Origin of the sequence: Iodobacter sp. CM08, assembly GCF_033446605.1 — a bacterium.
Classification (GTDB): Bacteria; Pseudomonadota; Gammaproteobacteria; order Burkholderiales; family Chitinibacteraceae; genus Iodobacter.
Map to the genome: position 1 here is coordinate 1 of NZ_JAWQUO010000033.1, position 54,842 is coordinate 54,842.

51 protein-coding genes are annotated in these 54,842 nt (G+C 47.8%); 21 read left to right on the forward strand and 30 right to left on the reverse strand.

Annotated features, from left to right (window positions below):
- Nucleotides 1-2,341, reverse strand: a 2,341-nt coding sequence (locus R6242_RS16880) for a type VI secretion system Vgr family protein (RefSeq protein ID WP_318428997.1), incomplete at its 3' end; no start/stop codon positions are given.
- A gap of 291 nt (nucleotides 2,342-2,632) precedes the next feature.
- On the opposite strand from R6242_RS16880, the gene R6242_RS16885 reads away from it, so the two are divergent.
- Nucleotides 2,633-3,112 (forward strand): GNAT family N-acetyltransferase, encoded by a 480-nt coding sequence (locus tag R6242_RS16885; RefSeq protein WP_318428999.1) that lies wholly within the window; start codon nucleotides 2,633-2,635, stop codon nucleotides 3,110-3,112.
- 140 nt (nucleotides 3,113-3,252) lie between these two features.
- Here the strand turns inward: R6242_RS16885 and R6242_RS16890 are convergent, their stop codons facing one another.
- The 9 genes from R6242_RS16890 to R6242_RS16930 all read right to left on the reverse strand — a co-directional run bounded on the left by R6242_RS16890 (nucleotide 3,253) and on the right by R6242_RS16930 (nucleotide 12,232).
- Nucleotides 3,253-3,693 carry a DUF3299 domain-containing protein gene (locus R6242_RS16890; RefSeq protein ID WP_318429001.1) on the reverse strand — a complete coding sequence of 147 codons (441 nt, stop codon included), beginning with the start codon at nucleotides 3,691-3,693 and terminating at the stop codon, nucleotides 3,253-3,255.
- 15 nt (nucleotides 3,694-3,708) lie between these two features.
- On the reverse strand, nucleotides 3,709-4,584 hold the full coding sequence (locus tag R6242_RS16895) for a metal ABC transporter solute-binding protein, Zn/Mn family (RefSeq protein ID WP_318429003.1): 876 nt from the start codon (nucleotides 4,582-4,584) through the stop codon (nucleotides 3,709-3,711).
- 35 nt (nucleotides 4,585-4,619) lie between these two features.
- On the reverse strand, nucleotides 4,620-5,483 hold the full coding sequence (locus R6242_RS16900; protein WP_318429004.1) for a metal ABC transporter permease: 864 nt from the start codon (nucleotides 5,481-5,483) through the stop codon (nucleotides 4,620-4,622).
- Nucleotides 5,483-6,202 carry a metal ABC transporter ATP-binding protein gene (locus R6242_RS16905; protein ID WP_318429005.1) on the reverse strand — a complete coding sequence of 240 codons (720 nt, stop codon included), beginning with the start codon at nucleotides 6,200-6,202 and terminating at the stop codon, nucleotides 5,483-5,485. The genes R6242_RS16900 and R6242_RS16905 overlap by 1 nt, the downstream gene beginning before the upstream one ends.
- 398 nt (nucleotides 6,203-6,600) lie before the next feature.
- Nucleotides 6,601-7,464 (reverse strand): methyl-accepting chemotaxis protein, encoded by an 864-nt coding sequence (locus tag R6242_RS16910; protein ID WP_318429007.1) that lies wholly within the window; start codon nucleotides 7,462-7,464, stop codon nucleotides 6,601-6,603.
- A 182-nt stretch (nucleotides 7,465-7,646) separates the two neighbouring features.
- A complete protein-coding gene (locus R6242_RS16915; RefSeq protein WP_318429009.1) occupies nucleotides 7,647-8,384 on the reverse strand; it encodes an MCP four helix bundle domain-containing protein in 738 nt (245 codons plus the stop codon).
- 275 nt (nucleotides 8,385-8,659) lie between these two features.
- The gene (locus tag R6242_RS16920) at nucleotides 8,660-9,226 is read right to left on the reverse strand and encodes a thymidine kinase (RefSeq protein ID WP_318429011.1); all 567 of its coding nucleotides are present in this window, start codon (nucleotides 9,224-9,226) and stop codon (nucleotides 8,660-8,662) included.
- A gap of 79 nt (nucleotides 9,227-9,305) precedes the next feature.
- Complete coding sequence (locus R6242_RS16925) at nucleotides 9,306-11,246, reverse strand: ATP-dependent DNA helicase RecQ (RefSeq protein ID WP_318429013.1); 1,941 nt, start codon at nucleotides 11,244-11,246, stop codon at nucleotides 9,306-9,308.
- A gap of 200 nt (nucleotides 11,247-11,446) precedes the next feature.
- Nucleotides 11,447-12,232, reverse strand: coding sequence for a ParA family protein (locus R6242_RS16930; RefSeq protein WP_318429015.1), 786 nt, complete (start codon nucleotides 12,230-12,232; stop codon nucleotides 11,447-11,449).
- 472 nt (nucleotides 12,233-12,704) lie between these two features.
- Between R6242_RS16930 and pta the strand changes: the two genes are divergently transcribed.
- The 5 genes from pta to R6242_RS16955 all read left to right on the forward strand — a co-directional run bounded on the left by pta (nucleotide 12,705) and on the right by R6242_RS16955 (nucleotide 18,463).
- Entirely contained in the window at nucleotides 12,705-14,750 is a 2,046-nt protein-coding gene (gene pta, locus R6242_RS16935) for a phosphate acetyltransferase (RefSeq protein ID WP_318429017.1), read from the forward strand.
- Nucleotides 14,751-15,360: 610 nt separating this feature from the next.
- Entirely contained in the window at nucleotides 15,361-16,866 is a 1,506-nt protein-coding gene (locus R6242_RS16940; protein ID WP_318429019.1) for an AMP nucleosidase, read from the forward strand.
- Nucleotides 16,867-17,147: 281 nt separating this feature from the next.
- Nucleotides 17,148-17,516 (forward strand): antibiotic biosynthesis monooxygenase family protein, encoded by a 369-nt coding sequence (locus R6242_RS16945; protein WP_318429021.1) that lies wholly within the window; start codon nucleotides 17,148-17,150, stop codon nucleotides 17,514-17,516.
- Between the two features lie 12 nt (nucleotides 17,517-17,528).
- Nucleotides 17,529-18,008 carry a helix-turn-helix domain-containing protein gene (locus tag R6242_RS16950; RefSeq protein WP_318429023.1) on the forward strand — a complete coding sequence of 160 codons (480 nt, stop codon included), beginning with the start codon at nucleotides 17,529-17,531 and terminating at the stop codon, nucleotides 18,006-18,008.
- Nucleotides 18,005-18,463 carry a hypothetical protein gene (locus R6242_RS16955; protein ID WP_318429025.1) on the forward strand — a complete coding sequence of 153 codons (459 nt, stop codon included), beginning with the start codon at nucleotides 18,005-18,007 and terminating at the stop codon, nucleotides 18,461-18,463. Before R6242_RS16950 ends, R6242_RS16955 begins: the two co-directional genes overlap by 4 nt.
- 122 nt (nucleotides 18,464-18,585) lie before the next feature.
- On the opposite strand, the gene R6242_RS16960 is transcribed toward R6242_RS16955, so the two are convergent.
- Both R6242_RS16960 and R6242_RS16965 read right to left on the reverse strand, forming a co-directional pair.
- Nucleotides 18,586-19,995, reverse strand: a complete 1,410-nt coding sequence (locus R6242_RS16960; protein WP_318429027.1) for a PhoH family protein — start codon at nucleotides 19,993-19,995, stop codon at nucleotides 18,586-18,588.
- 333 nt (nucleotides 19,996-20,328) lie between these two features.
- Nucleotides 20,329-20,790, reverse strand: coding sequence for a peroxiredoxin (locus R6242_RS16965; RefSeq protein ID WP_318429029.1), 462 nt, complete (start codon nucleotides 20,788-20,790; stop codon nucleotides 20,329-20,331).
- 92 nt (nucleotides 20,791-20,882) lie between these two features.
- On the opposite strand from R6242_RS16965, the gene dcd reads away from it, so the two are divergent.
- Complete coding sequence (gene dcd / locus R6242_RS16970; protein WP_046350061.1) at nucleotides 20,883-21,458, forward strand: dCTP deaminase; 576 nt, start codon at nucleotides 20,883-20,885, stop codon at nucleotides 21,456-21,458.
- 72 nt (nucleotides 21,459-21,530) lie between these two features.
- Nucleotides 21,531-22,352, forward strand: a complete 822-nt coding sequence (locus tag R6242_RS16975) for a sulfurtransferase (RefSeq protein ID WP_318429035.1) — start codon at nucleotides 21,531-21,533, stop codon at nucleotides 22,350-22,352.
- Nucleotides 22,353-22,463: 111 nt separating this feature from the next.
- Here R6242_RS16975 and R6242_RS16980 read toward each other — a convergent pair whose 3' ends face one another.
- Nucleotides 22,464-23,237, reverse strand: a complete 774-nt coding sequence (locus R6242_RS16980) for an RNA methyltransferase (protein ID WP_318429038.1) — start codon at nucleotides 23,235-23,237, stop codon at nucleotides 22,464-22,466.
- 164 nt (nucleotides 23,238-23,401) lie between these two features.
- Here R6242_RS16980 and R6242_RS16985 point away from each other — a divergent pair, with 164 nt between their 5' ends.
- From R6242_RS16985 to R6242_RS17020, 8 genes are all read left to right on the forward strand, one after another.
- On the forward strand, nucleotides 23,402-24,184 hold the full coding sequence (locus tag R6242_RS16985) for an inositol monophosphatase family protein (RefSeq protein WP_318429042.1): 783 nt from the start codon (nucleotides 23,402-23,404) through the stop codon (nucleotides 24,182-24,184).
- A gap of 319 nt (nucleotides 24,185-24,503) precedes the next feature.
- Nucleotides 24,504-27,089: a DNA mismatch repair protein MutS gene (gene mutS / locus R6242_RS16990; RefSeq protein ID WP_318429045.1), complete on the forward strand. Its 2,586-nt coding sequence runs from the start codon at nucleotides 24,504-24,506 to the stop codon at nucleotides 27,087-27,089.
- Nucleotides 27,090-27,557: 468 nt separating this feature from the next.
- Complete coding sequence (locus tag R6242_RS16995; protein WP_318429048.1) at nucleotides 27,558-27,950, forward strand: hypothetical protein; 393 nt, start codon at nucleotides 27,558-27,560, stop codon at nucleotides 27,948-27,950.
- A 179-nt stretch (nucleotides 27,951-28,129) separates the two neighbouring features.
- Entirely contained in the window at nucleotides 28,130-29,545 is a 1,416-nt protein-coding gene (gene rluB / locus R6242_RS17000; protein ID WP_318429050.1) for a 23S rRNA pseudouridine(2605) synthase RluB, read from the forward strand.
- Between the two features lie 69 nt (nucleotides 29,546-29,614).
- A complete protein-coding gene (greB, locus tag R6242_RS17005) occupies nucleotides 29,615-30,124 on the forward strand; it encodes a transcription elongation factor GreB (RefSeq protein WP_318429101.1) in 510 nt (169 codons plus the stop codon).
- 66 nt (nucleotides 30,125-30,190) lie between these two features.
- The gene (locus R6242_RS17010; protein ID WP_318429053.1) at nucleotides 30,191-32,245 is read left to right on the forward strand and encodes an ATP-binding protein; all 2,055 of its coding nucleotides are present in this window, start codon (nucleotides 30,191-30,193) and stop codon (nucleotides 32,243-32,245) included.
- A gap of 39 nt (nucleotides 32,246-32,284) precedes the next feature.
- Nucleotides 32,285-33,106 carry a thymidylate synthase gene (locus R6242_RS17015; RefSeq protein WP_318429056.1) on the forward strand — a complete coding sequence of 274 codons (822 nt, stop codon included), beginning with the start codon at nucleotides 32,285-32,287 and terminating at the stop codon, nucleotides 33,104-33,106.
- Nucleotides 33,107-33,192: 86 nt separating this feature from the next.
- Nucleotides 33,193-33,672, forward strand: a complete 480-nt coding sequence (locus R6242_RS17020; protein WP_318429058.1) for a dihydrofolate reductase — start codon at nucleotides 33,193-33,195, stop codon at nucleotides 33,670-33,672.
- A gap of 62 nt (nucleotides 33,673-33,734) precedes the next feature.
- Here the strand turns inward: R6242_RS17020 and R6242_RS17025 are convergent, their stop codons facing one another.
- The 3 genes from R6242_RS17025 to rpe are packed head-to-tail and all read right to left on the reverse strand — an operon-like array spanning nucleotide 33,735 to nucleotide 35,424.
- A complete protein-coding gene (locus tag R6242_RS17025) occupies nucleotides 33,735-34,403 on the reverse strand; it encodes a phosphoglycolate phosphatase (protein ID WP_318429060.1) in 669 nt (222 codons plus the stop codon).
- Entirely contained in the window at nucleotides 34,400-34,750 is a 351-nt protein-coding gene (gene arsC / locus R6242_RS17030; RefSeq protein WP_318429062.1) for an arsenate reductase (glutaredoxin), read from the reverse strand. The genes R6242_RS17025 and arsC overlap by 4 nt, the downstream gene beginning before the upstream one ends.
- Nucleotides 34,750-35,424, reverse strand: a complete 675-nt coding sequence (gene rpe, locus R6242_RS17035) for a ribulose-phosphate 3-epimerase (RefSeq protein WP_293933264.1) — start codon at nucleotides 35,422-35,424, stop codon at nucleotides 34,750-34,752. Before rpe ends, arsC begins: the two co-directional genes overlap by 1 nt.
- A gap of 107 nt (nucleotides 35,425-35,531) precedes the next feature.
- On the opposite strand from rpe, the gene apaG reads away from it, so the two are divergent.
- Together apaG and R6242_RS17045 are read left to right on the forward strand one after the other, a co-directional pair.
- Nucleotides 35,532-35,915, forward strand: a complete 384-nt coding sequence (gene apaG, locus R6242_RS17040; protein WP_293933262.1) for a Co2+/Mg2+ efflux protein ApaG — start codon at nucleotides 35,532-35,534, stop codon at nucleotides 35,913-35,915.
- Between the two features lie 136 nt (nucleotides 35,916-36,051).
- Nucleotides 36,052-37,821, forward strand: coding sequence for an ABC transporter ATP-binding protein/permease (locus tag R6242_RS17045; protein ID WP_318429065.1), 1,770 nt, complete (start codon nucleotides 36,052-36,054; stop codon nucleotides 37,819-37,821).
- 9 nt (nucleotides 37,822-37,830) lie between these two features.
- Here the strand turns inward: R6242_RS17045 and R6242_RS17050 are convergent, their stop codons facing one another.
- Nucleotides 37,831-38,115, reverse strand: a complete 285-nt coding sequence (locus R6242_RS17050) for a hypothetical protein (RefSeq protein ID WP_130107821.1) — start codon at nucleotides 38,113-38,115, stop codon at nucleotides 37,831-37,833.
- Between the two features lie 839 nt (nucleotides 38,116-38,954).
- Between R6242_RS17050 and R6242_RS17055 the strand changes: the two genes are divergently transcribed.
- A complete protein-coding gene (locus R6242_RS17055) occupies nucleotides 38,955-39,473 on the forward strand; it encodes an outer membrane beta-barrel protein (protein WP_318429068.1) in 519 nt (172 codons plus the stop codon).
- A 66-nt stretch (nucleotides 39,474-39,539) separates the two neighbouring features.
- On the opposite strand, the gene R6242_RS17060 is transcribed toward R6242_RS17055, so the two are convergent.
- From R6242_RS17060 to dnaE, 4 genes are all read right to left on the reverse strand, one after another.
- Nucleotides 39,540-40,694 (reverse strand): murein transglycosylase A, encoded by a 1,155-nt coding sequence (locus tag R6242_RS17060; RefSeq protein ID WP_318429070.1) that lies wholly within the window; start codon nucleotides 40,692-40,694, stop codon nucleotides 39,540-39,542.
- Nucleotides 40,691-40,936 (reverse strand): PhaM family polyhydroxyalkanoate granule multifunctional regulatory protein, encoded by a 246-nt coding sequence (locus R6242_RS17065; RefSeq protein ID WP_318429072.1) that lies wholly within the window; start codon nucleotides 40,934-40,936, stop codon nucleotides 40,691-40,693. Before R6242_RS17065 ends, R6242_RS17060 begins: the two co-directional genes overlap by 4 nt.
- Before the next feature lie 128 nt (nucleotides 40,937-41,064).
- Nucleotides 41,065-43,335 carry an NADP-dependent malic enzyme gene (locus tag R6242_RS17070; RefSeq protein ID WP_293933252.1) on the reverse strand — a complete coding sequence of 757 codons (2,271 nt, stop codon included), beginning with the start codon at nucleotides 43,333-43,335 and terminating at the stop codon, nucleotides 41,065-41,067.
- 151 nt (nucleotides 43,336-43,486) lie between these two features.
- Nucleotides 43,487-46,948 carry a DNA polymerase III subunit alpha gene (gene dnaE, locus R6242_RS17075; protein ID WP_318429075.1) on the reverse strand — a complete coding sequence of 1,154 codons (3,462 nt, stop codon included), beginning with the start codon at nucleotides 46,946-46,948 and terminating at the stop codon, nucleotides 43,487-43,489.
- Between the two features lie 231 nt (nucleotides 46,949-47,179).
- Here dnaE and R6242_RS17080 point away from each other — a divergent pair, with 231 nt between their 5' ends.
- The gene (locus R6242_RS17080) at nucleotides 47,180-47,365 is read left to right on the forward strand and encodes a putative motility protein (RefSeq protein ID WP_318429078.1); all 186 of its coding nucleotides are present in this window, start codon (nucleotides 47,180-47,182) and stop codon (nucleotides 47,363-47,365) included.
- Nucleotides 47,366-47,484: 119 nt separating this feature from the next.
- Nucleotides 47,485-48,051, forward strand: a complete 567-nt coding sequence (locus R6242_RS17085; RefSeq protein ID WP_293933248.1) for a phasin family protein — start codon at nucleotides 47,485-47,487, stop codon at nucleotides 48,049-48,051.
- Between the two features lie 138 nt (nucleotides 48,052-48,189).
- Here the strand turns inward: R6242_RS17085 and R6242_RS17090 are convergent, their stop codons facing one another.
- From R6242_RS17090 to R6242_RS17130, 9 genes are all read right to left on the reverse strand, one after another.
- Nucleotides 48,190-48,618 carry an EamA family transporter gene (locus tag R6242_RS17090; RefSeq protein WP_318429080.1) on the reverse strand — a complete coding sequence of 143 codons (429 nt, stop codon included), beginning with the start codon at nucleotides 48,616-48,618 and terminating at the stop codon, nucleotides 48,190-48,192.
- 413 nt (nucleotides 48,619-49,031) lie between these two features.
- Complete coding sequence (locus R6242_RS17095; RefSeq protein ID WP_318429082.1) at nucleotides 49,032-49,193, reverse strand: hypothetical protein; 162 nt, start codon at nucleotides 49,191-49,193, stop codon at nucleotides 49,032-49,034.
- A gap of 164 nt (nucleotides 49,194-49,357) precedes the next feature.
- Complete coding sequence (locus R6242_RS17100; protein WP_318429084.1) at nucleotides 49,358-49,840, reverse strand: OsmC family protein; 483 nt, start codon at nucleotides 49,838-49,840, stop codon at nucleotides 49,358-49,360.
- A 368-nt stretch (nucleotides 49,841-50,208) separates the two neighbouring features.
- Complete coding sequence (locus R6242_RS17105) at nucleotides 50,209-50,634, reverse strand: CZB domain-containing protein (RefSeq protein WP_318429087.1); 426 nt, start codon at nucleotides 50,632-50,634, stop codon at nucleotides 50,209-50,211.
- Between the two features lie 734 nt (nucleotides 50,635-51,368).
- Nucleotides 51,369-51,647 (reverse strand): type II toxin-antitoxin system RelE/ParE family toxin, encoded by a 279-nt coding sequence (locus R6242_RS17110; protein WP_318429090.1) that lies wholly within the window; start codon nucleotides 51,645-51,647, stop codon nucleotides 51,369-51,371.
- On the reverse strand, nucleotides 51,637-51,867 hold the full coding sequence (locus R6242_RS17115) for a hypothetical protein (RefSeq protein ID WP_318429094.1): 231 nt from the start codon (nucleotides 51,865-51,867) through the stop codon (nucleotides 51,637-51,639). The genes R6242_RS17110 and R6242_RS17115 overlap by 11 nt, the downstream gene beginning before the upstream one ends.
- A 22-nt stretch (nucleotides 51,868-51,889) precedes the next feature.
- The gene (locus R6242_RS17120; protein WP_318429096.1) at nucleotides 51,890-52,195 is read right to left on the reverse strand and encodes a hypothetical protein; all 306 of its coding nucleotides are present in this window, start codon (nucleotides 52,193-52,195) and stop codon (nucleotides 51,890-51,892) included.
- Between the two features lie 434 nt (nucleotides 52,196-52,629).
- The gene (locus tag R6242_RS17125) at nucleotides 52,630-54,399 is read right to left on the reverse strand and encodes a DUF927 domain-containing protein (protein ID WP_318429098.1); all 1,770 of its coding nucleotides are present in this window, start codon (nucleotides 54,397-54,399) and stop codon (nucleotides 52,630-52,632) included.
- Nucleotides 54,396-54,782, reverse strand: coding sequence for a toprim domain-containing protein (locus R6242_RS17130; protein WP_318429104.1), 387 nt, complete (start codon nucleotides 54,780-54,782; stop codon nucleotides 54,396-54,398). Before R6242_RS17130 ends, R6242_RS17125 begins: the two co-directional genes overlap by 4 nt.
- Nucleotides 54,783-54,842 lie beyond the last annotated feature (60 nt).

Below are 54,842 nucleotides of genomic sequence, written 5' to 3' on the forward strand. Positions count from 1 at the left end.
CTTTGGCGGCGATCAGTTTTAGCGCGACTTTATCCTTTACCCCCGCCACAAATAGGCTGATGTGCTGGCCGACGTTGTGAATCCAGCGGCGGCCAGAGGTTTGGTTGGTGTCGCGCTGCGCAACTAAATCTAGGTTTGTGCCTGCGGTAATTGTCTGGCTTTGCGGGCTGGTGATGGCGATGCCGTCGGTCCCGTGTAGCAGGATGATATTTTGCTGGCCAGCTTGATCTTTGGATTTGCTCTTGCTGTCTTGATCGGTGTTACTACCCGCTGCAAAGCTTTTGCTGGCGTGTACGTGGTGATACAGATGGCCGGTGCTGGCTTTGCTGCCTGCGCTATTATCGGCCTCAACGGTTTTGCCCTCGTCGCCGGTTTCTATTGTGTCTGCGAGCTGGTTGGTCGCTGTTTCACCAAGGCTTTGTGCGAGTGCTAAGGCTGATTCAAGCTGGCTTTGAGCTGGTGTGCGGTCTAGCTGTTTGCCGTTTGCACCGCTTTTGGCTTCGGTGCTAATGAGTAAACCGTTGGCGCGAATTGCACCTTGCATATCGGTGCGCAGCTCAAAGCCTTCGCCGCGGGTATCGCCTTTGCCATCAGTTCTTGGGTGAATCAGATAGCCAAGGTTCAGCTGGGTTTTGCCGTGCTCGCTGGATAATTTAGTGCGTACTTCGCCCTTAGTATCGTCAAATAGCAGCTCGCCATATTGGCCGCCTTCATGCTCTTTGGTTTTGATGCCCGATAGTGTTTTATTGGCAGGCAGAGCGCCTGCGCCGCTGAACGCGGGCACTGGATGGCTACCGTTATAGACGACGCCAGTGACCACAGGGCGGTCGATATCGCCCTCAAGGAAGCTCACAGTCACTTCTTGGCCGATGCGAGGGATAAATTGATGCCCAAAACCTGCGCCTGCCGATGGCGCGGCAACGCGTATCCAGCAAGATGATTTATCGTCGAGGTTTGCACCAAACTCTGGGTGCTCAGCGGCGCGTTGCCAGTGAAATTGCACCTTAATCCGGCCTTGCTCATCGGTATGCACTTCTGATCCGGCAGGGCCAACTACGGTGGCGGTTTGTAAGCCACGGCTTTGGGGTCTGCTCAGCGCTTCATGAGCAAACGCAGCAGTGAGCGGCTGGCCGCGCCTTTGGGCGGTAAAATCGACTTGATAAGGAGGGGGCGCACCTGCCCCCTTTACTTCTGAAACTGCTAGTAAACTGGGGGCAACCATCAGTAGCTGCTGGCTTAAATCTGCTGGCAGGTTGTTGTTTGCGGTGAACGTAAGCCCCGTAATCGCAAATTCCCGTTGCTCGGCGGCATCCCACTCGTGGGCGGGGTGGTCTTCTAGCTGGAACCACTGCCCAGCTTGTAAAGAGCGCAGCGTGCCAGACCCTGTAAAGGATTTCTTTTTAGCGTCTGAGGCTTGCTGACGCAGCTGAGCATAGCGGCTTAAGCCTTCTGAATCTGAGGCGTAATACAAGCCCTGTGGGTCGTAATCTTCAAGGCTAGCCTGAATCTGCTGCCCACCATGCCCCTGATCTACGGCGCTATCATCGGCGCTTTGTTTTGTACTGCTTGCTTTGTAATCGAAACTGGCTAAAGAAACAGAGCTGCTGCCAATCTGGCGCTGAGTCTGCCATGTTGTAAGCGAGTCTGATTCTTCTGTGGGGGATGCCCGATGGAAGCGCACCTGTCGCTCTGCCGCTTCTGGTAAGGCGTAAGCGTCGTCAAATACAGTTAACTGTACTTGTGGCGAATCGCCTGGCAAATGCTCAAAGCGGAATGAAAGTCCTTCTTCAAACATTAATCGCACTAAGAAATCAAAGTCTGATTCTCGGTACTGCAGGCAGTAGGAGCGTGGTAAATGATCGCCCGATAGCTTGAACTCTAGAGCTTGCACAGAGGCAAACACGGGATTTTTATCTTGGTGCTCGGCTAAAACTTGTTTAACGATATCAGGCACGCTGATGTCTTGAAACACGCGAGAAGTGCGGCGATATCTAAGCAGAGCAAATGGCGGTTCTATGCTGAGCGAGTATTTGGCGAAGCCCCCATCAGAGCCTAAAAGCCTCACCTGACTAACCACCCCACAACGCTCAATCGCATCGCCATTGGCATTTTCGATAGACAAAACTATCGGCAAGCCTAGTAGCGATTTGAGCTCTAAAGCGCCATCAGGCGATAGGCAATCTATCTGGTAGCGATAAGCTTGGTTGATCCCCTCGCTACCCATTACCCGCTGCGGCAGAAGCTGCTCGCCCCACGCGGCGCCATCACCCAGTTGAAGAGAAATAAGGCGCTGATCTTGATTGAAAGCGGCGGCGAAAGAGGCAAGTAGATCAAAGGTCATAATAAACCAAGGGCTTACAGTAATTTTTGCATATTACATGAAGCTTTGCTTTTTCTGGTCGAACATTTCATAGATTATACGGTGTGATTATGAACAAAATTAAATGTTGTAAGGTGTAACGCGTATGCGAACTCAGGGGCTAGCGCTCACTTAATTGGAAAACACCAACCAGCTTCACCGCCACCTACCAGAATCATTTGGAATATTAAATTTTTATATATAAATGTTATTTGATTTTTACTGGCTGGGCTTTGCAAGAGGGTGTGCATATACTGAATCAGGAGAGAGCCTATGTCTTATTTACATATTCGCAGCTACCGGCCTGAAGACGCGGCGGAACTGCATGATTTGTATTACACCAGTATTCATCAGGCTTGCCAGAATGATTACACAGCCAGCCAGCTTGATGGCTGGGCTCCCCAAGGGTTTGATCGGGGGCGCTGGCTCAAGCTACTGGAACTATTAAACCCCCGCATTGTGGAATGCAAAGGCCAACTGGTGGCTTATGCAGATTTACAACAAAGTGGCCTAATGAACCATTTCTTTGTGCATGGTGAGTGGCAAGGCAAAGGGGTGGGTAAGGTCTTGCTAAGGCATTTGGAAGATCTAGCGTTTGAGCTAAAGTTGCCTGAAATATCTTGTTTTATTAGTATCAGCGGCCAACCGTTTTTTAAATCGCACGGCTTTAAGGTGGATTACAGCTTATCCAGCGAAGTGCACGGGCAGTGGATAGAAAACGCAAGGATGTATAAGCAAATTGCTCTGTCTTAGCCACCTAGGGTGAATCCTATCAACTTAAGCCAAGCTTGTAGGGCGGGAGCAACCTTTGATCGATGCTAAAAAACGCGGGTTGCCCCCTAGGAGAAGATCCGTGCATTTTGTTATCTACAACGCGTTAATTGGGTGCGTATTCATTGCACCACTTTAATGGGCATATCCAGCCGATAAAATAGCCCCATCTCCTGTGCGATTTTGAACTGCCCCTTGATGTGCATACGCTCGGTGCTGACTTTAATCGGCTGTGGGCTATTCACCAACACCATGGCTTCGCTGCCGCCCGGCATGCAGGTGGCGCAGGTGGGCGGCTTGGCCGATAAAATAAAGCGCCGCACACTGCTACCTGCCTGCAGCGGGAACATATACCCCGCCATGCTCATTTCTTTTTGATCCAGCGCTTTAATGCCAGGGTCAAATGTCATTTCAGCATCTCCAAATAAGCCTGGGCGGATCTGTACCTTAGCCAGCAATTCCCAGCGGGTGAGCGGCTCATCGGCGTTATAGGCCAATGATCCAAGTAAGCCAGCAAGAGCCAGCAAGGCGGCAAGGGGGAGGATAGCTTTGCGGATTTGCATAGAGTGGCCAGCCGCTTACTTTAAAGCATCCAAAATAGCCTGTGTGTTCTGGCTAAACATGGACAGCCAGCTAGGTGCTTTTTTTGATAAAGCATCGGTATAGAGAGGTGGGCCAACTTTGGCTTGGGTTTCACTGGCAATTTGCGCAATAAGCTTGGGGTTGCTGATGTTTTCAGCAAATACTGCGCGGATATTGTTTTTGCGAATCTCGCGGATCAGCGCGGCCATCTGGCGGGCGCTTGGCTCGGCTTCAGTAGAAATACTTTGTAGTGGCAGTAATTGCAGCTGATAACGTGCACCTAGATAGCCCAGCGCATCGTGCGAAGTCACCAGCTTTCTGTCAGCGGCTGGAATCGCAGCAAAAGCGGCGCTGGTTTTTTGATCTAACTCTGCAATCTGCCCTTTAAAGCGGGTAGCGTTTTGTGCGTATTGATCTGCACCTGCTGGGTCGGCTTTTGTTAACGCTAGCTTGATTTCTTCTACCATCAGCATCACGGCCTGTGGGTCATGCCAGGCATGTGGGTCGGTGTGGCCGTGGTTATGGCTTTCGTGGCCTGCTTCTGCCATTTGCCTTGGCTTGATGTTTTTGCTGACGGTAATGACTTGGCCTTTATAGGCAGAGGCTTGCTCTACACGTTTTAACCAACCTTCAAAACCCAGCCCATTTACAAAAAATAAGGAGGTAGCGGATAATTTTTTTAGGTCTGCAGGCCTTGCTTGCCAGATGTGTGCGTCTTCATCCATGCCAACTAAGCTGCTGACTTCAACTCGGCTACCGCCGACTTCCTGTACTAAATTAGCCAGCACACTAAAGCTAGCGGCCACTTTAAGTGGCGCGGCTTGGGCGACGCTGCTGACGACCAGCAGCAGGGCGAGTAAATGTTTGCGCATGATTAAATCCTGAAAAGTAAGTGGGGGTTTAAGGTTTAAATCGCGTGGTGGCGCGATTTGCGCCGCACAAATAAGCCAAAAGGCGCAAGCAGCAGCGATAAGCAGTACAGGGCTCCTGCAATCAGCACAATGGCAGGGCCGGATGGCAGATCCCACTGGTAAGAGGCGATGAGCCCCGCCACACAGGCAAACAGCGCAATCGCCCAAGACAGCACAAACAGCATGGAAAGCCTTTCTACCCATAGCCGAGCGGTGGCGGCAGGTAACATCATGAGCCCCACGGCCATCAGCGTTCCCATGGCCTGAAAAGCCGCCACAAAATTAAGCACGGCAATCACCATAAAGCCAATATGAAAACGCATGCCATTGCCGCTGGTGGCGGCAATAAAGCCTGAATCGGCGCATTCCAGCACAATGCCGCGGTATTCAATCGCCAACCACAGCAGGGTGATGGTGGCTACGCTACTTACAATCAGTAAGGATGGATCATCAATGGCCAGTACCGAGCCAAATAAAAGATGAATCAAATCAACGCTACTGCCCCATTTAGAAACAATCAGCACGCCAATGGCTAGCGCCAGTAAATAAAATCCAGCAAAGCTAGCGTCTTCATTTAAACGGGTTTTTCTGGCGGCCACGCTGGCGGCTAAAGCCACTAGCAAACCTGCCACTAATCCGCCACCCGCCAGCCAAGGCAGGGTTAAGCCGCCAAGCAAAAAGCCGATGGCTGCCCCTGGCAATACGGCGTGCGATAGGGCATCGCCAAATAAAGACATCCGTCGCAAGAGCAGCAAAATGCCAACCGGTGCGCAGCCTATCGCTAGCGCCATGCTGCCGACCAGTGCGCGGCGCATAAAAGCAAACTCTGTCAGCGCGCTAACAATTTCATATTGAGCCATTATTCGCATACCTCGCACCATGCAGCATCATTGCGCCAGTGTTGGGCACGGCGGTTTGCCTCGGCAAGTAGTTCATTCGTGAGTACGTCTGTGGTATTACCCCAGGCAATCGCCGATTGCGCCAACAGCAGGGTTTGCGGATAGTGAGCGCGCACTTGCGAGATATCATGTAAGACGGTGATTTGGGTTTTTCCTTGCCGATGCCAATCGTCTTGTACTTCTAAAAGCTTATCCACTGTGGTGCTATCTACATTGGCAAAAGGCTCGTCCAGCAATAGCACATCAGCATCTTCAACAATCAGCCGTGCAAAGCGGGCGCGTTGCAGCTGGCCACCGGATAAATTACTAATCGGGGCATTAGCAAAATCGCTTAAGCCCACGCGCTCTAGAGCGGCATCGGCCTGCAAGCGGTCTTGCTTAGAGAGGCCACGCCAAGCACCACGCCTAGACCAAGCGCCCGCTAAAGCCAGCTCTCTCACCATTAATGGGAATTGCTTGTCTAAGGTAGAAAGCTGGGCTAAAAAAGCCAGCTTGCCATGGGTATGTACATGGCCTTGATCGGCCGATTTAATCCCTGCCAAAGCGGCTAATAAGGTGGATTTTCCAGCACCATTTGGGCCAACCACGGCAGTATGGCTGCCGGTTTCAAACCGGCCAGATAATGCATGCACCGCGGTTCTATCGCGGTAGCAGAGGGTGAGGTGATGTACTTCAATCATGCTTGCATGGCCCAATCGGTCAGTGCCCATAGCAGCAGTAATAAAGGCAGCACACACAGTACGCGCTGCCATGCGGCCATTTCAAATAAACCTTTCACGCCCATCTCCGATTTTTATTGTGCATCATTGCAGCATCAAGGCGAACAATAGCAATTTATTGCCCTCTTGTGCAAGTCAGTTGCATTTGGTGTGAATATTGGCGTGGCATGGAAAAGGGGAGGCAAGGGGGGCAACTGCTGCTGATACATACTGATCTAGGTATTCATCATCATGGCTGGCGTTTTTTAAGGCGGAGTGCAGCCGCTCTAAAAAGTCTCCTGAGTATGCCTCTTGCTCATTGCCCTACATGTAATATATGGCTTTGTTTGAGTAAGAGACATAATCAGGGAAAGTCTTACTTAGCTGAGCTGGTAACGATTTACTTCGCCCTGCATTGTATCGGCGAGCTGACGTAATTGCTTGGCCGAATCTGCTTCATGCCTTGCGGCGGCGTGGGCTTCTTCGGCCATGCTAGCGGTGCGCTCAACCTGCATGGCCATGGCGTGGCTGGCAGTGCTTTGCTCACGAATAGCTAAAGAAATATCACTGACTTGCGCCGCTACATTTTGCGATGCCTTACGGATTTCGCGCATGGATTTGCCCGCTTCTCCAACCATAGAAACACCTTGATCTACGCGGCCAACCACATCCAACATACGCTCTGCTGCACGGTTTGCTCCCTGATGAATACGGTCCACCGAGGCCACAATTTGCTGGGTAGAGCGGGTGGTTCGCTCGGCAAGCTTACGCACCTCATCGGCCACCACGGCAAAGCCACGGCCCTCTTCGCCTGCGCGGGCGGCTTCAATAGCGGCGTTCAGCGCCAGTAAGCTGGTTTGATCGGCAATTTCCTTAATGATTTGCACCATGCTTTGGATTTCTTTATTGCGCTCTTGTAGCTCACCCAGCTCACGGGAGGCTTCATCAACCTGAGCAGCAATGCCGTAAATTTGCTCTACGGTGCTATCAATCACGGCGATGCCTTGTTCGGCTTGGCTAAATGCGGCTTGGCTAAGTTGATGCGTTTCTTGGCTGCGCTCGGCGATTAAGTGAATGCTGCTGCTGACTTCTTCAACGGTTGCTGCCATAGAAGAAGCGGTTTCGCTGGCGGCCTCTGCATTGCCTGCCTGCTGCTCCGCCATTTGCGCCAAGTCTCCTGCCGCTTGGTTTACATCTAAGCTACTTTGCTTAATTTGCTGAAACGAGCTTTGTATCTGGGCCAAGACTTGATTAATGGTTCCTGATTATGTCTCTTGCTCAATGAACTCTTTGTAGATAAATTTCTTGAGTGCTGGGCTTGGTTTTTGAATGCGTAGGGCGGGTGAAACCCGCGAACCATATTGAATAAATACGCGGGTTTCACCCGCCCTACGATATTTATAATGAGATTGAGCAAGAGACATAATCAGGTAATGGTTTGCACCATTTGGCCAATTTCATCGCGGCTGGTTTGCGGAATACGCAGCGATAAATTCATATGGTCGGCAATGCTTTGCATCGTGCTTACTGTGCTTTGTAAAGGCTTACGGATTTGGGTGTAAATATACGTGCCTAAGCTCAGCAGCATTAAGCAGCTCATGAGCACAATGCTAAGAAACACCCACTTAGCCTGCTGCTGCTCAGCATTAAACTGCTCACGTTCTTGATTAATGGCGCGAGTATTGGCGTCAGCAAGGTTTTTTAAGGCGGCATTTACCCGCATTCCTACGGTTGTGCCAAAGGCTTGAACATAGGCTTGAGCCTCATCTTCATTATTCTCTTGCGAGAGCTTGAGTACTTCCGTAAATACAGGTGTGTAAGCTGCAAGCGCTGCACTCAGCTCGCCGGTGCTGCTGCTGAGCTGGCTAGTATTAAGCAGACGAGCTGCGTCTTCAATATCTTGGTTTAAAGCCATAATCTTTGGCTCATGTGTTTTTTTGCTTGCAAGATCCTTTGCCATAATGTGCTGGTACAGCTGCACACGGCGCTCTTTAAATGCCAGACTAATTTTATTTAAGGTATGGATGGCAGGGATATTTTGCTCAGCCATTCTTTGTAGCGATTCATTCGCATAATTTAATTGCTGCCAAGCAATGGTGGCAATTAGTAAAGAAGATGTAAGCGCTAGCGTGATCAGTAAAATCAGTCGTTTGGAAATCGTCATGGGGGTTTTAAAACGCGAGGAGCAAAACGGGGGGCGATGATAGCGGCTTATCTATAAAATTGTCATAAATATAGTAATGATAATTGTTATCGTGTTGATTTTTATCGGCATTTAAAATGCAACATAAGTAAAACAATGTAGGTTAAATGACTTACATAAAGCTAACGCATGTGAAGCTCACGATTTGCCAATCACGTAAACAAAGGCGTGGTAGGAGCGCTGCTTGCTGCATCCGATATTGAGCAGCGCCCCTAAGGCTTTTATCATTAGGTGTTTTAAGTTGTTTTCGCCGCGTAATAGCATTTGGCGCACATGGCTAGGTAGCGAGAATTGCCGCCGATCACAATTTGCTCGCCGGAGACTTCACGCAAGCCTGCGGCATTGAATCTGGCATTCATAGTGGCTTTTTTGCCGCACAAGCAAATTGTTTTCATTTCTTCTAAATCATCGGCCAGCGCTAGCAAATAGGCGGAGCCGGGGAAGGGTGTGCCCAAAAAATCGGCGCGCAGGCCGTAGCAAATCACCGGTAAATTTTTCTGGTGCGCCAAGATATGCAGCTGCTTTACTTGCACTGGGCTTAAAAATTGCGCCTCGTCGATCAATATGCATGCGACGATCCGATTGGCAAACAGCTGGCTGAAATCGGTATCTACGTTAAAAATCTCAGCGGAGCGCGTCACCCCCAGCCGTGATGCCACTGTGCCCACGCTATGCCTATCATCAATGGCTGCGGTAAAGAGCGCAATTTGCATTTTGCGTTCTTCATAATTATGCGCAACTTGCAGCATGGCGGTAGATTTTCCCGCATTCATGGCGGAGTAGCGAAAGTAAAGTTTGGCCATAGGAATCTCAAAAATGCGCAAAAAATAGCGCATTCTACGCCGCAATGGCGAGGCTTGCGATCTGCGCTTTTGACTTCCCCTATGGCAAGACCAGCTCAGTAAGCAAGGCGGCCCTTACCTCGGCAAACGGGTAATCTGCTAATTTGCCAAAATAAGTCATTTTGCTGGCGCGGTATTTGGTGAGGTGGGGCAGGGTGATGCCGCATAGAAAGCAGCTGAGTAGATGTGCGCTCAGGGGCTTGCCTGCTTTGCTGATTAGGTCTTGGCACATGGCGTTTAAATCTAAGCGCTCTAGCTCTACCAGCTCAGGGGCAGCAGGAAGGGTGGCGGGCTTGCCGTGGCATACGCTGCAATGGCCGCATTGTGCAGGGGCGGCGTTGTCGCCAAAGTAATTGGCTAAGGTATGGCTTAGGCAATCGGTGCTTTCAAATAGGGCCAGCATTTGGCTGAGGCGATTAAGCTCGTTATGCTCTTTTTGGCTAAATTGCTGATATAGGCTTAAGGATAATTGCGCCGGATCAATGGGATTTAATACCTGAAAAACATCGGTCATTTGCTTGGTTTCTAAGCGTAAAAAACCCGCTTCGTCTAGGTATTCCAGCGCGGCTACGGCGCGTTGGCGCTGCTCGGGAAACTCATTTAAAAAAGATCCAAAATCAAAGCTATACCATGTTCGGGCTAATTTAGAATGCTTAAGTAGGGTGGCAATAAACTCACGCCGATCGCTATTAAAATGACCCAGCAAATCGGCTTCGCTCATTTGTAATACAAAGCGGTATTCGCTGTAATAGCTATAAAGCGGTTTAATCTTGCCTTGCATATTTAAATACACCAGCAAGGTTTTTAAAGGCAATTGGCGGATATTGCTTTGAGATGACACATTAAATAGCGTCATCTCCCATTGGCCATTAACCGTTTCATCTACAATATTTTGTAATACTTTAGCAATTGAGGCTTGCTCTGGCGTATCGCCATATACAAAGTTTTGCAGCAGATTAAGCCCATCTTGGCTGCCTAATAATGTGCAGAGCGATTTTTCGCCATCTCGCCCAGCGCGGCCTATTTCTTGGCTATAGTTTTCTACCGATTTGGGTAAATCATAATGAATAACTTGGCGAATATCGCTTTTATCAATGCCCATGCCAAAGGCAATCGTTGCCACAATCACTTGTGATTTGCCCTGCATAAAATCATCTTGAATCTGTTGGCGCACCACATTATCTAATCCGGCGTGGTAAGCCGTGGCGTGGATTCCTGCTGCCTGCAGTTTATCCGCCACGGTTTCGGCGGTTTGCTGCTGCGTTACATACACCACTGCGGGGGCATGGGGCGTTTTGCCGAGTAGATGGATAAGGGTTGCGTCTTTTTGGGCGCTATCTACAGGGCGGATATGCAAATGTAAATTGCTGCGGTAAAAGCCCGTTACCGTAATATGTTCGGCGCTAATAGCAAATTTGCTGGCCATGTCTTGGATTACGGCAGGGGTGGCGGTGGCAGTAAGCAGCAGGGCTTGCGGGATATTGAGTTCTTTTTTGTAATCAGGCAGCTTTAGGTAATCAGGGCGAAAATTATGCCCCCATTCCGAAATACAGTGTGCTTCGTCAACCACGAGTAATGAAACAGAAACTTGGGCAATAAAACGGCGAAACCGCTCGTTTTTTAAACGCTCGACCGAAACCATTAAAATCTTTAGCTCGCCCTGTTGTATGGCCTGCATGACTTGCTGGGTTTCTTCGCGGCTTTGGCTGGAGTCAATCGCGGCGGCACGAATACCCTTGCTGTGTAAAAACGCCAGTTGATCGCGCATTAAGGCTAATAGCGGGGAAATCACCAGTGTAAGGTGGGGCATTTGCAAGGCGGCGAGTTGATAACACAGCGATTTTCCTGATCCTGTCGGAAAAATAGCCATAGCCGAATGCCCATTGACTAATGCTTCAACAACTTCACGCTGTCCATCACGAAATTGACTAAAACCGAAGTATTGCTGCAGTTGTTCAGAAAGCGGTACGGCGTTAAACATAAGACGTTGATTCCAGAGAGCAGGTAATAAGGTATGACAGACGACGAAATACGTGACGAATATTAACAGAGTTGTAAGATTGTTGCCGGTGAATTGCTAGGCAGGCGTGCGTTTGTTTAGCCTGAACAACGATGCGGCATAGATCACTTTAAGCGGCTAGTTACACTTGTTGCGCTGCTTTATGTTGATTGCATTAAATCTTACTCGAATGGCAGATCTAGCGAAAGCGAAATTAAGTTGCTTTCGATTAACTCATCCAGCAAAAAGGTAAAATCAGCCGCAGCCCCTGAGCTGGGTGCAAAATCAAAGATGTTAGAGCCACAGCCCACGGCGGCAGAAAGCGCCTCTTGCTCCCGAATGCGCGTTTTTAGTACTTCACCAGGAAAATGCTTAATCAGCTGGCCTGCCACGGTTTCAGCGGTAATTTGCCCTGGGGTGTAGCGGTTAATTAAATAACGGCGTGGCTTGCGGGCTTGGAATTTTTCTAAGCCTTTTAAGGTTTGTGCCAGTTGCACTGCACCGTTTAGTGCAAGGTATTCGGCAGCCACGGGGGCGATAATAATATCGGCAGCAAACATGGCCGAAAACGACAACACGCCTAGGGTCGGGGTGCAATCGATAATAATCGGCAGACCAAAGCCAGAGAGCATTTCGGCGGTTAGCGCTAGTTTTAGTCGCCAAACGTGATCCTTATGCCGTGTTAGCTGCGCATCGACCTTGCCGAGCTCTAAATGCGATGGAACAAAATTGATGCCATCGTCTCTGGGAATAATTAAATCTGAAAGCGTACTCGCGCCTTGAAAAAAGCGATAAATGCTCTGACTGCTTTTAGGCTTAATGCCATAGAGCGAGGTGAGGTGAGCTTGTGGGTCTAAATCAATAACAAGGGGTTCTACGCCATTTTTTGCGATCGCTGCCGCTAAATTGGCCGACACCGTAGTTTTACCTACGCCACCTTTTTGATTAAAAACGACAATAACCGTCATAAAACTCACCTAAGGTGATGAATGGAGAACGTGATGCTGCACGGCAGTGATTCTAAACGATTCTTTGATATAAAGCAGGGCGACAGCCTTACTTAAGCTAATGCTAAGGTAGGCAAGAAAGTGATTTTCCACATTATTGCCTTGGGCTAGGTGTATGAATGCTTGTTTTTCTTATGCACTGGGATGATCTTCCCTTTGTCATTTGAGAGGCGCTCAAAGCTGGAAAGTCGCTATTCAGCTTATAAACTAGGCTATGGCGCTGGCGTTTTGTGAGTATTAACGCCAACAGTTGCTCATGGACGTGTTTTTTTATGACGTGGCGCAAAGTTGATGCGCAAGGTGTGAAAGTTGCCGACCTAAACGCAGCACTTTGTTCTACATTGACGGCCTTTACAGGCGTGTTGCCTGTTTGTCATACAAATTACTGTTTTTTTAGCCGTAACCATGCTTTCGGCAAGCTTAGGATTAAATCATGCAAACCTTTTTTGTGGCACCTACAAGGCAAAATGTTGGCCTTACTTCGGTCTCTTTAGGCGTTGTTCGCGCCTTACAACATCAAGGTCTAAAAGTTGGCTTTGTTAAACCGGTGTCACAAGAACACCACGGTATTGAGCGCTCTACGCATTTTGCCGCGCAAATTTGCCAAATTGAATGCCCGCACTCTCTCTCGATTGCCCAAGTGGTTGCGCGTGTTTCTGCAGGGCAAAATGATGAGCTGCTAGAAGATATTGTCAGCCTGTGCATGGGGGCGGCTCACGAGGTGGATGTATTGGTTGTTGAAGGGATGCACTTAGATCCAAGCAATGCATTTACTGCACGGCTAAATAATGAAATTGCCCGCAGCTTACAAGCCGAAGTGATCTTAGTGGCGAACGCCCGTGCCGTTGGCGCGGTGGCAGAGTCTCGCCTTGCGGCAAGCCAGTTAAAAAATGAAGGCTGCAAGGTGGCGGGGGTCATCTTTAATAAAGCGGCTGAAAACTTTGATGCGGCATCGGTTCAATATGAGCTGGATGGTATTGCGCTATGGGGGGTGATCAAATACGACGCCACACTGATGGCGCCGCGCACCTTAGATATCGCCCGCCATTTAAATGCAGAAATACTGATTGAAGGCGATATTGCTAACCGCCGTGTATTAGAAACGGTGATTGCTGCACGCTCAGTACCCGAAGTGATCGAGCGCCTAAAAGCAGGTGCGCTGGTGATTAGTGCGGGGGATAGAGATGACGTGATGTTGGCAACCGCGCTAGCTGCCAGTAAGGGTGTGCAGTTGGCAGGCCTCTTGCTCACGCATTCTAGCAAGCCCGATGACCGAATCTTGGAATTAGCCCGTCAGGCACTCAATAGCGGCATCCCCGTCTTGCGTACAGACAGCGACAGCTTTAATACCGCGATTCGTATCACACAGTTGCCACCCGCCGTGGCCGAGGATGATAGCGAACGCATGAATTTAGTGCTCGATGCCGTGGCCGAGCAAATTGATATGGCTATGTTGATGAATGCGGTGAAAGTGCCACCATCAACACGGATGTCGCCACCGGCCTTCCGCTACCAACTCATCCAAAAAGCACGCTCCTCGCGTAAAACTGTAGTCTTGCCCGAGGGCGAAGAGCCACGCACCATTCGCGCTGCAATTATTTGTGAAGAAAAAGGCATTGCCCACTGCGTGTTATTAGGTAAGCGCGCCACCATCGAGGCCATTGCTGCGGCACAAGGTGTTTCATTGCCTGCTAGCTTAGAAATTCTTGATCCGGATGTTGTGCGGGCTGAGTATGTTGCGCCGATGGTAGAGCTGCGTAAGAGTAAAGGTTTGACCGAAGGCCAAGCCTTGCAGCAGCTTGAAGACTCCGTTGTGCTAGGAACGATGATGTTGGCGGTAAACAAGGTGGATGGCTTGGTGTCAGGCGCGATCCACACCACAGCCAGTACCGTGCGCCCCGCTTTGCAGCTGATTAAAACTGCACCAGGTTCTTCTATCGTGTCGTCAGTATTCTTTATGCTGATGCCAGAGCAGGTGTTGGTTTATGGCGATTGCGCGATCAACCCAAATCCAAATGCAACTCAGCTTGCAGAAATAGCTAAGCAAAGCGCCGATAGCGCCCGCGCCTTTGGTGTGGATCCTAAGGTGGCAATGATTAGCTATAGCACGGGGATCTCCGGTGCCGGTGCCGATGTAGATAAAGTGCGCGAAGCCACCGCGCTTGCGCATAGCCTGTATCCTGATCTTATTCTGGATGGCCCTTTGCAGTACGACGCCGCTTCGGTTTCAGAAGTTGCCGCACAAAAAGCGCCAAGCAGTGCCGTAGCGGGTAAGGCTACCGTGTTTGTCTTCCCTGATCTAAATACCGGTAACACCACGTATAAAGCCGTCCAGCGCAGCGCCCATGTCGTCAGCGTTGGCCCGATGCTGCAAGGTTTGCGTAAACCGGTGAATGATCTTTCTCGTGGAGCCTTGGTGGATGACATCGTGTTTACCATCGCATTAACTGCAATCCAAGCGCAGGATTTGGCCGCTTAATTGCTATTTGTAAACCATTAAAAACCGTGCCATTGTCCTAATGGCCGTTCACTTAAGGTGTTGCTTAAGCCCCTCCTTTTTCAAAGGGGGAAGCAAAACCAACCCCTTAAGTGAATGGCATTCGGGTCATTGTCCGGTTTTTTTATGGGCGAAAGTTTGTTTTTGACTTGTATTCAGGGTGTTACGCAGCAAGATCAAAAAATACGCCGCCCACTAAAAACACAAAAATCACGAATAGATGGTGCATGCCCCTTACTTTTGCGTGATTTGGATGGTTGTATTTAGTATCCAGTCGTTATTAAGTCATTCATCTACACCTCATGCTAAAAAAGCAGAGGGAGATTGCTCCTGTTTGATCTATCTTTTCGTACATTGAGTGCTTTTCGTGGATAAATAGTCTTTGTGCGTAATAGGGAGTTACACCCTATTTCCTGATGATGTCTCTTGCTCAAACAAAGCCATCTATTGCATGTAGGCCAATATGCTGCGCCCCTACGATGGTTTACAGTTTGGCAAAATAAGATAACCGTAATCTATTTAAAAGTAGAATGGACCTGCTTGAAAGATTTCCTTATATTTGTGTTTCAATAAAAAAGCTGGAGACGCCCCAATGAGCCGTCGACGTATGCCTTATTTGCCTGAATTTATTGCCCCAACCCGCCATGCCGATCCTGCACAAGCTTTGGCCCAAGTTCGTTTGATTTATGATCGCAGCGTGGCGCATTTGCGCGATGCCATGCAGCGTTTTGTTGCTGGGGAAACTTTACCTGGCCATGTGCGCGCCTATTATCCCTTTGTCCGAATCCAAACCGATACGGCTACACGCTTAAATGGTAGCGAAGCCCACCTAAGCTATGGCTTTGTGGCGGGGCCAGGTAGTTTTGAAACCACACTCACTCGCCCAGATTTGTATGAAAAATATTATTTAGAGCAGTTCACTTTGCTGTTGCAAAGCCATCGTGATGAGCTAGAAGTGGGCATTAGCACCCAGCCAATGCCGGTGCATTTTTCCTTTGCCGAACATGATCATATTGAAGGCTCGCTCAGCATTGAACGCCGCCAATTAATGCGCGATATGTTTGATCTTCCTGATTTATCTGCGATGGATGACGGCATTGCTAATGGCACCTATGAGCCCAAACCTGGCGAGCCAGAGCCGCTTTCGCTATTTACCGCTGCAAGGGTGGATTACTCCTTGCACCGTTTACGTCATTACACTGGCACCGTGCCAGAGCATTTTCAAAATTTTGTGTTGTTTACCAATTACCAGTTTTATATTGACGAGTTTGTGCGGCTTGGGCACGAAAGCATGCAAGATCCCGCAAGCGAATATATCGCTTTTGTAGAGCCTGGTAATGTAGTGACGCGCCGTATAGGTATGGCAGCAGAGCCTGCTGATGTCTTGGGTTCGGAACCGCCACGCCTACCGCAAATGCCTGCCTATCATTTGATTCGTGCCGATAACACCGGCATTAGCATGGTGAATATCGGAGTGGGGCCCGCGAATGCTAAAACCATTACCGATCATATCGCCGTATTACGCCCCCATGCGTGGATTATGCTCGGCCACTGCGCGGGCCTTCGCAACTCTCAGCAAATGGGCGATTACGTGCTGGCGCACGGCTATGTGCGCGAAGATCATGTACTGGATGAAGACTTGCCGCTGTGGGTGCCGGTGCCTGCCTTGGCAGAAATCCAGCTGGCTTTAGAGGCCGCAGTGTCCCAAGTCACAGAAATGAAAGGCGCAGAACTCAAGCGCATTATGCGTACCGGCACGGTAGCAAGCACCGATAACCGCAATTGGGAGCTACTTCCTGACAACCGCCCACAAAGACGCTTTAGCCAAAGCCGCGCCATTGCGCTAGATATGGAAAGCGCCACCATCGCCGCCAACGGCTTCAGATTCCGCGTGCCTTACGGCACATTGCTCTGCGTAAGCGATAAGCCATTGCATGGCGAAATCAAACTCCCCGGCATGGCCAACCATTTTTACCGCGAGCGGGTTGATCAGCATTTACGCATCGGCATCAGAGCAATGGAGCTGCTGCGTGAGCAGGGCGAAGGCCAGTTGCATAGCCGTAAGTTGAGGAGTTTTGCGGAGGTGGCGTTTCAGTAGTGCGAAGTAGGGTGGGCACGTTTTTGTGCCCACGCGGTTTCAATGCCGCGTGTTACGCCAGCGGCTAATCCGCCCTACAGGACTGAGGTGGCATTTCAGTAAAGTGGCGGACGCATGAAGCGAAAAGCTGAATACCGCCACAACGCTACAAAAGGCTTCTCCATACATTCTCCACCGCCGAGGTATTGACAACTGGTTTCCATTGACAGAAACTGGTTGTCATCACTTCGTACCGTTGTGTGCCAATGCCATTGGTGAATATTTCAACCTAGGAGAAGCTCATGTTGACTATTGCCCCCCTCGACGCGCAAGTCCCAATCCATATGCAATTGGGTGAGTCTGCTTCGCCAACCATCCTGATTAATCTGTTTACTGTCGATGCTACTGATGTAGATGCCTTGCTCAAGGCGTGGGAGGTCGATGCAAATTGGATGAAACAACAACCAGGCTATATTTCCACGCAACTGCATCGTGGTATTGCGGGGAGTAATGTCTTTTTAAATTACGCGGTATGGGAGTCGGTAGCGCACTTTCGCGCCGCCTTTACACACCCAGAGTTTGCCAGCGCACTGGAGGCCTACCCTTCCAGTGCCATTGCGCAACCGCATCTATTTAGCCGTGTTGCAGTGCCCAACCTCTGTACCGAATAGTAAGGAATAAATTTGCAGCCTCAACAATCAAATCCAAGTGCTGTTTTAACCCAGATCATGTTGACCATTTTTCGAGTCAATGCGCAGCTTCTTGAAAAGGGAGATCAGTTGGTTGCATCACTAGGGATGACCAGTGCGCGCTGGCAAGTTATGGGTGCCATTGCTTTGTCTGGTCAAGCTCTTTCCTGCCCACAAATTGCCGCCAACATGGGGGTTTCCCGTCAAGGGGCTCAGAAACAGCTTAATCTAGCGCAAAAAGATGGCTTGATCGTGGGGCAACTTAACCCACAGCACGAGAGGTCGCCCCTTTATGTACTGACTGAAGCGGGGAAATGTCGCTATGACAAAGCGATGATTTACCAAGCCCTTTGGGCAAAATCATTAGTTCAGGGGGCGGGGCTAGAGGATTTGGAAACTACACTGAATGTACTGAGCGAACTTAATATTTCGCTTCGGGCCACGCCACTCCCAATTTTAGGAATGCATTCATGAGTAAATCTATTTTTCATGCCGTTGCTGGCACGGCCGCCATGCTGATCATCGCTACATTCTGGACATCGACCTTAGTGTCCGAGCTTTTTTTGGGGCATGCCGCCACCGCGGCTGTCAAACACGCCATTGCAAGCTATGGCCTGATTGCCCTTGTGATTATGATGGCAGCAACAGGTGGAACTGGCTTTTCATTGGGGAAAGAGCGTAAAGGTCGTTTACTTGAGGGCAAAAAGAAGCGCATGCCATTCATTGCAGCCAATGGTATTTTGATTATGATTCCATCCGCCCTCTTTCTGAACTATAAGGCGGCCTTAGGTGAGTTTGATGCATTATTCTATTCAGTTCAGATGCTTGAATTGATGGTGGGTCTTGTACAGCTCACGTTAATGGGTATGAATTTCAGAGATGGCCTTAAGCTGGCTGGTCGGCTACGCCCGAAACAGGCTAAGCTCTAAAAGGAGCGCACGCTAAAGGAGCCTACGCCCCCTTTCAAACAGGAGCTTGCGACAAGCGATCAATTGCCGTGGCTTAACTAAAAAAGGGTCTGCTACAGCAGACCCTTTTTTGTGCTCAGCAATTACAAAGCCTCAGCCGCATAATCCGCCAATCTCGATCTCTCGCCCCGTGTCAGGGTGATATGCCCTGAGTGCTCCCACATTTTGAAGCGATCCACCACATAGGTTAGGCCCGAGCTGCCTTCTGTAAGGTAGGGGGTGTCGATCTGGCTGATATTGCCTAAGCATACCACCTTGGTGCCGGGGCCGGCGCGGGTGATGAGGGTTTTCATTTGCTTGGGGGTTAAGTTTTGCGCCTCGTCGATAATCAGAAATTTCTTGAGGAAGGTGCGGCCACGCATAAAGTTGAGCGATTTCACCTTTATGCGTGAGCGAATTAAATCCCGCGTAGCGGCGCGGCCCCAATCGCCTGCTTCGGCGTCAGATTGGTTGAGCACATCAAGATTGTCTTCTAGTGCCCCCATCCACGGCATCATTTTTTCTTCTTCCGTGCCGGGCAAAAAGCCAATATCTTCGCCAACCGGCACGGTAACGCGGGTCATGATGATTTCACTGTAGATTTTAGATTCCAGCGTTTGCGCAAGGCTGGCCGCTAAAGTAAGTAGTGTTTTGCCCGTGCCCGCTTGCCCAAGTAGCGAGACAAAATCGACATCGGGGTTCATCAGTAGGTTGAGCGCAAAGTTTTGCTCGCGGTTTCTGGCCACAATGCCCCAAATGGCGTTTTTGTGGTGACTGTAATCTTTTAAGCTTTCGATCAGCGCTGATTTGCCTTCCACGCTCACCACGCGGGCCGACAGCGGGGTGTCGTCAGCTTGAAAGAGGAGTTGATTGACGTGTAGATCCACACAGTCTGGGCCTTTAATGCGCCAGTAGCTGCGGCCGCCTTCTTGCCAGCTTTGCATGTCTTTGCCATTGCGCTCCCAAAATTTTTGGTTGATTTCGCGCATGCCGGTGTAGAGCAGATCGGTGTCTTCTAATACTTTATCGTTAAAGTAATCTTCGGCCGCCAAACCCATCGCTCGCGCCTTGATGCGCATATTGATGTCTTTGGAAACCAAAATCACTTGCCGTTGGGTGTGCATTTGCTGCAGGTGATGAACTACGCCTAGGATTTGATTGTCGGCTTTGCCCATAGGGAGTTGGGCGGGCAGCACGCTGGTAATGGCTTCGGTTTGCATAAATAGCCGACCGACTGCTTGGCCCTTGCTGGCGGTGTCGAGTGATACGCCGTTATGTAGATCAAGCTCTTTGCCGGAAATCAGCTCTTCTAAAAAGCGGCTGGCTTGGCGAGCGTTGCGGGCAACTTCAGAAGTGCCCTTTTTATTATTGTCGAGCTCTTCTAGCGTCATCATTGGCAAGAAAAGATCGTGTTCCTCAAAGCGGTATAAAGAGGTGGGGTCGTGCATTAAAACATTGGTATCCAGAACGAAGAGCTTGGTAATGCTCGGTGCTTTGCGCTTGCGGGTTGCCATGGTGAACTCCATAGATCAAAGGGCTGCGTTTCTGGAAAGGGAATGTTGGCTGTATTGAGTGGGTGAGTTCCTTGTAAATGGTTAAGAAAAGGCGCGTAAGGCGCTGCGCCCAGCTGTAATTGATAATACGCATAAAGATTATTTGTCCACGAAAAACACTAAATGCACGAAAAAAACAGCTCTAAAGATGTTCCTTTCAGTTTTTTATCTGATGCAGATTGAGTTTTCAAATCAAATTATTTTGATCAACTCAAAGAGCAAGGGCAGCATCTGTTCGTGTCTTTGGTGTTTTTAGTGGACTACGCTATCTTGCTGCATAGCTTTAATTATTAATTACAGCGTTTTTACAAATTCCAGCACTTCTACGACATGACCTGGCACTTTTACGCCGCGCCATTCTTTAACGATTTCACCTTCTGCGTTAATCACAAAGGTGCTGCGTTCAATTCCCCTTACATCCTTACCATACATCTTCTTTTGCTTCATGACATCAAAAGAAAGACAAGCTGTCTCATCTGGGTCAGAAACCAGCTCAAAAGGGTAGTTTTGTTTGGCTTTGAAGTTTTCGTGGCTTTTAATGCTGTCGCGCGAGATGCCAAAGATTTGGCAGTTTGCGGCTTGAAATTGCTCAAAGTGATCGCGAAAATCTCCGCCTTCGGTGGTGCAGCCTGGGGTGCTGTCCTTAGGGTAGAAATACAGCACAAAGGCTTGGCCTTTGAGTGCTGCGGTATCAAATGCGCTTTCGCTAGTCGCTAATAAGTTTAATTCTGGGCATTGCGATATTTGAGTCTGCATCAATGAATCTCCATGTTGCAATGATTATAGATGCGTTAATAGGCGCTTGGCAGCTACAATAGGGCCAAATATGTGATAAGGATGTGACAGCAATGAGTATCAAATCTGACAAGTGGATTCGCCGCATGGCAAGCGAGCACGGCATGATCGAGCCATTTGTGCCTGGGCAAGTTAAAGAAGTAAACGGCGAACGTATTGTTTCTTATGGTACTTCTAGCTACGGCTACGATATTCGCTGTGCCGATGAATTCAAGGTTTTTACCAATATTAACTCGACCATTGTTGACCCAAAAAACTTTGACGAAGGCAGCTTTGTGAATGTTTCTGGTAAGGGATATTGTATTATTCCGCCCAATTCTTTTGCCTTGGCCCGCACTGTGGAGTATTTCCGTATTCCGCGTAACGCCTTAACCGTGTGCCTGGGTAAATCCACTTACGCGCGTTGCGGCATTATTGTGAATGTCACCCCGTTTGAGCCTGAGTGGGAAGGCTATGTGACGTTGGAATTCTCTAACACCACGCCGCTCCCTGCCAAAATCTACGCCAACGAAGGTGTAGCGCAGGTCTTGTTCTTTGAGGCTGATGCGGATGATGTATGCGAAACCTCTTACCGTGATCGCGGCGGTAAATACCAAGGCCAAAGTGGCGTAACGCTGCCTAAGACCTAAGCTTTACGTTTCTTCCTTGCAGGCCCGTATCCGTACGGGCCTGTTTTTTGATTAATACCCCAAGGATTGCCGATGAACCCGCTTATCTCTGCTTCGCAATTACAAGAACAACAAGCCGATGTGCTGCTGATCGATTGTCGCCATGATTTAAGCAATCCGCAGGCAGGGCGCTTGGCCTATGCAGAGGGGCATTTGCCTGGCGCGTATTTCCTGCATTTGGATGATGATCTTTCTGGGCTTAAAACCGGCAAGAATGGTCGCCACCCTTTGCCTGATCCGCAAGTTCTGGCAGATAAACTGGCTAGCCTTGGTGCGAGTCGTTTCCGTAACATTGTGGCTTACGATGCGCAGGGCGGCATTTATGCCGCTAGATTGTGGTGGCTGATGCGTTGGTTAGGGCACGATCAGGTTCAGGTTTTAGATGGCGGGCTTAGCGCATGGCAAGGCGATTTAACTCAGGTTTTGCCAAAGGCCGCGCCAAGTCAATTTACCTTTGAGCTGCGCCCAGAGCTGATGGTGGATGTGAATGCGCTGCTAGCAAATATGGCGCAGCCTATTTTTACCGTGGTGGACGCTCGCTCTCCTTCACGTTTTAAAGGCGAGGGCGAAACGCTGGACCCTGTGGGTGGACATATCCCTGGTGCAATTAATCGCTTCTTTCAGGATAATCTGCAGGCCGATGGGCGTTTTAAACTAGCTACGGAGCTTAACGCCGAATGGCAGGCGGTATTGTCCGGCGTAAAGGCGTCTAATAGCGTGCAGCAATGCGGCTCTGGGGTAACGGCCTGCCATAATCTATTGGCTTTGGAGGTGGCCGGTTTAAGCGGCGCTCGGCTCTATGCGGGCTCTTGGAGTGAATGGTGCGCAGACCCGCTGCGGCCTATCTTGATCTAAAGTAAATTCTGGTGTTTTATGCCTCGCCCATGCCCCTCGATGATTGAATTGGGGGGCATTGTTGTTATTGGGTGTTTCTTTTGGGGAGAGGCACCTACACGGGAAGGGTAATTATTTAACGGGCGGTTTCAACCAACGCTCAATCGTGGTGGTGGCGCGCAGCCAGCCACGTAAGATGTCCACTTCTTCGCGCTCTAGATTAGCGCGGGTAAACATGCGGCGCATTCTGGGCATTAGGCGCTTAGGCGCGTCTGGCTTTAAAAAGCCGATGGTGGTCAACGTTTCTTCTAGGTGGGTAAAAAAGTGCTCGAGTGCATCATGCGTGGCGCTATCTCGCTCTTCGGCTAGATGGGATACATCATCCAGCAAGGTGGCGTGTATCTCATAAGCGAACACCTGTACGGCTTGGGCTAAATTCAGGCTGGAGTAATCTGGATTGGTGGGAATCGTTGCCATGCGGTTACAAAGCAAGACTTCATCAATGGTTAAGCCCGACATCTCTGTGCCAAACACTAGAGCAATATCGTGGCCCGCTTGAATACTCTGGATGATTTCTGGCGCAAGCTGCCTAGGGGTTTGTAATGGATGCGCAAGTTCTCTGCGGCGAGCGGTGAGGGCAATTTGCAAAGTGGTGCCTGCCAATGCTTCTTCCATAGTACTCACTACAATAGCGGTATTAAGCACATCATCGGCATTGCTGGCTAAGGCGGTGGCGGTTTCTGAGGGAAATTGCTTGGGGTTGATCAGATATAGTTGGCTGATTCCCATGGTTTTCATGGCGCGGGCTGTGGAGCCAATATTGCCTGGGTGTGAGGTGTGAGAAAGCACGACTCGGATGCGGGAAAGACAGCTAAGGGCAGAATTACTTGCAGGAATTGTATTCATTATGTTTATTCATTTTGATAGCACAGGTAGAATAGCGGCCAATCTTATATCGGGTAGCTGCGAGGATTGCAGTGTTGCTTTGGCCGAATTATACCGCGCTTGTGCCTTACGCTTCTTTTTTTGCTGTGCCCTCATTGATCTTTTACTTTTATTCAGGAATAGCCATGCATCCAATGCTCAACACCGCTGTGCGCGCCGCGCGCCGCGCTGCTTCAATTATCCAACGTGCATCTAGCAATTTGGATCACCTTACGGTAGAAAAAAAAGGCCAAAATGATTTTGTGTCTGAAGTAGACCGCGCAGCAGAGCAAGCCATTATCGATACCATTCTCGAAGCGTATCCAACGCATGCCATCTTGGCCGAAGAATCTGGTAGCCGCGGAGACTCAGAATACACATGGATTATTGATCCATTGGATGGCACCACCAACTTTTTGCATGGCGTTCCTCAATATGCAGTATCGATTGCGCTAGAGCATAAGGGCGTGATTACACAGGCCGTGGTTTATGATCCTTGCCGCAATGATTTATTCACCGCAACGCGCGGTGTGGGTGCTTACTTGAATGATCGCCGCATCCGCGTATCAAAAGTACGTGAATTGTCTGAAGGCTTGATCGCAACGGGTTTTCCATACACCCGCTTCGATAATCTAGAAAACTACATCAATATTTTCCGCGATATGACACAAAAATCCGCTGGCCTACGTCGCCCAGGTGCTGCGGCCTTGGATCTGGCTTATGTAGCATGCGGCCGTTACGATGGTTTCTTTGAATTTGATCTTAAAACCGTTGATATCGCAGCGGGCTCGCTCTTGGTACAAGAAGCGGGTGGTTTAGTGACTGACTTGAATGGCGAAGAAGGCTTCTTGCAATCTGGCGATATCCTTTGCGGCACACCCCGCGTATTTGGTCAAATGTTGTCGGTGATTCGTCAGCATAACGCTTAAGTTTTGCTTTGAAAGGCATTCAAAAGCCTGTGGGTACAGAGGCAAGCTAAGAACACAAGCGCATAATATTTCTGTGTGGCTCGCCTCTTAAAAAAGCGTCATCTTCGATGGCGCTTTTTTTATATGTTGTAGGGTGGCTTAGGCCAAGCTTGAAGCTGATCTAAAATGTGATCGTTTTCGGCCGTAAGCCACCATGGCGTTATGATGGCTTACGGCCAAGATATAGTCGCACTAGTATTGAGTGCCTTGATTGGCCTAGCCCCCTCGACAGATTCGCTTTGGTTTTAATGAAAATAAATTAATGGTTAAGGAGTAAAAAATGGCGGAAATTTCTAATAAAAAGAGTGAGGCTAAAAGCGCCAAGCCAACTCACACGCCATTTATGCAGCAATACCTGCGTTTAAAGAGCGATCACCCCGATAAGCTGCTGTTTTATCGTATGGGTGATTTCTACGAGTTGTTTTTTGATGACGCGGTACGCGCCGCCAAACTGCTGGATATCACCCTCACTACACGCGGCTCAACGGCTGGCGAGCCGATTAGGATGGCCGGTGTGCCTTATCACGCCGCCGAGCAATATCTGGCCCGCTTGGTAAAAATGGGCGAATCGGTGGCGATTTGTGAGCAGGTGGGTGAAGTAACGGGGAAGGGGCCGGTTGATCGCAAGGTGATGCGTGTCGTTACCCCAGGTACGCTAACCGATACCGCCTTGATGGATGTAAAAGTAGAGAACCGCCTGCTGGCACTGAGTTTTGTACGCGGCAAAATGGGTATGGCTTGGTTGTCACTAGCATCAGGTGATTTTGCCCTGATGGATAGCACACCAGAAAAGCTAGCGTCAGAGATAGAGCGCTTGCGCCCAGCAGAGATTTTAGTCAGCGATGATGCAGGTTTGGCGATGTTTGAGCATTTTCAACATGGCTCTGCCGTACTCAGAAAGCTGCCGCCTTGGCAGTTTGAGGCCGCAAGTGCGCTACGCAATTTAAGCCGCCACTTTGAAACCCATGATTTATCTGGCTTTGGCATTGTAGACGGCATGTTGGCCCTTGGCCCTGCCGGTGCTTTGCTTGAGTACGTACGCAGTACGCAAGGCGGTGCTTTGCCGGTATTGGCAGGGCTGCGCTGTGAATCGCAAAGCCAATATATTGAGCTGGACGCGGCAACGCGGCGTAATTTAGAAATCACCGAAACGATCAGGGGTGAAACTTCCCCCACTTTATTCTCCCTGCTAGATCATTGCGCCACGGGCATGGGGTCGCGCTTGCTGCGTCACTGGCTGCATCATCCACTGCGCTCACAGGGCAAAATTTTACAGCGCCAAAACGCCATTGCTGCCTTGTTGGCGACGGGGCTGTTTACATCTATCCACGCTGCGCTTGATTGCATCAGCGATGTAGAGCGCATTACCGCGCGCATCGCCTTAGCCAGTGCAAGGCCGCGTGATTTATCTAGCTTGCGAGATAGCTTGGCGGGCTTGCCAGCCTTGCTGCAGGTGTTACCAGAAGATGATTTTTTTGCGGCACTGGCTAAGGCGCTCACCCCAGACGCTCAGATCCTTGAATTGCTCAGCGCCAGCATCAAGACCGAGCCATCTGTGGTGCTGCGAGAAGGGGGGGTGATTGCCGATGGCTATAACGCCGAACTCGATGAATTACGTGCTATTCAAACGCATGGAGGGGAGTTTTTGCTGGCCTTAGAGGCGCGCGAACGTGAGCGCACGGGTATTCCCACGCTAAAGGTAGAGTACAACCGCGTGGCGGGTTACTTTATTGAAATCACCAATTCTTATGCGGGCGCGGTGCCAGATGATTATCGCCGTCGCCAAACCATGAAAAATGCCGAGCGCTATATCACGCCAGAGCTCAAGCTATTTGAAGATAAAGCCCTGAGTGCGCAAGAGCGCTCTTTGGCCCTAGAGAAATCCCTATACGAAGACCTGCTGCAACGTCTGCAGCCTTATCTGGGCGCTTTGCGCTTAGCCGCGCAAGGCTTGGCGACAGTGGATGTGTTGGCCAGCCTGAGCGATACGGCCGAGCGCGGCAATTATATTGCACCGCAATTTGTAGATGGGCAGGTCTTGCATATTGAGGCGGGCCGCCATCCGGTGGTTGAAGCGCAGATTGATGATTTCATCCCTAATGATGTTGATTTTTCCGTAGCGCGCAAATTACTGCTGATTACGGGGCCAAATATGGGCGGTAAATCTACTTATATGCGCCAAGTGGCCCTGATTGTGCTGCTAGCCCACGTAGGGAGTTTTGTTCCGGCCCAAAGCGCGGTGATCGGAAAGCTGGATCGTATCTTTACCCGTATTGGTGCTTCAGATGATTTGGCGGGTGGACGCTCAACCTTTATGGTGGAAATGACCGAAACTGCCAATATTTTAAACAATGCTTCGGAGCACTCCTTAGTATTGATGGATGAAGTGGGTAGGGGTACGTCCACCTTTGATGGCTTGGCCTTGGCTTGGTCAATTGCGAAGGCTTTAATCGAGAAAAACCGTGCTTACACGCTATTTGCCACGCATTACTTTGAGCTAACGCGCTTAGCGCAAGATTATCCAGTGGTGGCTAATGTGCATTTAGATGCGGTTGAGCACAAAGATAAGATTGTGTTTTTGCACGCCGTACAGGAAGGCCCCGCTTCGCAAAGTTATGGTGTGGCCGTGGCACAGTTGGCGGGGGTGCCCAGGGACGTGGTTAGAGCAGCAAGAAAAAAACTCCTCGAGCTAGAATCCAACAGCGTACAGGGCGGCATGCAGGGTGATTTGTTTGCAACTGCAGCGGTGGCGCAGATCGAGCCTGATCCGCATCCTTTGCTGGATGTATTGGCGAGCGTTGATCCGGATGCATTAAACCCGCGTGAGGCGCATGATTTGTTATACCGCCTTTGCGCCATGCTTTAGGGTGAATTCACTAAGTAGATAGGCAAAAGTTTTCTTGCATCGTTGTCTTGCCTTGTCGTACTAACTGTACTGCCTGCGGCTTCGACGCCTTGCCATAAAACTTTTGCACAAGTACTTACTGCGTTGTTTACGGCAACTTAAAACATAAATAGTAGTGTTTGATGTTGTAGTGAGAATCATGCGCAAAATAATTTGGCTTTTGCATATAGCTTCCTATAATTGAATTACCTTACTTTATATCTGTGTTTATGCTGCCCCAAACCGTATTTATCGGTAGCGAGTGGCATTAAATGCTTTGTTTTTTAAGTTTGTCGCAAAAAATTCGTAAGAATGTAAATTTTACCAGTTAGAATGTAAGGCTGTTTGCTAGTATGAATCCATAAGCAAATGTGCTTTTCCTAAGAGGGAGTGGCTGTGAATACGGTGTCTGATCTTACAGTGGCGGGGCGGGATAATCAGGGCAGTACTTTGCTGGAGATTGCGTCTTTTTTATCGGATGGAGCACCTAACGAGGGTTTTTCTTTAACAGAGTTAAACGCTAAAGCATCGGCTGAATTAAAAAGATTCGGTTTGGATTTACAAAGCCAATTAGCCTTGATAGGCGTCACCGTTCCTCCTGCTTTGCAGCTAAGAGGGGATGATGTAGGTGCCTTGCATGTCATTGGTGAACATGCGCTAAAATCTGAAATTGAAGTTTTTTTAAACGATAACACCCGCATCTTGAAATGGTATAAAGAAGTTGAAGTGATGCATGAAATTTTGCGCAGCACTCAATTAAGTGAAGGGCAAAGCTTGGAAAATCAGGTTTTCAACTTGGGTCTAACTAGTTTGGGCTGCGTTGCTTTTTTTTCGATGCTATAGGACTGCAGTGCCGTTAATATTTGCTTCATTCACAATGATGAAATAAACGTCAATAGCCTGCTGTTAAGAAGCTTGCCGCCGCCGAGTATTTATCGGCGGCGTTTTTATTCTGAGGGATGAATATCGTCTAAAGCGCATATTCAGGTTATAATCCTCTGTTTTTTTGGAAAGAAACGCACATGAAAACCACCCGATCACGTCGCCCCCAGCCGGCTATTGCAGAGCGTAAGGCCAGCGAGCGCACCGCGCAGGCCGCAGGTGTGGGTAAGCGTACGGGTGGCAAACCCGCCGGTGACGAATACTCAACCCGAAATCCCGCCTTTGGCAAAGCCGCTGTGACTAGTGCAAAGCCTGCCGCTGGCCGTGGCCGTAATGAGCCAGTCACGAGTACGCCCGTTGCTGGTCGTGGCCGTAACGCCTCAGCCACCAGCACGCCAGTGCCTAGCCGAGGCCGTAATGTAACGGTTGGCGCTCCTGCTACATCGCCAGCGCAAGGCCGTGGCCGCCCTGCAGCTGCTCCAGCATCAGCGCAACAAACACGCGGCGGCCAAAGTGGCCGTGGTGCTGAGTTGCCTGCATCGGCTTATGAGTCCAGAGGGCTACGCACACCGCGCTCTAAGCCTAACCCACAAGGCGGTAAGGCTGAACGCCCAACTTTTGAGGCGTACAAGGCTGTTGCTGCCGCTAATGCGGCTATTGGTGCTGGGGACGAAACACGCAAAATCAAATACAAAACGGTGAGCCGTGCTCGTCGTATGCAATTGCGCCAAGGCTCGGTTAAAGAGCTGCAAATGCAAAAAGAATTACGTGAACGCCGCGTGGCTACTACAGAAATCCCCGCTGAGCGCTTGCAAAAAGCACTGGCATTTACCGGCTATGGCTCACGCCGCGCCATGGAAGACGCTATTGCTGCAGGCAAAGTATCGGTAAATGGTAAAATTGCCGCGCTGGGTAGCAAGGTTAGCTTGGGTGACGATGTTCGCTTTGATGGTAAAAAAGTTGTATTGAAATGGCCAGATCGCTTGCCGCGCATCGTGATGTATCACAAGCAAGAAGGCGAGTTGGTGAGCCGTGATGACCCAGAAGGCCGTGTTACGGTGTTTGATCGTCTGCCACGTTTAAAATCCAGCAAATGGGTTGCCGTTGGCCGTTTGGATTACAACACCAGTGGTCTGCTGCTGTTTACTACATCGGGTGAACTGGCCAACCGCATGATGCACCCTAGCTTTGAAGTAGAGCGTGAGTACGCAGTGCGTGTATTTGGTGAGCTGACTCAAGAGCAAATCAATGAAATGCTCAAGGGTATTGAGCTGGAAGACGGCACGGCCCATTTTGCCAGCCTGCAACGCCGTGGCGGTGAAGGTTTCAATCACTGGTATCACGTAGTGCTTAAAGAAGGTCGTAATCGTGAAGTGCGCCGGATGTTCGAGCATTTTGGTTTGATTGTCAGCCGTTTGATCCGTGTACGCTTCGGTGCGATGACGCTGCCAGGTCGCTTGCGCCGTGGTCATTTCCACGAGTTAACCGAGCTAGAAATCTTGGGCGTGATGCGTTGGGCAGGTCTGAAAATTAATGGCCGTCAAGCTGACGAGTAAGCCACGATGAGTAAAGCGTTTATTCGGGAAACCGAGACAGATGATGATGAGTTACCCAGCGAGCTACGTGTGCCCGCTGGTAGCAAAAATTATATGACCCCCGGCGGCTGGCGCAAGATGAAGGCAGAATTTGCCCAGCTAGTGCAAAAAGAGCGCCCCGAATTAACGCTGCTTATTAACTGGGCGGCCTCCAATGGCGACCGCTCAGAAAACGGTGATTATATCTATGGTAAAAGACGATTGCGTGAAATTGACCGACGCATTCGTTTTTTAACCAAACGCCTTGAGCTGGCAGAAGTCATCGACCCAGAGCTGCGCGAAGCCACCGATCAAATCTTTTTTAGCGCCACAGTCAGTTATTTAAGAGAAGACAGCCGAAGCGAGACGGTGGCGATTGTTGGCGTAGATGAAACCGATATGAAACGCCACTATATTAGCTGGACCTCACCCGTTGCTAGGGCGCTGATTAAGGCGCGTGAAGGCGATGCAGTACTGTTGCGCACCCCCGCCGGAATCGAAGAGTTAGAGATTACTGACGTAAGCTATCAGGCACTAGACACTGAAATGCCTAGCTTCTAGGTATTTTGCCTGATATTTTTTAAATGGTACTTTGCACATTACTTATGCTTGCGGTATCTTCTCCGCATGGATATCTTACAGCCGCCCCGTAATAGTCTTTTTCGCCGTGTTTTGCGCAATATGATCATGCGTATTGCGCTCGCTGGCGTCTTGCTCTCGGCTTTAAGCTATTATTGGAGTTATGTTAATTTCCAAGAAGAAGCACTTGCCAATTTAGCGCAATATATATCTGCTCGTAGCCAATTAGAAAGTGAATTATTTATTCAAGCAGAAGCGAATACTAAAATTGTGCGTGATGAGTTTTTGCGTCGCTATATATTGCTCGATGATACCAATCCCGCCCCTGCATTTTATTCCCTAATTGCACAAGACAAAGATCGCATGTGGCGCGTTCGGGTGCAAAAAGATGATTTTGAGCGCAAAGCAACCATTGCAATTCTGCCCGATGCCCCAAAAACGCCTACCTTTATGCGTCAAGTATTACTGGGCTATGATGTTTTATCGCAGTATGGTCCTGCTTTTCGTAATCGCTATTACGATACATTTATTGATTTAAATGTGTCTAATGGCAGCTTAATGTATTTGCCAGATTTAAATTACGCACGTAATGGATCCGTTGCAGATTTTGCTGCTGATATAGAGGCTGAATTAGGCGCGACCCCCACAAAAAATCCCGAACGTAAAACTTTTTGGACCAGTATTTATTTTGATCGTCAAGCCTTACGTTGGATGGTTTCGGTGGTAACGCCGCTTGATTATCTAGGTAAATATATTGGTGGGGTGGGGCAGGATGTTTTATTAGATCAATTAATAGAGCGTAATAATAAAAAAAGCATTCCTGGTACTTATAATATTACGATGACCCGCAGTGGTGAGCTGATTGCGCATCCCGATAAAATGGATAAAATAACCGCGAGCCAAGGGCATTATAAAGTGCAGCAAGATCCTGTATTAAACGGGATTTATAAGGCAACCTTAAGTGCCAACCAAGATCACCGCTTCGTTGAAACTCCTGATGGTTTAAATTGGCTAGGCGTTGCGCCTATCGAAGGCGCAAATTGGCTATTTGTTACTGTTTACCCAAAAAAGCTCTTGCAGGATAAAGCCGCAAAAACGACCAGTATTGTCTTATTGCTAGGCATGTTAGCTGTAGTGATTGAGCTTTTTTTAATGACTTGGGTGCTAAAAAAAGAAGTAGCCAAGCCCTTAAATAGGCTCAATAAAGCCATTAACGCGCTAGCAACTGGCTCAGTAAGTGATCAGCTCGATATTGAACGAGCGGATGAATTGGGTGATTTGGCGCGTAATTTTGATGATATGTCTAGGACGGTGCAATTACATCGCCAACATTTAGAAAAATTAGTGGATGTGCGTACCAAAGAATTAGCCAGTCGCAATGAACAATTAGAAGTATTAAATCATTCGCTTACGCATTTAAATAAAGAAAAAAATGAATTGTTAGCCATTGCTGCGCATGATTTGAAAAATCCTGTGGCAAGCATTCAAGGGATGGCGCATTTAATTTCTATTCGTTTGGATGAATGGCCTAAGGGGCGGATATTAGATCGATTGGCGGGGATAGGCCTACTTGCCGATAGAACCCAGTGTATTTTAAGTAATTTATTAGATCATGAAGCATTAGAAAGTGGCTCAGTACAAATCCATCTGGAGTCGCTTTGCTTAAATGTATTATTGAAAGAGCTATTATCAAGCTGGGAGGAACGCCTTGCGGCTAAGCAACAGGTCTGCTTATTGGCGACGTGTAATCAGCCCGTCTGGGCGGATCGACAAGCGCTGTGGCAGGTATTGGATAATCTGCTATCCAATGCATCCAAATACTCGCCGCAGGGGAGTGTGATTCATTTGAATAGCGCGCTAGACGGGGCGTTATTGCGGATTTGCGTTGTGGATCAAGGGCCTGGCGTTGCTCCACATGAAATGTCTAAGCTATTTTTAAAATTTAGCCGCCTCTCTGCATTGCCAACGGGGGGCGAGCACACCACGGGGCTGGGTTTGTCTATTGTGAAGCGCTTGGTAGAAGCCATGCATGGCCGTGTTTATTGCCAAAGCCAGTTTGGCAGTGGTGCCACTTTCGTTGTCGAACTTCAGTCTAGGCTCTGATAAACTTCGGCCCTAACGAATTCACTATGGACCCTTTTTATGCGTCAATATCTTGACCTGCTACAGCATGTGTTAGACCACGGAGTCAGGAAAGAAGACCGTACGGGTACCGGTACGGTGAGTGTATTTGGCTATCAAATGCGCTTTAATTTAGCCGATGGTTTTCCTCTGGTGACAACTAAAAAAACCCATTTAAAATCGATCACTTATGAATTGCTGTGGTTTTTACGTGGTGAAACCAATGTGAATTGGCTGCAGGAGCGCGGCGTAAAGATTTGGAACGAATGGGCGGCTGCGGATGGCGAATTAGGGCCAATCTATGGCTCACAGTGGCGTAGTTGGCCAACGGCCGATGGTCGTCATATCGATCAAATAAGCGAAGTTGTAAAGCAGCTAAAAACCAATCCAGATTCCCGCCGAATTATTGTTTCAGCATGGAATGTGGGCGAGCTAGATAAAATGGCGTTACCCCCTTGCCACGCTTTTTTCCAATTTTATGTAGCGCCTGCACAAGCGGGTGACGCGGATCAGCGCGGCAAGCTATCGTGCCAGCTGTATCAGCGTAGCGCCGATATTTTCTTGGGTGTGCCCTTTAATATTGCGTCTTACGCCATGCTAGTGATGATGTTGGCGCAAGCTTGTGATCTGCAAGTGGGCGATTTTGTTTGGACAGGCGGCGATTGCCACATCTATAGCAATCACTTTGATCAAGTTAAAGAGCAGCTTTCCCGCTCGCCGCGTGCCTTGCCTGTTATGAAGCTCAATCCAGCTAAAAAAGATATTTTTGATTTTGAGTTTGAAGATTTTACCTTGGAAGCTTACGACCCCTATCCGGCCATTAAAGCCCCGATCGCGGTTTGATTCTAAAAGCACTCCGACCTGCAAGATTGTTAAGCAAGGCTGCGTTCTTCGCGGCTTGTGAAATACAGGTGGAATAAGGAAAATAGATGGATATTGCAATTATTGCTGCGGTTGCGCAAAACGGCGTTATCGGGATAGAAAATCGCCTGCCTTGGTCTTTGCCTGAAGATCTAAAGAATTTTAAAGCACTGACGATGGGCTCTCCTATGCTGATGGGGCGTAAAACCTTTGAATCTTTACCAGGGTTATTGCCAGGACGCCCACATTGGGTGCTGACACGTAGCCCAGAGTGGCAATCAGTTGGGGCAACGGCTTATATCAGCATTGAAGAGGCTTTGGCAGCAGCAAAGGGGCATGAGAAGCTGTTTATTATTGGTGGGGGTGAAATCTATACCCGCACTTTAGCTTTGGCCAATGTGCTGTATTTAACCGAAGTGGCATTAAGCCCCGTTGGGGATGCTTATTTTCCTGAGTTTAATCAAGCAGAATGGCAAGAAGTATCGCGGCAGCCTCAGCTAAGCGCTAAAGGAATTGAATTTGCCTACGTTGAATATCGGCGAATTTAACTTTCAGTAAAAAACCCGCTATTGGCGGGTTTTTTCTTAGCGGGAGCAAATGCTTACAAAAATCAATCCTGTGCTTCTAGCCAATCCATTAATTCCTCAAAACGGCCAATGATGACATCTGCTTCAGGCATATTGGCGGTAATGCCGTAGCCATAGCTGACAAAAGCCACCTTACATCCGGCTGCGCGTGCGGCCAGGATGTCGTTTTTAGAATCGCCCACCATTAATAGCTCAGCAGCGCTTACGCCCATTTTTTGCATGACGTGCAGTAAAGGCTCGGCATCCGGCTTGCGGGTAGCTAAAGAATCACCACTAACAATCACTTCAAATACCTGATCAATGCCCAGCTCTTTTAATAGCGGCAGCGTAAAGCGCTCAGGCTTGTTGGTGATAATGGCCAAACGATAGCCGCAATCATGCAGCTCGTTCAAGGTGTTAGCAACGCTAGGGTAGAGCTTGGTTTTAAGCGTTAGCCCTGCTTGATAATGCTGATCAAAACGTGCCAGCGCTTCCTTTTGTGCTTCGCTGCCTGTGAAGTTGGCGGCCATGTCTGCAGCCATGGCGCGGGCGACGAGGCTTTCTGTGCCATCGCCCACAAAACTCTCAATTAAGGCGATATCCAGCGTTGCAAGGCCAGCATCGCTACGAGCGGCGTTGGCGGCGTGGGCAAGATCGGGGATCGAATCGGCTAAGGTGCCATCTAAATCAAAAGCAAAGGCTCTGATACTCATGCGGGTGTGTCCAATAGGGTGAAAATATTTTCTAAGGGCCGGCCAATTGCAGCACGGCCCTGATAGATAAGAATAGGGCGCTCAATCAGCCTTGGATGCTCGGCCAGCAGCGCAATGATGGCGGCATCGTCTAGTACGTGTGCTGCGTACTGCTCTTGCCACAGCGCTTCTTTGCTGCGAACCAAGTCTAGTGGGCCAATGCCTAGCTGGCTGAGTAGCTGATGAATCTGCAGCGCATCAAGTGGCTGCTTAAGGTAGTCAATGATTTCTGGCTGTAAACCTCTGGCCGTCAGTGCAGCAAGCGCTTCACGGCTTTTAGAGCAGCGTGGGTTATGGAGTAATTGCATTACTTTGCCAGCTCAGCACGCATTTGATCGATTACCGCTTTGTAATCGGGCTTGCCAAAAATGGCGGAGCCCGCCACAAAAGTATCCACGCCTGCAGCCGCAATTTCAGCAATATTGGCCGTGTTTACACCGCCATCGATTTCTAGCCAAATCTCACGCCCTGTTTGTGCCGTGTAGGCATCAATCCGTGCACGTGCTGCTTTAGCCTTGGCTAAAACGCCAGGGATAAAACTTTGCCCGCCATAGCCTGGATTGACGGACATTAATAAAATCATGTCGATTTTATCCATAACATAATCTAAATAATGAAGGGGCGTTGCAGGATTAAACACTAAGCCTGCCTTACAGCCGTGTTCTTTAATCAGGCCAAGTGAGCGATCAACATGCTCGGAGGCTTCGGGGTGAAAGGTGATGATATTTGCGCCCGCCTTGGCAAAATCAGGAATGATGCGATCAACGGGTTTAACCATAAGATGCACATCAATGGGGGCGGTAGTGTAGGGGCGAATGGCCTCACAAAACATCGGGCCCATTGAAAGATTGGGGACGTAATGATTATCCATTACATCAAAATGAATCATATCTGCGCCCGCGGCGATCACATTTTTAACTTCTTCGCCTAAACGTGCAAAGTCAGCGGCAAGAATGCTTGGTGCAATACGAAAGTCTGTCATAACCAGCTCCATTTCAGGGTATATCACTCATTTTAACGGATACCTTACCTCTATAGCCTTGAGCTTGGTAATATTCTCTTCATCAATGACCACAAGAACTGTAAAGAATGAGTGATTCTCCTGTTTATAGCGTGTTGGTTCACGCCGAAGCGTTTTACCTTCCAGAGCAATCGGATGAGGTGGCAGATCGTTATGCCTTTGCCTACCGCATCACGATTACGAACACCGGCACCGCTGCGGCTCAGTTATTGAGCCGTCACTGGGTGATTACCGATATGGAGGATCGCATACAAGAAGTGCAAGGTGATGGCGTAGTAGGCGAGCAGCCCGTGTTAGAGCCAGGTCAGCATTTTGAATATATGAGTAGCGCCAGTATTGCAACGCCCGTAGGCTCAATGCAGGGTAATTATCGCATGCAGGCAGCAGACGGCAATCAGTTTGATGCAGAAATCCCCTCGTTTGTGCTGGCAATGCCGCGCACATTGCATTAAACGACCATGCCATAGCCGTGGCCACGCTGCCATGCGCGGTAAAATAGGGAGTAAAGGCTGGCTTGCCACTTTGCTTGTTTATCTTGGGCGTTGAGTCATATCAACGCCCACATTTATTTCATTTATTTGGAAACACATGACGCAATCTCGTCGAAATGATTGGCAGACACTATCTACTCTTTTGCCCTATCTTTGGCAGTATAAAACGCGGGTTATTCTGGCTTTATCTCTATTGATTTTGGCTAAATTGGCCAACGTCTCAATTCCTTTGGTATTAAAGGGGATTGTTGATGGCCTAGATCCTAAACACGCTCCGCTGGTATTGCCTCTAAGCCTTGTGCTCAGTTATGGCGCGTTGAGGCTCTGTGCCTCGGTGTTTGGCGAAATGCGCGATGCTGTGTTTGCTAAAGTCACGCAAGGGGCTATTCGCAAAGTGGCGATGCAAGTCTTTGAGCATTTGCACCGTCTGAGTTTGCGCTTTCATTTGGAGCGGCAAACTGGGGGTATGAGCCGAGATATTGATCGTGGCACAAAAGGGATTTCTTTTTTGCTTAACTTTACCTTGTTTAATATTTTGCCAACGCTGGTTGAAATTTTGCTAGTGGCTGGTATTTTATTGAAAAAGTATGATGTTTGGTTTTCAGTTATCACCTTTGGAACTATTGTTTTATATATTGTATTTACCCTTGGCATTACTGAATGGCGTATGCATTTTCGCCGCACCATGAATGATATGGATTCAAAAGCCAATACCCGTGCAGTAGATAGCTTATTAAATTATGAAACGGTTAAATATTTTAATAATGAGCGCTGGGAGGCAGATCGCTATGATGCCAGCCTTAAAGTGTGGGAAACTGCCGCCGTTAAAAACCAAGTTTCATTGTCATTTTTAAATGCTGGGCAAGCAATTATTATTGCGCTAGGCGTCACATTATTAGTGGGCTTGGCCGCGGATGGTGTAGTAAAAGGCACCATGACCCTAGGTGATTTAGTCTTGGTCAATGCTTTTTTATTGCAGCTTTATGCGCCGCTTAATTTTTTAGGCTTTGTCTATCGTGAAATCAAACATTCTTTGGCCGATATGGAAAAGATGTTTAATTTAATGGGCCAAAATGCCGAAGTTAAAGACATTGAAACCGCACAAATATTAAATACGCAATCAGCATCCATTTGTTTTGATCATGTTGATTTCTCTTATGAGCCTAATCGGCAGATTTTGCACAATGTGAGCTTTGTTATCCCGACAGGAAAAACAGTTGCCGTGGTAGGTAGCTCAGGCGCGGGGAAATCAACGTTATCCCGATTGCTCTATCGTTTTTATGATGTGAGCCAAGGAGGGATAAGCATTAATGGCGTTGATTTGCGTGAGCTTAATCAAGTGAGCTTGCGTGCACATATTGGGATTGTGCCGCAGGATACGGTGCTATTTAACGACAGTATTTATTATAATATTGCCTATGGTCAGCCAACGGCAAGCCGTGATGAAGTGATTCAAGCGGCTAAATCTGCACATATATACGAGTTTATTCAATCCTTACCAGATGGGTTTGATACTTTGGTTGGTGAGCGCGGATTAAAATTATCGGGCGGAGAAAAGCAGCGCGTTGCAATTGCGCGCACCATTCTTAAAAACCCACCTATTTTAATTTTTGATGAAGCCACTTCTGCACTTGATTCTCGTACCGAAAAGGCAATTCAGGCCGAGCTTAAAGAAATCTCTGCCAATCGCACCACTTTAATTGTTGCCCATCGCTTATCTACAGTCGCCGAAGCCGATGAAATCCTTGTTATGGAGCAAGGACAAATCGTTGAGCGAGGCCGCCATCGAGATTTATTGGAGCTAGGTGCTAATTACGCAAGGATGTGGCAGCTACAACAAGGCGACGAAGACAATAGTACTGATTAAGATCTCTTATTAGAACGCAGACCATGGTGATCGTGTGGTTTGCGCTTTAAGGGCCACTTCTTCTACTACCCATTCATATAAAGCATCAGGGTCAATTGCAAGTTGCCGCGCTTTAACGCTGATTTTTTCCCAAGCGGCACGTCTTAATTGTTGACGTGCTAGCTTCTTTGCTAAGGCGGATTCATCAGTTTGGCGCATTGTATGCCAAGCCTCTGGCTCTGGTCGCTCCTCATCTGGGCTGTAAAACAAAACCGAAGGATGAGGGAGTGGCTTTTTTTGATTTAAGTCTTTCAAACTGCTTGATACCTTTTGAAGGGCCATTTCTAAGAATGGTTACTTATCGATGATTCGATTAAAAGAGAAACAAGGCTACTCTCTTCAAATATCGTAAAAATGGCAAATTGAAAATAACGCTGCAAAAATTGCATGCGATCAGCTTGCTAGTGCATTTATTAAAATGAGTTACTTAGGTGTATATCTAAAAATGCATATTAATTTTGTTTATTACAATGAAGCGACACAATGGCCAAATGCTATTTAGACTTGGCAGATTAAAGACCTTGGGTCGGTGTGCCGATCAGGATTGCATGAATTGCATCCCTTACGAGATTTGCTTTCATTGATTGGCTCAGATTGTATAAGGCTCTTACATTTATTGCACCAATTCTATAGCTAAGTGGGTAAAAAAACCGAAAAAACATCAGATTTAGTCAGAGCTTAATTTGGGATGCCTTGTTGCTTTCGCAAGCAGAAGGTTCACGTAAATTTATGCTAGCAAAACACCTAAGGTAGAGACAAGGTGTCTGTGATATTTATAGCATAGCTTGATGCTGTTGTTTGTTTTTTTGTTTTAATTTTATTGCATAAAACACGGCTTAAGCTTGAATCTACATGCCGCTACTTAAGTCCCTCGATAGCGATTTTAGCGTCTCCTTGAACGCCACATTATTTATATAAAGCATGACGGCTAGTGAGGAAAGGTATTTTTTAGCGATGACTGTAGGTGCAACGAAAGCATCTACTTGTTTTTGTTGTTTTAAAAAAGAAAGAAATTAGAAAGTATTTGTGTTTAATTTGTAATTTTTGCTAATATATACCCTCTGTATAAAATCTAAATCCATCTAAGGGCTAGCATGCGTTTACTCTGTGCATTAACTTTATGTCTGATAACAAGTTACGCGAATGCGGATATCAAATCTGGCGTATATATTAATGTTGATTCAGGTTGGTCGCATTATTCTGCAGCAAAAGAAACTAACGATGTCAATGATATTAGCTTTGCCACACGAATTGGTTATCAGTTTAATCGAAACTTTGCCATTGAAGGGCAACTGGTCGGTTTGGGGTTTTCTCGCAACCTGATGCGGTTTACAACAGATCAAGAATTTACACCTAGCTATAATTATGGAGTGAATGCAGTCGGTATTTTACCGATCAATGAGCGCTTTGATTTGTTGGGTAAATTAGGTATTGGCCGCACTAGAATGGAGAGCTCTTTGCGTGCACAGTCAGATTATGATGAAACAGACGCTAATCTAGGCTTAGCACTACGTTTGGCTCTGGGTACAAGCTGGGGCATAAAGCTGGAAAGCAATTATTTTAATAAAGCAAAAGTAACGACTGCAATGCTGGGTTTTGATTGCCACTTTTAATTATTTAGCGCATTAAATGCCGGTCAATTGCTGCAAAATATATTGCATAAAAACCGGCATTTAATTTTACAAAGGCAGGGGGTGATCTTTCGGCCATAAGAGCCAAAGCTGCCCATTTTGCTTCATCTTTCCCGCTAATTCCCCCGCAGCATCTCCCGTCCCCCAAAAGAAATCAGCCCGCACCGTGCCACGAATCGCCCCACCTGTATCTTGAGCGGCCACAAGGCGATGGATTCCCCCGCCATTATCTGGCCTATCGGTAGCGATAAAAGTCATGCTGCCTAACGGGATGGTGTTTCTATCCACTGCAATGCTAAAACCCGCCGTAAGCGGTATATTTTGCGCGCCAATCGGCCCGTCATTCGAAGCGGGCAGAGTGCGGAAAAACACATAACTTGGATTGCTATCCAGTAAATTTTCTACTCGATTGGGGTGACTATCTGCCCAGCTTCTGATGGTTTGCATTGATACATCTGCAGCTTTTAATTCGCCTTGCTCAACTAACCAGCGGCCAACGGGTTTGTAAGGGTGGCCATTTTGATCGGCATAACCAAGCCTTAGCTCTTTGCCCCCGCCAAGGCGTACTCTGCCGGAGCCTTGGATTTGCAAGAACTGTACATCCATTGGGCTTTCTAACCACGCTAATACTGGCGCATTAATCTCTTTTTTAACGATGTCAGCACGGCTGTAGTAGGGCAGTAATTTATTGCCAACAATGCGGCCACGTAAGCGTTTGCCTTTAAGCTCTGGATACAGCTCAGCCAGCTCTACCGTAATCATGTCTTTGGGCGGCGCATAAATGGGGTAGCGTGCTTGAGCACTCTGCTGCAGGCTACCTGGATAAATAGGCTCGTAATAGCCAGTAATGAGGCCGGTTTGACTGCCATCTGGATTACTTAATTGATAAGGCATAAAGCGCGATTCAATAAAAGCACGCGCGGCAGAGGCGGGGAGCTCTTTGGCCTCTTTGCATAAGCCCAGCCAAGGCTCGTTTTTAAGTTTGGCACACGATTTTTGCCAAGTTGCAAAGCTGGTGGCCAAATCGTCACCAGGCCAATTGGGTAGAGCCTGCCAATCACTACGCTGATAAGGAGAGCTCGCCGCAGGCGTGGTTTGCTCAGGCGGCGTGGATGGTGTTGGAACGGGCGTTGCGCAGGCAGTAAAAAGCCCCGCAGCAAATGCAGCGAGGCTGAGGCTACGGACAGAGCGAAAATAAATCATGGTTCCTTAGGATCGAGTCCTTGTTTAAAAGCGGTAATTCCCGCTTTTTGCATTTCTAAGGTTTTGACGGTCATTTGCAACATGCCTACTTGCATAGAGAGCCACTGCTCTACGGTACGACATTCTGCAATTTTTTTATCTATCTCTTCGATAGACATGGGGGGCGTAAAAGGGTTCCCTGCGTTAGGCTTAAAAAACTGGGAAAACAAAGCAAAAGGATCGTTTGGGTTATATTCGCTCATGGTATTTCCTTTATGCGGGGCGGTGTAGGGTGGATTAGGCCGCATTGAGTGAAATCGGCCATAACCCACCGTGGCTGCAGTGGCTAAGGCAAAAAATGCCTCACCCACCCTACATCATCTTGCTTTGTTTAGTCTTTTGCCGCCGCTTCAACCGCAGCTAAAGCCGCCATATTAACGATACGGCGCACCGATGCCGTTGGTGTAAGGATATGCACCGGAGCAGCTAAGCCCATTAACATCGGCCCAATCGTCACGCCATCGCCGCATGTCATTTTCAATAAATTGAAAGAGATGTTTGCGGAATCCAGATTAGGCATAATCAATAGATTAGCTTCACCTTTTAGCGTTGAATTTGGGAATACCTGTTGGCGCACGGTGCTAGAAAGCGCGGCATCGCCGTGCATTTCGCCATCTACTTCTAGATCAGGTGCACGTTCACGTAAAATGGCTAAAGTTGCCCGCATCTTACGCGCCGAAGGCGTATCCATGCTGCCAAAGTTAGAGTGACTTAATAGCGCCACCTTAGGCTGTATGCCAAATTTACGTACCGTATCCGCCGCCATTAGCGTGATTTCAGCAAGTTCTTCTGGATTTGGATCGTGATTAACGTAAGTATCGGTAATGAATACATTGCCGGTAGGCAGTAATAGGGCATTCATTGCCGCCGTAACTTTTGCGCCGCTTTGTAAGCCAAGCACATTGCTTACATACCAGTGATGGCGTTGGTATTGGCCATAAGTGCCACAAATCATTGCATCCGCTTCGCCACGTTTTAGCATTAAAGCGCCAATGAGCGTGGTTTTACGGCGAACTTCCGCTTTTGCTAATTCTTCAGCAACACCGCGACGCTCCATAATGGAGTGATATTGCATCCAGTATTCGCGGAAACGTGGATCGTCTTCTTGATTGCACAACTCAAAATCGACGCCCGCCTTGATGCGTAAACCGAGTTTTTCGATACGGTTTTCGATAATCGCAGGGCGGCCAATGATAATTGGGCGGCAAACACCCATATCAACCACTTCTTGCACCGCATGCAAGACGCGCTCATCTTCGCCTTCGCAGAAAATAACCCGTTTATTGGCTTTTTTCGCTGCGGTAAATACAGGACGCATAAATAAGTTGGACTTATAAACAAACTGCGTCAGCTCTTCGATATACACGCCCCAATCTTCAATCGGGCGAGTTGCCACGCCAGATTCCATCGCAGCGCGCGCAACAGCAGGCGCGATTTTGATAATTAGACGTGGATCGAATGGTTTTGGAATCAAATAGTCTGGGCCAAAGCTCAGATTTTGGCCGCCGTAAGCATCAGCTACTACGTCCGATTGCTCCGCATGAGCAAGTTCCGCAATCGCGTTAACGGCCGCGTGCTTCATTTCTTCGTTAATAGTGGTGGCACCAACATCAAGCGCGCCACGGAAGATAAATGGGAAACAAAGTACATTGTTTACTTGGTTTGGATAATCCGAGCGGCCAGTACACACAATGGCATCGCTACGTGCAGCGCGTGCATCGGGCGGAGTGATTTCTGGGTCAGGATTGGCCAAGGCCAAGATCAGCGGTGTGGCAGACATTTGTAAAATCATGTCGCCAGTGACGAGGCCAGCGCCGGATAAACCCAAGAAAATATCTGCGCCAACGAGCGCTTCTTTTAAGGTGCGGGCTTCGGTGGTTTGGGCATAGCGCTGCTTGGTTTCATCTAAAGGGCCGCGACCAACATAAATCACGCCTTTAGAATCACAAACCGTCACATTGCTACGTGTTACACCCAGTGAAACCAATAAATCGAGACAAGCAATGGCTGCTGCACCGGCACCTGAGGCGACCAGTTTTACATCTGCAATTTTCTTGCCAATTAAGCGCAGGCCGTTTTTAACCGCCGCGCCAACAATAATGGCGGTGCCGTGCTGGTCATCGTGAAAAACAGGGATTTTCATCCGTTCACGCAGCATTTTTTCCACATAAAAGCACTCAGGCGCTTTAATGTCTTCTAAGTTAATCCCGCCGAAAGTTGGCTCTAATGAGGCAATGATTTCAACGAGTTTTACGGGGTCTTTTTCTTCAATTTCAATGTCAAAAACATCAATACCGGCGAATTTTTTAAATAAAACGCCTTTGCCTTCCATAACCGGCTTGCTCGCTAACGGGCCAATATCACCCAAGCCGAGTACTGCAGTGCCATTGGTGATGACCGCAACTAAATTGCCACGCGCAGTGAGATTGCGTGCTTCGCTAGGGTCTTCAACGATGGCATCGCATGCAGCCGCAACACCAGGGGAGTAGGCCAGTGCTAAATCACGTTGGCTAGATAATGCCTTGGTTGGCATAACCTGAATTTTACCTGGCTTAGGAAAGCGGTGATATTCGAGGGCTTTCTTGCGAATTTCTTCGTCCATATTTGTATCCCTTGTCAAAAGTGTTGTTCTATTGAAAGTGTGTATGCTCTCGCATCAATGCTTATTAGCTGTTGTTCTATGCACGCTTCTAAGTAGATGCTTTCTTTAAGCATGTTGTAATCAGGTGTTTCAGTAGTTGTTAGAATTACATTTAAAACTTAATAGAAACCCCTTCATTGCCTAGCCAGCTTTTCAACTCTGCCAGCAACTCATCGCGCAATGTTATTCGCCAGCTTTCACCCAGTGACAAGATGCATGCCGCATCGGTATTTTGGTAATCCACTTCAACGGGGCATTCGCCGCCGCGATGTAATGTTAGCAAGCTTTTAAGACGCTGAGCATCCATGCCTTGTTTCATTGCTAGTGTCATGCTGCGTGCAAAGCGGCTGCGTGCTTCGGCGATATCATAAATAGTATCGGCAATAATGCGTAAGCCTCCTGAAAAGCGATCTTCAGAAATCTTACCCTCGATGACTAAGAGGGTATCTTCTTTGATTTTGTTCCGGTTGGCTTCAAATACTTCAGAATAAACCGTGACATCGCGGCGCGATTTGCCATCATCTAAAGTCACAAAAGCCATACGGCCTCGGTCGCCGTTTTTAATGCGTAATGCGCTAACAATGCCGGCAATCATTTGCGGCGTGCGGCTTGGCTCTAACCGCTCTAAAGATGATTTAATAAACTGACGAATTCCTTTGGCGTGCGCATCAAAAGGGTGGCCAGAAATATAAAAACCAACGGCATTTTTTTCTTCGGCAAGCTTTACTCGCTCATCCCATTCCGGCACTTCAAGCACAGCCACTTGCGGTACATCAACGGCTTCTAGCATATCAAATAGACTAGATTGATTTTTATTGGCCGCGTCACTTTCGGCAAGTGCCATTGCTTGTTCCACATTGGCCATGAGGCGAGCACGATGTGGATCAATTTTATCAAATGCACCGGCACGAATCAGCGCTTCTACTGTACGTTTATTGACTTCGCGCTTTTCAGTACGATGGCAAAAATCATATAAATCTGTGAAAGGGCCGTTGGTTTCACGTTCACGCACAATCATCTGTACCGCAGATTCCCCTACGCCCTTGATTGCACCGAGCGCGTAGCGGATTTCCTTACGTGAAACAGGTACAAATTTATGAAAGCTATGGTTAACATCCGGCGGCAATAAAATCAGCTTGTTGGTTTCAACGCTATCGTCGTAAAACACTTTAAGCTGATCGGTGTTGTCCAGTTCCGAGCTCATCGTGGCGGCCATAAACGCCGCGCAGTGATGCGCTTTTAGCCATGCGGTATGGTAGGAAACCACCGCATAGGCGGCCGTGTGGGATTTATTAAACCCGTATTCGGCAAACTTAGCCATCAAGTCAAATAGCTGTTCAGCAAGCTTGGGATCGTAGCCTTTGAGCGCGGCCCCTTGGGCGATTTTCTCGCGGTGCTCGGCCATCTCTTCGGCTTTTTTCTTACCCATGGCGCGGCGCAACATATCCGCACCGCCAAGGGTGTAGCCGCCAATAATTTGCGAAATCTGCATCACCTGCTCTTGATACACGATCACGCCGTAAGTGGGGTCGAGACACGCCGTTAGATCGGGGTGAAAGTAATCGACTTCTTCCAGTTTATTCTTACGGTTGATAAAGGTATCAACCATGCCTGAGCCCAAAGGGCCTGGGCGATAGAGCGCCAATACCGCAATAATATCTTCAAAACGATCGGGTTTTAGCTTGGCTAAAAGGCGTTTCATTCCATCCGATTCCACCTGAAATACGGCGGTGGTATTGGCATCTCTAAATATTTTATAAGCGGCGGGGTCTTCAAAGCCCAAGAGCATTAAATCGGGGGCGCTGCCTTCCATGCTGCGAATGTAATTTAGCGCTAACTCGATAATGGTTAAGTTGCGCAAGCCCAAAAAGTCGAACTTAACTAAGCCCACTTTTTCAACGTCGTCTTTATCTAGCATCGAAACCGGTGCGGAATCCGCGCCAGACGCCAGATAAATGGGGCAAAAATCGGTGATCTTGCCCGGCGCAATCAAAACGCCCCCAGCGTGCATGCCGATATTACGCGTAAGGCCTTCTAGCTTTTTGGCCAGCACCCACAGCTCTTTGACTTCGTCTTCGTTTTCTACGCGCTGTTTTAAGATGGGCTCCATTTCTAGCGCGTCATCAAGGCTATATTGCTTACCAGGTGCGGCAGGGATCAGCTTGGATAAGCCATCACAAAACATATACGGCAGATCTAATACGCGGCCAACGTCGCGCACTACGGCTTTGGCCGCCATCGTTCCGAAGGTGGCAATTTGGCTAACCGCCTCAACGCCGTATTTTTCGCGCACGTATTCGATCACTCGCCAGCGGTTTTCTTGGCAAAAATCGATATCGAAATCGGGCATGGAGACGCGTTCTGGGTTCAAAAACCGCTCAAACAACAGGGCGTAGGCGGTGGGGTCGATATCCGTAATGCCAAGGCTGTACGCCACTAAGGAACCCGCACCTGAGCCACGCCCAGGGCCGACCGGACAGCCGTTGCGTTTTCCCCAGTAAATAAAATCGGCCACGATCAAGAAATAGCCGGGAAAACCCATTTGCACGATGGTATCGGTTTCAAACTTAAGCCGATCCAGATAGCGTGGGCGCTCTGCATCACGCTTTTCCTGATCTGGATAGAGCAGCAGCAGCCGCTCTTCTAAGCCACGCTTGGCCTCAAAAATCAGGAAATCATCGAGCGTCATTCCGTCTGGCGTTGGAAAATCCGGCAGGTAGTTTTTACCTAGGACGATGGTTAAATTACACCGCTCGGCAATAGCCACTGAATTAAGCAGCGCCTCTGGAATATCCGCAAATAGCTCGGCCATTTCAGCTGCAGATTTAAAATATTGTTCCTCTGTAAATAAACGCGGGCGGCGCTTATCCGCCACCATATTGCCCTCGGCAATACAAACGCGAGCCTCGTGCGCTTTGTAATCATCCCGATCCATAAACTGCACCGGATGGGTGGCCACCACCGGCAAATCAAGATCGGAGGCTAAATCCAAATGACCTTGCAGGCTTGGCTCGGCGCTAGGGAAGCCCGTGCGCTGTAGCTCAAGGTAAAAGCTATCAGGAAAAGTAGCTGCCCACCAGCGTGCAGCGGCCAGTGCGGCATCGTATTGACCGCCAATCAATAACTGGCCAATTTCGCCTAAAGCTGCACCAGACAGACAGATGAGCTGGCTATTGTCGCCTTCCGTTAACCATTCTTTTTTAAGCTCGGCACGGCCACGATATTGATTATTACGAAAGGCATTAGATAAAAGATCGCAAAGGCGGCCATAACCTGCACGGCTTTTACAAATCAATAAGACGCGAAAGGGCGCATCTCTTTCATCAGGATTTTCTATCCAAGCATCCACCCCCACAATGGGCTTAATCCCCGCTTCGCGGCAAGCCTTATAGTGTTTGACGATGCCAAAGAGGTTCATTAAATCCGAAACCCCAAGCGCAGGCATGCCTCCAGATTTAGCGGCTTTAACCGCATCATCTAGACGTACGATGCCGTCGGTAACTGAAAACTCGGAATGGAGGCGTAAGTGGATATAGCGTACGACGGAGTCGCTCAGCATGGAGGGCAAATTCATCCGTGTATTTTATCACTCAAAAGCCATATCGCCACTCAAAGATGAAGGAGATAATTTCACGCTCTAAACGGCATGGCTTGAGCTAAAACGCTGTTGACATTTTTTTGAATCTTGAGGCAAAAATACGAGTGTTTGTGAAACATGCAGCGGCATTTACAAAACAAACTTTAACAGAGCCTATGCAATGGCTATAATGACCAAACTCCAAATCCTTTCTCAAACAGGTGATCTATGGATGTTTCAACCGTAAGTGCTGGCGCTAGCGCCACCACCCAAAATGCAGCGGCCTTGCTCATGGCCAAAAAATCTAACGACATCCAAGCGCAATCCGCGCTAAGTTTGCTGGCTGCAGTGCCTGATGCACCTAAATACAACAATCCAGCAGCCCTAGGAAATAGCGTAGATACAAGGGCTTAGGCGAGTTTGTTGTTAATAATCCGAATATTTTGTTGCACTGCACAAAATGGTTTGACTCTCCGCGTTCATTGCACTCATAATGAATTGCATTGTTGCACTGCACAACCGGAGAGATCACCATGTTCAAAGACCTATTTAAAGCCCCACAATTCAATCCTGCTCAATTTACTGATATTGGCCAAGCTAATCTGGACAAATCCCTGCGCTTTACCAATATCGCTTTAAGCAGCGTAGAGCGTTTGGTTAATCTGCAAATCAGCATCACTCGTGATTTGATTGCTGAACACGCAGAAACCACTAAAGCACTGTCTGGCGTAAAAGATGTACAGGGCTTGGTAGCGCTTCAACGTCAACTGGCTCAGCCATCCGTTGAAAAAAGCATGTCTGTAGCGCGCAATGTATTTGATGCTGCAAGCGCAACACAGAAAGAGCTGAATGGCCTGATTGAAGAACAAGTTTTAGAATTCAACAAAAACCTACTTGCCACACTAGATAAAGCCACTGCAAATGCACCTGCTGGCTCTGGCGTAGCTGTAAATGCACTACGCAATGTCGTTGAAACTGCAAGCAACACTTACGATGCAGTGACTAAAACTAGCCAAAAAATTACCTCAGAATTAGTAAGCGCAACTGTAAATGCTGCTGAAGCTGGCGCAAAAGTAGTGAATACCAAAGCAACTGCTTAAATCATTAAATAAAAATGCCGCTCTCTTTTAATAAGGGGCGGCATTTTCTATGAGCGTAATATAATGGTCAGGCTTTGTTTTGCTTAGCGCCAATCTGCATTTATTCAAATCTAATGATGTTTGTCGGCTCATTCATGGCTATCGGTTGATTGCCAGCACTAAAACCCCTGCCGCCACCAACGTAATTCCCAGCCATTCTCTTAGGGAAGGCCTTTCACCAAGAAAAGCGCAGGCAAAAATGGCCACCAATACCAGGCTAAATTTATCGACCGGCGCCACTTTGGATGCCTCGCCCATTTGCAGTGCCCTAAAATAGCAAACCCAAGACACGCCCGTGGCTAAACCAGACAAGCCCAAAAAAATCCAAGTTTTAAAGGGGAGGGTAAGTGGATTAATCCATTTTCCCGTTGCCCACACAAAACACCCCAGCAGCAAAATAATAATGGCGCAGCGCAGCAGCGTAGCCAAATCAGAATTCACCCCCTGAATGCCTATTTTTGCAAAGATGGCGGTGAGCGCAGCAAAAACAGCGGACAAAAGCGCCCAAAAGAACCAGCTTGAGATCATGGATTTAATCTCCTCTGTGGAGGTTTGCGTGGAGGGTGCGCCCTTGTCTAGGATAAAATCTAATAAGAACGATCCAGCCACTCTTCCCGCAATACGCCCAAGCGAATCGCATCGTAATAGATGCCTTGATAATAGCGGCAGGCCTTAATCGGCCTTCAATACTAAAACCAACCCCTTCTGCACAAGCGCACCATTCTTGGATTGCCCGACCAAGTGGGCCAATGCGCTCCAGCACCCTATACTTAAAAAGGTGGCTAATCCACAGCTTAAGTGCCGCTCGCCCCAATCCCTTGGCCCAGGTTTTCGAGTTATAAATAACAATTCCAGCTTCTAGCCAGCGCGTGGTTTCGCATTCCCAATAGCATGAAACCATACCCATTAAATGCCCATCACATTCAATGACCATGGCGTTATCACCCAAGCAAAGCTGGGGTTTTAAATTTAGCTAGTGATGGCACTTTAAAAGGGAAGTAAGGTCCGTCAAATTCTTTCCATTGCAAATCAGAATAGGCAGTTTGCCATAAAGTATGAAGCTCTTCTGGTCTGGCTTGACGAATTAAAACGCCATCATTCATAAAGGCATCCGATCCGCCGGATGATTAGATCATAGGGATTGATGCCATCTAAGCACCCCACATTAAAGCCATATTGTTCTGAGGGGAAATAAATCAGGCCACAGCCTAAAATCAATAGCGTAAGAATGATTCATATAAACCTTATAGGTCATTCTAATGAAATGCTAATAAATAATAGCGGCTATATAAACAGGCTCGCAGCGTATTTCTGTTTTGACTGAATTAGCAATAAAGCAATTGGCATGCGCCTGATGGTGCATTTTATCAATTTGCTCTGGGTTTGGCGTGTATTTGCCAGAAAAGATAATTTCTGGCCTAAGCGTCACCACTGTAATGGCTATTTTGCCTTCGGCATTTTTCTCCATTAACCCTATAGCGGCATCAAAATAGCGATCAATACAGAATTTGTTTTTAGCTGCAATGGAAAGAAACCAAAGCATATGGCAGCTGGCGATTGATGCAATAAATGCCTCTTCAGGATCAAGCGCACTTGCATCCGACATTGGGATTGGCACAACATGGGGTGATGAAGAGCTGGGAATCTCTAAGCCGCCATCAAAGCGCAATAGATGTTTTCTGCTATATTGATTGCCAATAAAGTCTTGTTCACCACGCAGCCATAAAATATCGGCACAATATTGGGTCATCTTGATTTATGCCTTGTTGTGTGTGAACATGATTGCCTTTGGTGCCAATAACATCCCAAATAATTTGGGATCAAATATCTAGATTGGCAAGGCGTAAATATACAGCAAACTTGAATTTAATGCTCATTGCCAAGTGAGTGAAGGGTATTACAAGAGATATGTAACAATGGAGCAATAAAAAATTAATACTCCTTGTTTAATGAGGAGTATTAACTCAGTGGCATACCAAAGGTAGGGGTGAGTCAGCTAGTTATTATTTATATCTCATTAGGACAAAAAAGCCAAGCCAAGGTATTTTAATCTGGAAATTGACCTGCAGTTCAATGTCTACTTGGTGGTGGCTACTATGCCCTAGGTTAATCTATTTTTTAAAATGATGTATGGCGTTTCATCGATTCAAGAATAAAAACAACTTTTTCAGAAATTACTTTATATTCATTTTCAAATGCAGAGCTAGCCTGTTCTTTTTTTCCCAGCCTGCTTAATATAACAATGTTACCTGCGGAGTAATGAAATTTTTTATGTGCGGCTAATAATATTTTATATTGTTCCGTATTTCGAATACTTGATGTTTTATCGCTGTAAATCCACTTACCAAGATCGCACTTGTCATCGCATGAAATAATGTCTGGATCAAGATTTTCTGTTGAGTTTTCTGACAAATAAAGCTCAAGTCTATTCTTCCAGTTTTGATGAGCATTTATTGCAGCATCTAAATCAAGGCCAAGTTCCCATGGCTCATAGGTATCTATTTTCGATTTTTCTTTTCCAAAAAAATAATTAAATATTCCCATGGTATGACATTCCTTGTTTAAACATTTTTCTGATTATGTCTCTTGCTCAATGAGCTCTGTGCAGATGGGTTTCTATAAGTGTTGGGCTTGGTTTTTGAATGTGTAGGGCGGGTGAAACCCGCGAGCCATGCTGAAGAAATACGCGGGTTTCACCCGCCCTACGATATTTATAATGAAATTGAGCAAGAGACATAATCAGGAACATTTTTGAATTTTATTATAGATTGCTTTGTAAGCAAAAAACAACGATTTGACCGGTTAATATTGCCAGAGATGTGATTTTTCTATTCTATGACCATTCCTAAATTGAGAGATGGGCTTTATCTGAAAAGTATATAAGAAATGACCTATTTTCTATTTAAAAAAAAGAATGGAATAATTAGATATTAGAGAGGAGTATTGGCAGGGTATAGATGGTTTTTTATAATAGTATTATGCCGAATGAAGAGCGCGGTTTGAAAATAGCCAAACAAAGCTGTAGCAATTAAAAAAACCCCATATATGCAAATACATATATGGGGCTGGACTGGTCTTTGGATTGTAAAACCTTACTCAGGGCGCATCTGCGGGAGCACGAACAGATGCTTAGGCCTTTGTAAATAAAGGGTTTTCTACTTTTTGTTTTTAAAAATACCCCCGTTAATACCCCCAAGTTGAAATATTCGTGCATAAAAAGGGGGGTAACGGGGTATAGGTCACATTTAAGGCTTTATTTTGTCAAAGAGCAGTTTTGCCTAGTGGTAATTTTGTCGCTGGTGATACACCCTCAGCAGGTAAACAACCTCATTTGTCATATCAACCCGATACAACAACAAAAACGGGAAGCCCCGTACCACATAGCGACGGCGTGTTTCGTCGATAAGTTGAAAGGCCGTCGGTATTGATTCAATCAGCTTAAAACCGTGTGCCAGCTCAGTAAGAAAGCGTTCTGCAAGCTCAGGGTCTTGTTGCTGGTACTGTACGGCGTGGCCTTGCATGTCCAATAGTGCTCGTTGTGTTAGCTCAAGCCGCACGGTTTAACGCCTGTCGAGTAAGTGCGATTGCCTCATTGGCCGAGTAGGTCGGCTCATTGCTTAACGACCACTCACCAATAGCGAGAGCTTCTTGTAATCGTGTTTGCTCTTGCACATAGTCGGTAAGCACTCGTCGGGCTAGGGCGTCCGGTGTATCACCTTGCTGAATGGCTAGGCCATCAAGCGCTGCTTGTAAGTCTGTCGGTAAGTGAAGGTTCATTGCTTGCCCCTTTAGAATCTAGTCATTTTACATCTAAAAATTTGTTTAAGTCGCATTTCATTATCAAGCGGTCGATTAAGTCTCCCGACGTCATGTTATTTTCTTTTACAAACGTATTTATTGTTTCTCTTGTTTGCTTGTCTACAATTGCATTTAATTGGACTGGATTTCTATAATAAGTATTATTATTTTTTTGTCCTGCAAGTAATCTTAATTTCTCTCTATAGCGGTGTGACTTTTCAGCGGCGCTTAATGGCATATCAAACAAAGTAGGGCGTCCAATTTTAATTTTTTCTTGTAATGACACGTGCATTTTTAATGGTTTCATTTTTAGCCTCACAAAATATTTATTTCGACCATTGCTTACAATTTTTGAAATGTTAAATGTCGTATATTTTATATACACACATGAAAATCTGTCGGTACAGTCGGTACATCGGTACAAATGCTGCAATTCATTGATTGTAATAACAATATTTTGTACCGACAAGTTTATGGCCGTCGGTACAAATGGAGTTTGTCGGTACAAAACTATAAATTAGTCGGTACAAAGGGTGTGAAAATAAATTTTTAATAGTTTTTGACTATTTGTAAAAAAAAATATATAAATTTCAACTATGATTGTTTTTTGCTTTTCGTAAGTATTGTAAGTGTTTTTCATCACGATTTTTTGTTGAAAATATTCCTTTGGCATTGATCTTGAATAAAAAAAGACCGATTTTAATTCGGTCTTTTAATTGTTTCTAATTGATAAATTTAATATTACTCTATTTCGTACCTTGCTGTTTTATTGAAACGATAGAATCGGCGAGCATCTGGAAAATCTGGCGTTCTATGTTTTGCCGTCCAGCCTTTCTCGTTAGGCTTCATTATCATTCCATATTTATTCAATACTTCGGATGCTTTTGATTTTTCGAATCCTTTGGCAATTTCGTTAATAAACACATGGGGAAAAACAAGAAAGAAAACAGAGCCATTCACATCTCTTTTACGATATCCAGCGCATTTATGGATCTGGATTTCTTCGCGGTCATCACCGGCTTTTAACAGGTCAATAAAGCGTGAAAATCCTTCAGAGTTGAAGAAAGCCTCCGCTTGATTCAGTAAGTTTTCATCTTCTCGCTTGCCTACCCCGTTTTGTGCCAGCCACTCACCAAAGCAACGTCGTATAGCGGCTTGCCCTTCGTTGAGCTGCCATCCTGTTAAGCCTAATTCTGTGGCAATTTCGAGAGCTTCAGCAACCAGAGCAAAACGGGCAGTTATGCGTCGAGTTTGCCCAGAAGCCTCTGGTGGCAAGGCATTTCTCCATTGGTTAACGGCTGTTCTTAAGCGGATAGAGATTGAAGGTAAATCACTTGCTATTGCCGTAATAAATACGCGACCTACGCTGCCATAGTGCTGCAAGTAGGCATCGTCTAGGGCTTCGGCAAATTGCCCTGCGGTACTGTGTCCATGAAGATTTTCAAATGCACCATAACCCGCTCCAGCATCGGCAGCAATACTGGGGAGTCTTACCTCTTGGCCTGCTTGCATCGTCTTGCCACCCGATGATAAAAATTCATACAGAGGTTTTTCACCGGTAGAAAAAGCCAAAATTCGCCAGTTTAGCACCGCACGGTTGCCGCCTTCCTTCGCCCCTTGCATTTTACCCACGCCGTTAAACAGCCGGTACGCGGACATACTCACCGCATCCGGATTGCCTTGTCCAACCTCGTCGAGCATCATTAAACCATCGTTTCTTGCTGCTGCGGCATTGGTTAAGGCCAGCGCAGTACTATCCCAGTTTAAAATTTGCTCGGTTGGTTTGCCCCATACACTCCCGCCCACTTTGGCTGAGGTGGTTTTCCCGTCGCCGGAGTCGCCGTAAAGATGAAAACCGCCAGACTCTAGGTCGATCAAGTGAAGCAATGGGGCAGCAAACCCACAACCTATAGATAGCATCGGGCGGGAATTGCCAGCGGCCAGCCGCGCTACGTTGTCTCGCCATGACTCAGCATCACCTTGCTGGCGGTACGTTTTGGCGTTGTTTTGGTCGCCAATATAAAACAAGGGCATGGTCGGCTTGCCGATAATTTCACCACTAGGTAAAACATATGCCCCTTTGTTCCAGCCGCCGCACTCTGTCACGTGGTACATGGTATCTACTCCCTCGGTTTGTAGCCATGTAGCGAGGTGTTCAAGCGCTCTTCGGCTAGTAGCGAGAGCAAGCCCATTGCCTTTTAAAATCGCCCAGCCTGCTTTCTCACCAATCATTGCTAGGGGTAGGGCGTGTGTTTGCACCATGCCATTACCTCGACTATGCCATTTTAAAATACGGTAATGCTGTCCCCCATCAGTACATCCCCGCCCCATGATTTCCAGCTGGTCACAAAGCCAGAGCGGGGGTAGATCGGTGATAATTCCGGTTTGCTGGTCTATTTTCTTCCCAATGTAAAACACGCCACTTTTACTGAGCACAAAGCGCGGTTCTGCTGGGTCTAGGAGTAAAGTCTCTGCTTTTTTAATGGCATCAAAATCAATAATTTTGCTCATGCTGTGGCCTTTGCTGTGCTTGTGTCGTTGAGTACATCAAGCCAATCAATGCCGACTTGCTTGGGTTTGAATAAACGCACATTAACGCCCGCCGTTCTTAAGCGAGCAGCTAAAGCTTGTGCAGCTCGCTGGCCTGCTTGGTTTGCGTCGTTATCCGCGAAAATAAAAACATGGGTAGCCTCTGCTGGCACGTTCACTCGTTCAAGGCCACCGGCGCTTAGGCAGGCCCAGCAAGGTAAACCACTGGAAAGATGGACGGCCAGCGCCGTTTCTATCCCTTCGGCCAGTGCAAGTTGGCCGTTTTTGATCGCTTGTAGGCGGTGTTGACGCCGACCGAAAACTGACCCACTACAGCTAGTTCTGCCGATCCAAAATTGACCCAGGTGCTTTACTTATTCTGCTTAACTCTTGAGCAGAGGATAAAAGGTGATCACCATGGAAAT

Bases quoted from the DNA above. Each gene is read 5' to 3' on its own strand.
- R6242_RS17060 (WP_318429070.1), bottom strand. From the start codon at position 40,694: ATGATTTATTTTCGCTCTGTCCGTAGCCTCAGCCTCGCTGCATTTGCT.
- dcd (WP_046350061.1), top strand. From the start codon at position 20,883: ATGAGTATCAAATCTGACAAGTGGATTCGCCGCATGGCAAGCGAGCAC.
- R6242_RS17010 (WP_318429053.1), top strand. From the start codon at position 30,191: ATGGATATCTTACAGCCGCCCCGTAATAGTCTTTTTCGCCGTGTTTTG.
- R6242_RS17115 (WP_318429094.1), bottom strand. From the start codon at position 51,867: ATGAACCTTCACTTACCGACAGACTTACAAGCAGCGCTTGATGGCCTA.
- R6242_RS17045 (WP_318429065.1), top strand. From the start codon at position 36,052: ATGACGCAATCTCGTCGAAATGATTGGCAGACACTATCTACTCTTTTG.
- R6242_RS16890 (WP_318429001.1), bottom strand. From the start codon at position 3,693: ATGCAAATCCGCAAAGCTATCCTCCCCCTTGCCGCCTTGCTGGCTCTT.
- rluB (WP_318429050.1), top strand. From the start codon at position 28,130: ATGAAAACCACCCGATCACGTCGCCCCCAGCCGGCTATTGCAGAGCGT.
- R6242_RS17095 (WP_318429082.1), bottom strand. From the start codon at position 49,193: ATGAATGATGGCGTTTTAATTCGTCAAGCCAGACCAGAAGAGCTTCAT.
- R6242_RS16900 (WP_318429004.1), bottom strand. From the start codon at position 5,483: ATGGCTCAATATGAAATTGTTAGCGCGCTGACAGAGTTTGCTTTTATG.
- R6242_RS16885 (WP_318428999.1), top strand. From the start codon at position 2,633: ATGTCTTATTTACATATTCGCAGCTACCGGCCTGAAGACGCGGCGGAA.
- apaG (WP_293933262.1), top strand. From the start codon at position 35,532: ATGAGTGATTCTCCTGTTTATAGCGTGTTGGTTCACGCCGAAGCGTTT.
- R6242_RS16980 (WP_318429038.1), bottom strand. From the start codon at position 23,237: ATGAATACAATTCCTGCAAGTAATTCTGCCCTTAGCTGTCTTTCCCGC.
- R6242_RS16945 (WP_318429021.1), top strand. From the start codon at position 17,148: ATGTTGACTATTGCCCCCCTCGACGCGCAAGTCCCAATCCATATGCAA.
- R6242_RS17125 (WP_318429098.1), bottom strand. From the start codon at position 54,399: ATGAGCAAAATTATTGATTTTGATGCCATTAAAAAAGCAGAGACTTTA.
- R6242_RS17090 (WP_318429080.1), bottom strand. From the start codon at position 48,618: ATGATCTCAAGCTGGTTCTTTTGGGCGCTTTTGTCCGCTGTTTTTGCT.
- R6242_RS17085 (WP_293933248.1), top strand. From the start codon at position 47,485: ATGTTCAAAGACCTATTTAAAGCCCCACAATTCAATCCTGCTCAATTT.
- R6242_RS16915 (WP_318429009.1), bottom strand. From the start codon at position 8,384: ATGACGATTTCCAAACGACTGATTTTACTGATCACGCTAGCGCTTACA.
- dnaE (WP_318429075.1), bottom strand. From the start codon at position 46,948: ATGAATTTGCCCTCCATGCTGAGCGACTCCGTCGTACGCTATATCCAC.
- R6242_RS16955 (WP_318429025.1), top strand. From the start codon at position 18,005: ATGAGTAAATCTATTTTTCATGCCGTTGCTGGCACGGCCGCCATGCTG.
- pta (WP_318429017.1), top strand. From the start codon at position 12,705: ATGCAAACCTTTTTTGTGGCACCTACAAGGCAAAATGTTGGCCTTACT.
- R6242_RS17025 (WP_318429060.1), bottom strand. From the start codon at position 34,403: ATGAGTATCAGAGCCTTTGCTTTTGATTTAGATGGCACCTTAGCCGAT.
- R6242_RS17020 (WP_318429058.1), top strand. From the start codon at position 33,193: ATGGATATTGCAATTATTGCTGCGGTTGCGCAAAACGGCGTTATCGGG.
- R6242_RS16925 (WP_318429013.1), bottom strand. From the start codon at position 11,246: ATGTTTAACGCCGTACCGCTTTCTGAACAACTGCAGCAATACTTCGGT.
- R6242_RS16905 (WP_318429005.1), bottom strand. From the start codon at position 6,202: ATGATTGAAGTACATCACCTCACCCTCTGCTACCGCGATAGAACCGCG.
- R6242_RS16940 (WP_318429019.1), top strand. From the start codon at position 15,361: ATGAGCCGTCGACGTATGCCTTATTTGCCTGAATTTATTGCCCCAACC.
- R6242_RS16965 (WP_318429029.1), bottom strand. From the start codon at position 20,790: ATGCAGACTCAAATATCGCAATGCCCAGAATTAAACTTATTAGCGACT.
- R6242_RS17065 (WP_318429072.1), bottom strand. From the start codon at position 40,936: ATGAGCGAATATAACCCAAACGATCCTTTTGCTTTGTTTTCCCAGTTT.
- mutS (WP_318429045.1), top strand. From the start codon at position 24,504: ATGGCGGAAATTTCTAATAAAAAGAGTGAGGCTAAAAGCGCCAAGCCA.
- R6242_RS17105 (WP_318429087.1), bottom strand. From the start codon at position 50,634: ATGGGAATATTTAATTATTTTTTTGGAAAAGAAAAATCGAAAATAGAT.
- R6242_RS17080 (WP_318429078.1), top strand. From the start codon at position 47,180: ATGGATGTTTCAACCGTAAGTGCTGGCGCTAGCGCCACCACCCAAAAT.
- rpe (WP_293933264.1), bottom strand. From the start codon at position 35,424: ATGACAGACTTTCGTATTGCACCAAGCATTCTTGCCGCTGACTTTGCA.
- R6242_RS16975 (WP_318429035.1), top strand. From the start codon at position 21,531: ATGAACCCGCTTATCTCTGCTTCGCAATTACAAGAACAACAAGCCGAT.
- R6242_RS16930 (WP_318429015.1), bottom strand. From the start codon at position 12,232: ATGACGGTTATTGTCGTTTTTAATCAAAAAGGTGGCGTAGGTAAAACT.
- R6242_RS16960 (WP_318429027.1), bottom strand. From the start codon at position 19,995: ATGGCAACCCGCAAGCGCAAAGCACCGAGCATTACCAAGCTCTTCGTT.
- R6242_RS16920 (WP_318429011.1), bottom strand. From the start codon at position 9,226: ATGGCCAAACTTTACTTTCGCTACTCCGCCATGAATGCGGGAAAATCT.
- R6242_RS17120 (WP_318429096.1), bottom strand. From the start codon at position 52,195: ATGAAACCATTAAAAATGCACGTGTCATTACAAGAAAAAATTAAAATT.
- R6242_RS16895 (WP_318429003.1), bottom strand. From the start codon at position 4,584: ATGCGCAAACATTTACTCGCCCTGCTGCTGGTCGTCAGCAGCGTCGCC.
- R6242_RS17055 (WP_318429068.1), top strand. From the start codon at position 38,955: ATGCGTTTACTCTGTGCATTAACTTTATGTCTGATAACAAGTTACGCG.
- R6242_RS17100 (WP_318429084.1), bottom strand. From the start codon at position 49,840: ATGACCCAATATTGTGCCGATATTTTATGGCTGCGTGGTGAACAAGAC.
- R6242_RS16985 (WP_318429042.1), top strand. From the start codon at position 23,402: ATGCATCCAATGCTCAACACCGCTGTGCGCGCCGCGCGCCGCGCTGCT.
- arsC (WP_318429062.1), bottom strand. From the start codon at position 34,750: ATGCAATTACTCCATAACCCACGCTGCTCTAAAAGCCGTGAAGCGCTT.
- R6242_RS17015 (WP_318429056.1), top strand. From the start codon at position 32,285: ATGCGTCAATATCTTGACCTGCTACAGCATGTGTTAGACCACGGAGTC.
- R6242_RS17070 (WP_293933252.1), bottom strand. From the start codon at position 43,335: ATGGACGAAGAAATTCGCAAGAAAGCCCTCGAATATCACCGCTTTCCT.